Source organism: Tychonema sp. LEGE 06208, from assembly GCF_015207505.1.
GTDB lineage: Bacteria > Cyanobacteriota > Cyanobacteriia > Cyanobacteriales > Microcoleaceae > Microcoleus.
Genome location: NZ_JADEWT010000041.1, coordinates 1 through 47,355, shown reverse-complemented (window position 1 = coordinate 47,355; position 47,355 = coordinate 1). Strand labels below are relative to the sequence as shown.

General features: G+C 44.4%; 42 protein-coding genes and 2 pseudogenes. 17 read left to right on the top strand and 27 right to left on the bottom strand.

The features are described from left to right. Window positions 1–485: 485 nt before the first annotated feature. The 5 genes from IQ263_RS13060 to IQ263_RS13040 all read right to left on the bottom strand — a co-directional run bounded on the left by IQ263_RS13060 (window position 486) and on the right by IQ263_RS13040 (window position 5,413). Window positions 486–1,109, bottom strand: a complete 624-nt coding sequence (locus tag IQ263_RS13060; protein WP_194067802.1) for a hypothetical protein — start codon at window positions 1,107–1,109, stop codon at window positions 486–488. 167 nt (window positions 1,110–1,276) lie between these two features. Beyond that, on the bottom strand, window positions 1,277–1,984 hold the full coding sequence (locus IQ263_RS13055) for an ABC transporter ATP-binding protein (protein WP_194067801.1): 708 nt from the start codon (window positions 1,982–1,984) through the stop codon (window positions 1,277–1,279). Between the two features lie 175 nt (window positions 1,985–2,159). Beyond that, window positions 2,160–2,939, bottom strand: coding sequence for an ABC transporter ATP-binding protein (locus IQ263_RS13050; protein ID WP_194067800.1), 780 nt, complete (start codon window positions 2,937–2,939; stop codon window positions 2,160–2,162). A 58-nt stretch (window positions 2,940–2,997) separates the two neighbouring features. Next, on the bottom strand, window positions 2,998–3,828 hold the full coding sequence (locus IQ263_RS13045) for a class I SAM-dependent methyltransferase (RefSeq protein ID WP_194067799.1): 831 nt from the start codon (window positions 3,826–3,828) through the stop codon (window positions 2,998–3,000). A gap of 19 nt (window positions 3,829–3,847) precedes the next feature. Next, complete coding sequence (locus tag IQ263_RS13040; RefSeq protein WP_194067798.1) at window positions 3,848–5,413, bottom strand: branched-chain amino acid ABC transporter permease; 1,566 nt, start codon at window positions 5,411–5,413, stop codon at window positions 3,848–3,850. Window positions 5,414–5,725: 312 nt separating this feature from the next. On the opposite strand from IQ263_RS13040, the gene IQ263_RS13035 reads away from it, so the two are divergent. Continuing rightward, on the top strand, window positions 5,726–6,298 hold the full coding sequence (locus tag IQ263_RS13035; RefSeq protein WP_194067807.1) for a Uma2 family endonuclease: 573 nt from the start codon (window positions 5,726–5,728) through the stop codon (window positions 6,296–6,298). A gap of 86 nt (window positions 6,299–6,384) precedes the next feature. After that, window positions 6,385–6,945, top strand: coding sequence for a prolyl hydroxylase family protein (locus IQ263_RS13030; protein ID WP_194067797.1), 561 nt, complete (start codon window positions 6,385–6,387; stop codon window positions 6,943–6,945). 336 nt (window positions 6,946–7,281) lie between these two features. Here the strand turns inward: IQ263_RS13030 and IQ263_RS13025 are convergent, their stop codons facing one another. The 7 genes from IQ263_RS13025 to IQ263_RS12995 form a co-directional block, all read right to left on the bottom strand. Continuing rightward, a complete protein-coding gene (locus IQ263_RS13025) occupies window positions 7,282–7,590 on the bottom strand; it encodes a hypothetical protein (protein ID WP_228050015.1) in 309 nt (102 codons plus the stop codon). Between the two features lie 97 nt (window positions 7,591–7,687). Then, window positions 7,688–8,023 (bottom strand): XisI protein, encoded by a 336-nt coding sequence (locus IQ263_RS13020; protein ID WP_194067796.1) that lies wholly within the window; start codon window positions 8,021–8,023, stop codon window positions 7,688–7,690. Next, window positions 8,011–8,424 (bottom strand): element excision factor XisH family protein, encoded by a 414-nt coding sequence (locus tag IQ263_RS13015; protein ID WP_228050014.1) that lies wholly within the window; start codon window positions 8,422–8,424, stop codon window positions 8,011–8,013. The genes IQ263_RS13020 and IQ263_RS13015 overlap by 13 nt, the downstream gene beginning before the upstream one ends. Window positions 8,425–8,442: 18 nt before the next feature. Next, window positions 8,443–9,519 carry a branched-chain amino acid ABC transporter permease gene (locus tag IQ263_RS13010; protein ID WP_194067795.1) on the bottom strand — a complete coding sequence of 359 codons (1,077 nt, stop codon included), beginning with the start codon at window positions 9,517–9,519 and terminating at the stop codon, window positions 8,443–8,445. Window positions 9,520–9,794: 275 nt separating this feature from the next. Then, window positions 9,795–11,144 (bottom strand): branched-chain amino acid ABC transporter substrate-binding protein, encoded by a 1,350-nt coding sequence (locus IQ263_RS13005; RefSeq protein WP_228050013.1) that lies wholly within the window; start codon window positions 11,142–11,144, stop codon window positions 9,795–9,797. Between the two features lie 268 nt (window positions 11,145–11,412). Continuing rightward, window positions 11,413–11,811, bottom strand: a complete 399-nt coding sequence (locus IQ263_RS13000; RefSeq protein WP_228050012.1) for a type II toxin-antitoxin system RelE/ParE family toxin — start codon at window positions 11,809–11,811, stop codon at window positions 11,413–11,415. Next, complete coding sequence (locus IQ263_RS12995) at window positions 11,804–12,058, bottom strand: hypothetical protein (RefSeq protein WP_194067793.1); 255 nt, start codon at window positions 12,056–12,058, stop codon at window positions 11,804–11,806. Before IQ263_RS12995 ends, IQ263_RS13000 begins: the two co-directional genes overlap by 8 nt. A gap of 164 nt (window positions 12,059–12,222) precedes the next feature. Here IQ263_RS12995 and IQ263_RS12990 point away from each other — a divergent pair, with 164 nt between their 5' ends. The 8 genes and pseudogenes from IQ263_RS12990 to IQ263_RS28505 form a co-directional block, all read left to right on the top strand. After that, on the top strand, window positions 12,223–13,170 hold the full coding sequence (locus tag IQ263_RS12990) for an NAD-dependent epimerase/dehydratase family protein (RefSeq protein WP_194067792.1): 948 nt from the start codon (window positions 12,223–12,225) through the stop codon (window positions 13,168–13,170). Window positions 13,171–13,229: 59 nt separating this feature from the next. Next, on the top strand, window positions 13,230–13,640 hold the full coding sequence (locus tag IQ263_RS12985; protein WP_194067791.1) for a hypothetical protein: 411 nt from the start codon (window positions 13,230–13,232) through the stop codon (window positions 13,638–13,640). Further along, on the top strand, window positions 13,637–14,515 hold the full coding sequence (locus IQ263_RS12980; RefSeq protein WP_194067790.1) for an RNA polymerase sigma-70 factor: 879 nt from the start codon (window positions 13,637–13,639) through the stop codon (window positions 14,513–14,515). Before IQ263_RS12985 ends, IQ263_RS12980 begins: the two co-directional genes overlap by 4 nt. Window positions 14,516–14,552: 37 nt before the next feature. Continuing rightward, window positions 14,553–14,930 carry a hypothetical protein gene (locus tag IQ263_RS12975; RefSeq protein ID WP_194067789.1) on the top strand — a complete coding sequence of 126 codons (378 nt, stop codon included), beginning with the start codon at window positions 14,553–14,555 and terminating at the stop codon, window positions 14,928–14,930. A 54-nt stretch (window positions 14,931–14,984) separates the two neighbouring features. Beyond that, window positions 14,985–16,535 (top strand): GMC family oxidoreductase, encoded by a 1,551-nt coding sequence (locus IQ263_RS12970; RefSeq protein WP_194067788.1) that lies wholly within the window; start codon window positions 14,985–14,987, stop codon window positions 16,533–16,535. A 119-nt stretch (window positions 16,536–16,654) separates the two neighbouring features. After that, a complete protein-coding gene (locus tag IQ263_RS12965) occupies window positions 16,655–17,137 on the top strand; it encodes a transposase (protein WP_194067787.1) in 483 nt (160 codons plus the stop codon). Window positions 17,138–17,363: 226 nt separating this feature from the next. Next, window positions 17,364–17,708, top strand: coding sequence for a nucleotidyltransferase family protein (locus IQ263_RS12960; protein WP_194067786.1), 345 nt, complete (start codon window positions 17,364–17,366; stop codon window positions 17,706–17,708). A 62-nt stretch (window positions 17,709–17,770) separates the two neighbouring features. Next, a pseudogene (locus IQ263_RS28505) lies at window positions 17,771–17,968 on the top strand (HepT-like ribonuclease domain-containing protein); the annotation flags it as partial. 97 nt (window positions 17,969–18,065) lie between these two features. Here the strand turns inward: IQ263_RS28505 and IQ263_RS12950 are convergent. From IQ263_RS12950 to IQ263_RS29310, 5 genes are all read right to left on the bottom strand, one after another. Continuing rightward, on the bottom strand, window positions 18,066–19,064 hold the full coding sequence (locus IQ263_RS12950; RefSeq protein ID WP_194067785.1) for an AAA family ATPase: 999 nt from the start codon (window positions 19,062–19,064) through the stop codon (window positions 18,066–18,068). Beyond that, window positions 19,061–19,732 (bottom strand): nicotinamide riboside transporter PnuC, encoded by a 672-nt coding sequence (gene pnuC / locus IQ263_RS12945; protein ID WP_194067784.1) that lies wholly within the window; start codon window positions 19,730–19,732, stop codon window positions 19,061–19,063. Before pnuC ends, IQ263_RS12950 begins: the two co-directional genes overlap by 4 nt. Window positions 19,733–19,753: 21 nt before the next feature. After that, entirely contained in the window at window positions 19,754–21,205 is a 1,452-nt protein-coding gene (locus IQ263_RS12940; RefSeq protein ID WP_194067783.1) for an FAD-dependent oxidoreductase, read from the bottom strand. A gap of 87 nt (window positions 21,206–21,292) precedes the next feature. Next, window positions 21,293–22,363, bottom strand: a complete 1,071-nt coding sequence (locus IQ263_RS12935) for a glycosyltransferase family 2 protein (RefSeq protein WP_194067804.1) — start codon at window positions 22,361–22,363, stop codon at window positions 21,293–21,295. A gap of 345 nt (window positions 22,364–22,708) precedes the next feature. Further along, the gene (locus tag IQ263_RS29310) at window positions 22,709–22,840 is read right to left on the bottom strand and encodes a hypothetical protein (RefSeq protein ID WP_255515871.1); all 132 of its coding nucleotides are present in this window, start codon (window positions 22,838–22,840) and stop codon (window positions 22,709–22,711) included. Between the two features lie 249 nt (window positions 22,841–23,089). On the opposite strand from IQ263_RS29310, the gene IQ263_RS12930 reads away from it, so the two are divergent. After that, a complete protein-coding gene (locus IQ263_RS12930; RefSeq protein WP_194067782.1) occupies window positions 23,090–24,178 on the top strand; it encodes a glycosyltransferase family 2 protein in 1,089 nt (362 codons plus the stop codon). A gap of 167 nt (window positions 24,179–24,345) precedes the next feature. On the opposite strand, the gene IQ263_RS12925 is transcribed toward IQ263_RS12930, so the two are convergent. From IQ263_RS12925 to IQ263_RS12900, 6 genes are all read right to left on the bottom strand, one after another. Next, window positions 24,346–25,077 (bottom strand): hypothetical protein, encoded by a 732-nt coding sequence (locus IQ263_RS12925; protein WP_194067781.1) that lies wholly within the window; start codon window positions 25,075–25,077, stop codon window positions 24,346–24,348. 5 nt (window positions 25,078–25,082) lie between these two features. Next, on the bottom strand, window positions 25,083–28,181 hold the full coding sequence (gene dpdH, locus IQ263_RS12920) for a protein DpdH (RefSeq protein WP_194067780.1): 3,099 nt from the start codon (window positions 28,179–28,181) through the stop codon (window positions 25,083–25,085). Beyond that, complete coding sequence (gene dpdG / locus IQ263_RS12915; RefSeq protein WP_194067779.1) at window positions 28,178–29,065, bottom strand: protein DpdG; 888 nt, start codon at window positions 29,063–29,065, stop codon at window positions 28,178–28,180. Before dpdG ends, dpdH begins: the two co-directional genes overlap by 4 nt. Next, the gene (dpdF, locus tag IQ263_RS12910; protein WP_194067778.1) at window positions 29,062–31,608 is read right to left on the bottom strand and encodes a protein DpdF; all 2,547 of its coding nucleotides are present in this window, start codon (window positions 31,606–31,608) and stop codon (window positions 29,062–29,064) included. The genes dpdG and dpdF overlap by 4 nt, the downstream gene beginning before the upstream one ends. Then, complete coding sequence (dpdE, locus tag IQ263_RS12905; RefSeq protein ID WP_228050011.1) at window positions 31,608–35,030, bottom strand: protein DpdE; 3,423 nt, start codon at window positions 35,028–35,030, stop codon at window positions 31,608–31,610. Before dpdE ends, dpdF begins: the two co-directional genes overlap by 1 nt. Before the next feature lie 460 nt (window positions 35,031–35,490). Then, a complete protein-coding gene (locus IQ263_RS12900; protein ID WP_194067777.1) occupies window positions 35,491–36,030 on the bottom strand; it encodes a Dps family protein in 540 nt (179 codons plus the stop codon). 152 nt (window positions 36,031–36,182) lie between these two features. Between IQ263_RS12900 and IQ263_RS12895 the strand changes: the two genes are divergently transcribed. From IQ263_RS12895 to IQ263_RS12875, 5 genes are all read left to right on the top strand, one after another. Further along, complete coding sequence (locus tag IQ263_RS12895; protein WP_194067776.1) at window positions 36,183–37,223, top strand: mevalonate kinase family protein; 1,041 nt, start codon at window positions 36,183–36,185, stop codon at window positions 37,221–37,223. 56 nt (window positions 37,224–37,279) lie between these two features. Next, the gene (locus tag IQ263_RS12890) at window positions 37,280–38,191 is read left to right on the top strand and encodes a UTP--glucose-1-phosphate uridylyltransferase (protein ID WP_194067775.1); all 912 of its coding nucleotides are present in this window, start codon (window positions 37,280–37,282) and stop codon (window positions 38,189–38,191) included. A gap of 336 nt (window positions 38,192–38,527) precedes the next feature. After that, a complete protein-coding gene (locus tag IQ263_RS12885) occupies window positions 38,528–38,878 on the top strand; it encodes a slr0373 family blue light stress response protein (protein WP_194008388.1) in 351 nt (116 codons plus the stop codon). 128 nt (window positions 38,879–39,006) lie between these two features. Beyond that, window positions 39,007–40,536 (top strand): stress-responsive protein Ycf46, encoded by a 1,530-nt coding sequence (gene ycf46, locus IQ263_RS12880; protein ID WP_194067774.1) that lies wholly within the window; start codon window positions 39,007–39,009, stop codon window positions 40,534–40,536. Window positions 40,537–40,666: 130 nt separating this feature from the next. After that, complete coding sequence (locus IQ263_RS12875) at window positions 40,667–41,020, top strand: DUF1257 domain-containing protein (RefSeq protein ID WP_096832348.1); 354 nt, start codon at window positions 40,667–40,669, stop codon at window positions 41,018–41,020. A gap of 133 nt (window positions 41,021–41,153) precedes the next feature. Here IQ263_RS12875 and epsE (IQ263_RS12870) read toward each other — a convergent pair whose 3' ends face one another. From epsE (IQ263_RS12870) to IQ263_RS12855, 4 genes are all read right to left on the bottom strand, one after another. Beyond that, window positions 41,154–42,401 carry an exopolysaccharide biosynthesis GT4 family glycosyltransferase EpsE gene (gene epsE / locus IQ263_RS12870; RefSeq protein WP_194067773.1) on the bottom strand — a complete coding sequence of 416 codons (1,248 nt, stop codon included), beginning with the start codon at window positions 42,399–42,401 and terminating at the stop codon, window positions 41,154–41,156. A gap of 227 nt (window positions 42,402–42,628) precedes the next feature. Further along, window positions 42,629–43,873, bottom strand: a complete 1,245-nt coding sequence (gene epsE / locus IQ263_RS12865; RefSeq protein ID WP_194067772.1) for an exopolysaccharide biosynthesis GT4 family glycosyltransferase EpsE — start codon at window positions 43,871–43,873, stop codon at window positions 42,629–42,631. Between the two features lie 43 nt (window positions 43,874–43,916). Then, window positions 43,917–45,212, bottom strand: a complete 1,296-nt coding sequence (locus IQ263_RS12860; protein ID WP_194067771.1) for a glycosyltransferase family 4 protein — start codon at window positions 45,210–45,212, stop codon at window positions 43,917–43,919. 46 nt (window positions 45,213–45,258) lie between these two features. Continuing rightward, window positions 45,259–46,272: a glycosyltransferase family 2 protein gene (locus IQ263_RS12855; protein ID WP_194067770.1), complete on the bottom strand. Its 1,014-nt coding sequence runs from the start codon at window positions 46,270–46,272 to the stop codon at window positions 45,259–45,261. Window positions 46,273–46,773: 501 nt separating this feature from the next. Between IQ263_RS12855 and IQ263_RS12850 the strand changes: the two are divergent. Continuing rightward, window positions 46,774–47,227 (top strand): annotated as a pseudogene (locus tag IQ263_RS12850) (RNA-guided endonuclease InsQ/TnpB family protein); the annotation flags it as partial. Window positions 47,228–47,355 lie beyond the last annotated feature (128 nt).

Here is a 47,355-nt window from a genome sequence, read left to right as displayed (position 1 = left end):
TAGTCATTAGTCATTAGTCATTAGTCATTAGTCATTAGTCATTAGTCATTAGTCATTAGTCATTAGTCATTAGTCATTAGTCATTAGTCATTAGTCATTAGTCATTAGTCATTAGTCATTAGTCATTGGTTAGTTAACCGTAGGGTACAGGGCCTAAGAGCACTTGACACCGGATGTTGCGGGTGCAATGCCCGGTGCACCTTGCTAATTACCAATTACCAATTACCCATTACTTCTAACTAATGACCAATGACTAATGACTCTTTACCCCTTCCCCAAATAGCTATTTAACTTTTCCCTAAATACGCCTTGCAAACAGTTTTCAGGTGCGTCACCACCCTTAAATTTCCCAGAAAAATCGACAATCTAATAGCGACGCACCTGACAAATAGGATTCGTGAAAACCCTCCGCTGCATCTCGCCCAATACTAATGATTGTTGCAAGATTTTTGGGAAACGATATTAAGACTGTTGAATCAATAGAATTAGTTGGTAAGAATTGCCCCTCTTGGGGAGCCGTACTTTATAGCAATTGCTTCCACTACTTGCAATTGTTCTTGAATTTTTTCGCGGTATTTGTTAGTTCTATAATCTTCATTATGATAATCAAAGTCTGGGAGTATAGTTCCAACTGTTTCTAAAGACTCGGCGATCGCTAACATCATGTTGGTTAAACTAGGAAACCATAAATAGTCAGAACCTTCTTCTAGTTGTATCACAGGTGAGTTTGCAACCGGTGTTTCCGAACCAGCAATGGCTAGAAGACCATTCTCATAGGAAACAAATGGGAGATACTTTGAATCCTCAATAGATAGAGGATAATATCTTTCTGCCTCCTCAATAGACACGAACTCAATTAAGTCACTTGCATTTCCTAAAAATCTCTCCAGCGCACAGGAATATGTCGAACTACTGTATGAACAATCGTCATCATCTGGCCACCTCATACCTACAGGTGCGCCTGCCCACTGATAAAAGTCATAGGCTTCATCAGATAGCTGAAATGGAAAAAAATTGAGTTTTTTTTCAATTTCTTCTCTGGGTCTATCTGGCTCGCTTAGCTCACAGTAAATACTGATTCGCTCAAGAGCCTCGGTCATCACAGACATAGTTTATTACTCCCAAATCAACTTCAAAATGCTGCTATTGTATTGTCAAAATAACACAGAATTATCATTGGCTAAGCGGAAACGACCTAATAGCCGATTACCAAGGCCCAATCCCTCCGCTTCGCGCTCGCCCAATCCCTCCGCTTCGCTCCGCCCAATTGCCATATTTAACTTTCCCCTAAATACGCCTTACGAACAGTTTCATTTGACTGCAAATCGCTAGCAGTACCGGCGACTACAACCTCGCCAGTTTGAATGACATAGCCGCGGTGAGCTACACTTAAAGCCATCCGGGCGTTTTGTTCCACCAATAAAATAGTAGTTCCGCCCGCATTAATATCGCGGACGATCGCAAAAATTTGACTCACCAACATCGGAGCCAAGCCCATACTCGGCTCATCCAATAATAACAAACGGGGGCGCGACATCAAAGCACGGGCGATCGACAGCATTTGCTGTTCCCCCCCGCTGAGAGTTCCCCCTTTTTGACTAATTCTTTCTCGCAGACGCGGAAATAAATTTAAAACTTTTTCCATATCAGACTTGATACCGAGAGTATCGTTGCGGAGATAAGCCCCCATTTCCAGGTTTTCTTGTACCGTCATGCGCCCAAAAATCAGTCGCCCTTCCGGGCTTTGAGAAATTCCCAAACGGACGATCGCCTCTGTAGAAAGCGACTCCAAAGGCTTTCCCTCAAACAGTAAAGTACCTTGGCGCGGGCGCAGCAGCCCTTGAATCGTGCGGAGAGTGGTAGTTTTCCCCGCCCCGTTGCTACCGATTAATGTCACAACTTCTCCCTGCGAGACAGTTAGCGATACCCCTTTGAGAGCGTGAATATTTCCGTAATAGGTGTGAATGTCTTTAATTTCTAGCATAATTGCTCTTTCTACCTTATCCTTTGTTATATCGTCCCGACTAAGTATAAAATTTTATTGCATTTATTTAAAATTAACCTTTTCTATAGTAAACCAGAGCATCTCGCGAACTTAAAATTATCTGTGCCAATCAGTGTTTATCTGCCTTAAATTTGCGGTTGACCGACTAATTGTATTAACCGTGAACATCATCTTCTTTTCCTAAATATGCCTCAATCACGCGAGGATCGGCGCGAACTTCTGCCGGAGTTCCCTCAGCAATTTTAGTACCGTACTCCATCACACTAACGCGATCGCTAATTCCCATCACCACCTTCATATCGTGTTCAATCAGCAAAATACTCAAATCTAACTCATCGCGAATCAAGTAAATAAACCGAGTTAGATCGGCCGTTTCATTCGGGTTCATTCCCGCCGTCGGTTCGTCCAAAAGTAACACTTTCGGATCGGAAGCCAAGGCCCTGGCAATTTCCAATCTCCGCTGGTCGCCGTAGGAAAGGTTTTTTGCCAACTCCAGCGCTTTAGAAGCACCTAAACCGACAAAATCCAGCATAGTCAGCGCTTTTATTTTAGCTTCCCGTTCCTCCACTATCGCAGTCGGCGGGCGGAGGATTGCACCCAACAAACCTGTTTTCATTCTGCTGTGCCTGCCTACCAAAACATTATCCAGCACAGTCATATTGTTAAACAAGCGGATATTTTGAAAAGTTCTAGCAATGCCGAAACTTGTCAGGCGATCGGGAGGCAAACCGGTGATATTCTTATTTTGGAGGAGCAAGTTACCGGCAGTAGGTTTGTAGATACCCGTCAGCATATTAAAAAAAGTGGTTTTACCCGCACCGTTGGGGCCGATCAAACTGGCGATCGAGCCTTTTTCTAAGGTTAAACTAACCTGGTTGACTGCTGTCAAACCGCCGAATTTCATGGTAAGTTGCTGTGCTTCTAATAATGACATTTTGGTTTTATTCCTAATATTTTATATTGAAGTGTGAGATTTCACGCAGGCTTCTGAATCAACTTGGGAGATTGTCAGACATATTCTCTAATGTACAAACAAAATAGAACTTAAAAAGATTAGATTCGAGGGAACGGCGAGGGCGATATTGTACGTGCAAATCTGCCGTCGAAAAGTTCTCAATAAGTTTGAGATTGAGTTCGTCAGCCAAAGTTTCGATATTATCAAAACCAGTAATCCACGGTGCATACATACTTTCGTATTTATCTATGTAATCATTGATATCTTGGTAGCCCGTGGTTCTCAAAATCACCCGCTCTGACATATAATCAAAGGACAATCGAAAACTCTTCACATTGTCACGAATTTGTTCCAACGTCAATATTACATCTTTTTTGGCAAGCAAGGTTGTGTTGCCTTCCCACAAAAAATATGTCGGGCGCTCGAAATCTACTTCACTCTCTTTCAGTAAAGCTATTAAACCATCTTTGATGTAATCTCCGGGAATGTAGCGAACATTGGCGCTAATTTTATTGGCTTTGAGAGTTTCTTCTTTTAATTCAAGAGTGTCGCGCTCGTCTATTTCAAAATAATTGACTTTTTCTCCATTGATTCTAGCAGCGCGAGTATCCAAACCAGAACCTAAAATAACTACTTGCTTGCAACCTCCTAAAATTTGATTTGACAAAACGTCATCAAAATACTTAGTTCGCAACTTAATCATTTCTTTAGCAGCGGGAGAGTTTTGAGAAATTTTGGCCGCTATTTTTTTTGTTGCCTCATTCAGCCATATTTTTACGACATTATCAGTGTAAAGAGGAATAGTTTCTTGATTTTCTTCCGCTCTAAATTCGGCAACGATAACAGCAGTACCAGTTACATTGTTCATGGCTAATTTTTCAGCTTTACTATTGACTTCTGGCATCTGCTAAAGATTCATTACTCGCTTCACTATCTGAATGCAATTCAGCTTGGTGGAGCTTGTCGGGAATCAGCCCCTCGGGCCGCACGACCATCATCACAACGAGTGTTAAACCAAAGAGAAATAAACGCATTTGAATCGGGTCTAAACTGGTGGCGAGAAAGTCTGCTAACTGGGGAATTGCAATTCTGGGAAGTACAAAAGTATTCAGGAAACCTTTGAGGACTTCGGCTAGTTGGGGTAGATAAAGCCGATCGGCAGACATGATAATGATAGCGCCTAAAATCACCCCGGTCATGTTGCCCAAACCGCCTAAAATCACCATACACAGGATGATGACCGACACCGAGAAGTCGAAGACGCTGGGAAAAATTGCGCTGATATAGGCGGCGTAAAACGCGCCTGCAAACCCCGAAAATGTGGCTCCCATCGCAAAAGCCGAAAGTTTGGTTTTGACCAGGTTAATGCCCATCGCACTAGCCGCTAATTCATCTTCGCGCATGGCATTCCATGCCCGTCCCAAGCGGGAATCTCGCAGCCGCGAAATCATGAAGTAAGCGAAGACGACGAGCAGTAAAATTAGGTAGTACCAGGGAAAGTAGTTGCCGGTGCTGAATGTGCCGATGATGGGGAGAGATGGACGCCCGATCGGGTTGATGCCTGCTTCGCCGCCGGTGAGGTTAAAAGGTCGATCGCACCCAACCAGACACAGCACCAATTCCGGCTTGCCCAAAATTGAAGCCACAATCTTCGAGATTGGTTCGTCGATCCGAATGTCGGTTAAATTCCGAAATATCACGGGGATAATTTCGCCAAAACCGAGGGTAACAATTGCCAAATAATCGCCCTTGAGTCGCAGGGTGGGAATACCCAGGATAACGCCCGCTATTCCAGCTACACCGGCGGCGATCGGCAAAACCACCCAAAAATTCCAAGCAATATTTACTTGTCCAGAAGATAGCAAAGCCGTCGTGTAAGCGCCGATCGCAAAAAACGCCGCATATCCCAAATCCAACAACCCCGCAAAACCCACAGTAATATTCAAACCCAGCGCCAACATAATAAAGATTTGAATCTGTACTACCGTAGCAATCCAGCCAGTTTGAGCTTCGAGGTCGATAAACGGAAACAGAATTAGAATAAAAGCTAATGTCACCAGAGTAGCCAGCCGTTGGCGTTGCGGCGGTAAACCTTGCAAAGCACCCATTAACGAAGCTGTCAAAATTGCGATCGCCAAACTGCAAATTCCGTACAGCAAAGTAGTAGGTAAAGCCACAGCGGATTGACCGGAAAAAGGTCTAACTAAAACCCCTTCTAGTACGCTAGCAACCAACAGCCAAACGCCCAAACCCAAACCCGCAAAACAGCCAACTGTTGCGCCAATTTTTGGGTTTTGAACTTTCTGATCTTGACAACTCATGAAGCCGGCCGCCGTGCCCATCAGCCACCCGATGACGGTGCCGCTCCAACCGCCGAATAACACAACAGTCAAAAAGGCGATCGCTCCTAAAATACCAGTCGATTTAATTGCTTGGATTATCTTGTTTGACATAAGAAGAAGTCATTAGTCAGTGGTCATTAGTCATTAGTCATTAGTCAGCAGTCATTAGTCAGTGGTCATTAGTCATTAGTCATTAGTCAGCAGTTAGATCAAAGAATGCTAGGAATCGCAGTTATAGATGCGACTGACGCGGGCAATGCCAACTTCTGCCTCAATCAATGCGATCGAGTGCTTGTCGTGGAAACTGTCATCAGGCTAGCTACAGTTTAAAGTCTTTTGAGTTCGATTGTTGCACCAAAAGCGACGAAAATTAAAATATACTGGAACTGTTACCGAAACACACTTCAAACGGGCGATCGCGATATGGTACAAGCTCCTCAAAAAACTATCACCCTCGACGAGTTTTTGCAACTGCCAGAAACCAAACCCGCTAGCGAATACATCAACGGTGCGATCGTCCAAAAACCTATGCCGCAAGGAAAACACAGCACAATTCAGGGAGAACTCATCACGACGGTTAATGCAGTGGGCAAACCTCAGCGGATTGCTTGGGCATTTCCAGAACTTCGCTGCACCTTTGGCGGACGTTCTATTGTTCCAGATGTCGCTATTTTTGTGTGGAATCGCATTCCCCTAGATGCTGACGGCGAAATTGCCGATACATTTAACGCTCACCCAGATTGGACAATAGAAATTTTGTCGCCCGGCCAAAGCCAAACCAAAGTCACCCACAATATTTTGCACTGTTTGAATGCCGGTTGTCAGATGGGTTGGTTGCTCGATCCCGATGAAAAAACCATTTTAGCCTATCCCGCAAGACAGCAACCGATTTCATTGCAAGAACCGACAGATATACTTCCGGTTCCCGAATTTATGGGGGAAATGCAGTTGACTTTAGGCGAAGTTTTTGGCTGGTTGAAACCAGGGAATATTTAAAACGTAAAATGCGATCGTGCTTTATTTCTTATTCGTCGCTCATTACGATCGAATCACGTTGACGAAAAAGTTTATATCCAGCAGCCATGAATATTCATATTGACGTACCGTTTCGATTCGAGTCCGAATGCTTCATGTGGGTCGTAGAAAACGTTTATAGTTCCAAGGAGTGCGATCGCCTGATTTCTCTAATTGAAGCATCTGCACCGACGATCGCGACAAATAATCCGATGTTCCGCAACCAGGATCGCGTCATCAGGGATGACCCGGAAATTTCCGCAGATTTGTTTCGGAGGCTTCGTCCCCACATTCCCGATCGCATGGGTAACTTTGTTTTAGTGGGCTTGAACGAACGTCTGAGGATGTATCGCTATCGATCGGGTCAGCGATTTGCGCCTCACATGGATCATTGGTATTGTCCAAGTGATTCTCAGGTGACTCTTCACAGCGTTCTCGTGTACCTCAACGCTGATTTCGAGGGGGGAGAAACTCGCTTCACCGAACAACTCGAACATACCGTAGTCCCCAAAACTGGTATGACTGTGATTTTCCAACACAAACTCACGCACGAAGGATGTACAGTCAGAACTGGTACGAAGTATGCGATGCGTACCGATATTATCTATGAAAGATTAGAAGGGAGGTAGCGATCGAATTTAATTATCTACTCATCTTTTTCTAAGGCACTCCTTACATTATTTATAATAAGTATTCTACTCGTTTCTAGGATCTGCCTCCAACTTTCATGAAATATTGCGAGGCAGAGCCTCTGGACATCGGTTCCCAGGCAGAGCCTAGGAACCAGTTAAATATTACCATTAGAAATATCTGCTAGATAGTCAGATTAAAATTAACACATATAATGTAGATATTTTTGCCTAATTATCAACAATAAATATCTCAAAGCCTTATTTTATTGTACAGACTAGCTAATTTAGGATGATTTATTTATTTCCTCTATCCTAGCTACACAAAGGCTATACTTATTTGTTGATGAAACGTACCCAGGGATCGGTAAGTGTCTGGCGAGTTGCTATCCAACCTAAAGGCAGATCGGCTAATTCTGTCAGAGATGGATCTAGCGCTACTATCCTCGCTAATGCTACCATAGTTGCTCTATCAATTGATAAATTTTTACCTGTGTGAAACTGCCATGCTCCATCATCAACATCATGAGAGACAAAAAGAATAGGTTTATCATGATGAAGGATATCAGTTGATGTGAGAATAGCAACATTTTGGGGATCTGCAAATGGCCAGTGTGAATCAGGTACATTCGCAATACTTCTCATACAGTTCCTTTTGTTGTTTATTGAATTTAATAGTTAGGAGCGAGTTCACTGCTGCCAAACCCGCTCTCCTCCCCTCGATACTTTGCAGACGAGTTTTTTAAGCGATCGCCAATCCGGTATGTTTGCGTACTTCCGGCGAATGAAACGCCAAAACAATGCAACTTTCAGGAACCCCACCCTCCAGTAATTCATCGGTAATGCCATCTTCAATACCATCATAATGAATCCAGAGTTTGCCGTTGCGAATTTCAACGTGAACGAGGCAGTAGTGAAGTCGCTTTTGGCCCTCCCAGCCTTCACTCATCAATAAAAAATCATTTCGGTCTTCGCTGACAATGACTTTATTATTAATCTCGGCATATCTGTACGGTAGGCTGGCATAGTACGACAGAGTTTTATAAATCAACTCGCGGTATTCATCTAGTTTATCCATCTGGTAATAACCTCCTGAATCGTATCGACAACGATAATTTTCATCACTCCATCTGCAAGTACAACCTGCACGATATCTTCATTAAAGAAGCTTGTATAAATCTCTTCAGTAATTGCTAGATATAGGGTGCGATCTGGTTCTTTTTTCGACAGGATTTTTAAGTACAAAGTGTATTGCCCGATCGCATTTTCCCAATCTTTGACTGGAGATTTGCCGACAAAACTTTTGATTTCAACTGCAATTTTTTGTCCTTCGCGTTCGGCAGCTAGCAGCTTTTTAGCTCCCAAATCCACAAACACACCGCGCGAACCAAATTGCAGAGTCAGAGGATCGTCTGTAATTATCCACCCATCCTTTTCTAAAGCAGTCCTTACATTATAATGATAAATGTCTTTTGCCATTATTTCAACCCTGCACCTTCAAACCTTCTCCTGAACATTCTCGCCCAACAAACCCCCTGGCCGAAAAGCCAAAATCACCACCAAAACCCCAAACACCCAAGCATTAGTCCAGCGGCTCGACAAATACTGATCGCTCAAAGACGAAAGCACCCCAATCAAAACCCCTCCTAACATCGCCCCCACAATATTGCCAATCCCCCCCAAAACCGCCGCCGTAAAAGCCCTCAAACCCGCCGTAAAACCCATCGTAAACACGATCGTATTATTGTACAAACCAACCAAAATTCCAGCAGAACCAGCCAAAGCCCCACCAATCAAAAAAGTTAGAGCAATAATCTGATCCACATTAATCCCCATAATCTTAGCAGCATCGCGGCTTTGAGCCGTTGCCCGCATCGCCTTTCCCAGACGAGTGTACTGCACAAACACATGAAGCAAAACCATCAATACAACCGCCACCACCAACACAATTAAATCCTTAGTGGTAAACACAATACTGGTTTCAATTCCCAAAAATTTGAGAATATCAACTCTGGGCAACAAATCGGGAAAACTTTTCGGAGCAGCCGAATTAGAACCCATCACCGGAATAAAAGCTTTTAAACCTCCCCAAAACAACCCCATATTTTGGAAAATGAAAGAAACCCCGATCGCCGAAATTAAAGGAGCCAAACGCGGAGCATTCCTCAAAGGCCGATAAGCGTACTTTTCCACAACAATATTCAGCCCCGCACAAAACGCCGAACATACAACTAAAGCAACTAACATCACCGGTATAGCAACAGCTAAAGGTGCGCCGTCTTCAATGCCAAAAGCCCCGAACACGGTGAGGGCAGCAAAAGCACCCAACATATACAAATCGCCGTGAGCAAAATTGATTAATTCAATAATGCCGTAAACCATCGTATAACCCAAAGCAATAATCGCAATCAGCGCGCCGTTGACAAGACCAACTAATAATTGTTGAATCAAAACTTCAGGGCTGCTGGCTATTTCCCCAATAATTTTGGGCAAGTCAAATCCGGCGATCGGCCCTAACAACAAAACTATATAAGCTACACCTAGATATAAGAGAATACTTTTCCAGTTTTTCATAATTATTCGTAATTGGGCATTGAAAATTGGGCATTAGGAACATTCATTCTACTTGTTTCTAGGTAGATATTATAAACGCGGATTCAGAGGCTCTACCTCATTTTTTATAATAGAAAATCGAGGCGATTTTCCTGCTATAAAAGTGAGGCATAGCCTCTAGATATCAGTTCCCAGGCTCTGCCTGGGAACCAGTTAAAACCACTAATGACTGAGGACTAATGACTGAGGACTAATGACTGAGGACTAATGACTGAGGACTAATGACTGAGGACTAATTATTCCGTTTTGAGGGCGCTCACAAACTCCCACTTACCATCTTTAACAACATTTCCTGACATTGTAGTCAAACTCGTGTCGCCGTTGGTGTCAAAACTCCAAGTGCCGAGTACCCCGTTAAAATCCTTAGTTGCCAAGACAGCATCGCGGATCGCAGCGCGGTCATTTTTGCAGACTTTGTTAATTGCGCCGATCGCCACTTTAGCAGCTTCATAGGCGTAAGCTGCATAAGCTTCCGGTTCAGCATTATATTTTGCCTTGTAACTTTCGTACCACTTCGCGCCCTCACCAGTCAATTCTTTAGGAGGCAAGCCGCCAAAAGTAGCATAAACACCCTCGGCATCTTTGCCTCCGGCATCAATTAAAGCTTGCTCTTTAATGCCGTCGGGCCCCATGAACTTAACTGCATCAGCGGCCATCCCGACATTTCTCATGTCTTTAATTATTTGTCCGGCGTTGCTCTGAGTAGTGCCACCAAAGTAAATCATGTCTGGATTTAAAGCTTTGATTTTATTCATTAACGCCTTGTAGTCGCTAGCTTTAATATCAATTCCCTCCCGGCCTAGGACTTGAATTCCCAACTTTTTAGCCGTTGCTTCAAAAACGTCAGCGATACCTTTCCCGTAAAGTTCTTGGTCGTCGAGAATGAAGACTTTTTGCACTCCTAAAGATTTTGCCCAGTTTCCCGCAACAGCCCCTTGAAGGTCATCAGCAGGGACAACGCGGGTGAAATTGCGAGTGCCTGCAGGATAATAAACGTTGGGTTCTTTGGGTTCGCCTTTTCCTGGTTTAGTCAGTCCCGGATAGGTGTTTGCCGGACTGATCATGACGATGTTAGCTTGGTTGAGCACGGGAATGGAAAGTTTGGCTGCACCGGAGTTGTAGTGACCGATAGCGGCAACTACCGAACCGTCAGCGACTATTTTGTTAGAGTTGGACGTTACCTGTGCCGGGTCCCATTTGCCGGCGGCGGCGGTGGCGTCATCGAGCACTTCGTATTCGATTTTGATTTTGCCGTCGCAAGCTTTGGAGTCAGTTTCGGCTAGTGCTTGTTTGATGCCGTTGACCATTGTTTGAGATTGACCCAAGGCGCTGCCTGTCATGGGGAGCATGGAGACAATTTTGACAGTATTTGGGTCTTTGGGGGCGTTGACTGCGACGGGAGAGGCTGCTGGAGTCGCTCCGGGAGTTGTGGCGTTTGGTGCTTGAGGATTTTGGCAGCTAGCGCACAGAGAGGCTATGCCGGCGGCGAGGAGTATTGTCCGCAATCGGGCCGCGCCCGGATTCTGGGTTGAGTTGGTTGTTGAGTGTGTGGCACTGTTGCCCCCTGATTTCTGGGAAAAGTTCATAGGTTGGTTTGTTTGTTGCTTGCGTCTTTGCATATTTTCACTCTGTCAGTCTGTAAGTCAAGAGTTAGCACAAGTTTAAAAAATTTGTGTCAACTCTCAAAGATACACTGCTGCCACAAGAAGCTCGGGAATTGGGTCATATCTGATTCAATTACCTGCTAAGATTTTTGAGTATTTATTGACAATGCTTGAACTGCAACGATAGAAATAGCATCATCACTAATACTTGACATAATATTACTTGCGCCATCTGTATCCTGTCACTACGTCAATGTCGGCGATATCCAAAATTTAGATTTGAAAAATGGCTTATTCGCCTGGGTATGCTTGGCCCAAGTGCGATCGCAGTTTGGATTTCCTCAGCGGAGACGTTTGCTTGTTCTGATTTTGAGTAAATCAAGTGTAAAACAACTTGATTCGGTGATTCAACTTGATAAATCAAACGATAACCACCGCTCTTACCAACTTGAGCATCACTGTTTTTAGCCCGGACTTTGTAAACGGTGTATTGGGTGCCTGCAATCTGGTTTCCGATGAAGTTTCCTTGGATAATCTGATCGAGCACGGGCTGAACATCCGTTTGAATTTGACGATACTTTTTAGCAAGTCCCTTGAGGCGACATTTGAAGAGTGCGGTGAATTTGAGTTGGACTGGCAGATCAGACATTGATGCCGTCCCAGAGTTCCTCGATGGGGAAAGTTTGTCCAGCTTTGGCTTGGTGGAAGGAGGCTTTCAGGTCAACGAGGATTTGGTCGTTGGAATCGGTGTCTGAATCAAAATCTGAGTCAAAATCTGGGGCGAGATCGGTTTGTGTCCGACTGGTCAAAAATTCCAGGAATGTCAGGGTTTGCTCTAAAATCGATTCAGGAGTTCGATCGATCGCTTCTAGAAGGCGTTGTTTAATCGGCGACATAAGATGACCTCTAAATCTAGCTCCTCCGATCTTATCAATAATTCTATTGCGTGTTTCCTATTGATAACCTGCTCGATCGCCCGCGATGCACGACTTGTCACAACTAACGATGCTCTTTCGTCTTATCTATAAATACCTCACAGGCTTCAACAGGAGGTTCCTAGATGAGAATTTTTGTTGCAGGTGCAACGGGGGCGATCGGTCGTCCGCTGCTCGCCCAATTGCACAGCGCAGGACATGATGTAGTAGCGTTAACCCGCACTCCCGAAAAAGCACGGATTTTAGCTGAACAAGGTGTGGAACCGGCGATTGCAGATGTCTTCGATGCAGATGCTGTCAAAGCTGCTGTCATTCGCGCTCAACCGTTCGCTGTAATCGAACAACTCACCTCTCTGCCTAAAACCTACACCCCTGAGACAATGCAGGCGGCAGCACAACTGAACGATCGCATCCGTCTCGAAGGGGGCGCTAATGTCCTAGCGGCAGCGCAAGCGGCTGGTGTGCGTCGTTACATCAGGCAGTCGATCGCATTTTGGGCGATTCCCGGTACAGGATTGGCAGACGAAGAAACACCGTTAGCCTTAGATGCCTCGCCCGCAGTTGCAGACGGAACCCGCACCCTGAATGAGATTGAACATCCCTTACTAGGGAACCCCAATCTAGAAGGAATTATCCTGCGTTACGGCTTCTTCTACGGGCCCGGCACTTGGTACGCAACCGATGGAGACGTTGCCGAACAGGTGCGGCAGCAACAATTCCCGATCGTCGGAAATGGCGATGGGCTATGGTCTTGGGTTCACATTGAGGATGCGGCCTTCGCGACGGTGGCGGCAGTCGATCGGGGAAATCCCGGTATTTACTTAATTGCGGACGATCGACCCTTAGAGGTGCGCCTGTGGCTTTCTGCTTATGCCCAGTGGCTCAATGCTCCACCGCCACCGCAGGTATCAGTTGAGGATGCTCTGCGAATCAGCGGTGCAGATGCTGTCTACTATGGCACCCAGATACGAGGTGTCTCCAATGCCAAGGCAAAACGCGAACTAAATTTTCAGCCTCGATCGTTGGAATGGCTTGTTAAAACTGCCGTAGAAGAGGGCCAACTGAGAATTTAATCTCGATCGAGCTAACACTAGGAGTTGTCTAAAAAGCTTTCTAATCAGGGAGAAAGAAGATGAAACTTGCTCAATATGGAACAACGATCGCGGTCATCCATGCGATCGCCAACGGACTGCATGGTTTAGCGCATCTGGAAATCCCAATTCCCCTCTCTCTGCTTCAGAGTTTGTTTGTGGGTATTGTGATTGTTCTGATTCCCATCATTGCAGCCGTTTTGCTTTGGACGCAGTTCTACCGCATTGGTATCTGGCTCTTGCTCAGTTCAATAGCAGGATCGTTCCTGTTTGGGTTCTACAATCATTTCATCGCGATTAGTCCAGATCATGTGTCTCAAGTTGCATTTGAAGGCTGGGGTTTGCTGTTCCAAGTCACAGCCATCGTGATATTAATTGTGGATGGATTAGGAACTGGAATTGGCTTGTGGGCCTTGAGAACTATTCAGCAAAAAGAGCAGGGGGCTTTATGAGTTCTCTGGATGACTTTAACCATCATCGTCCGTTGCTGTTCTCGATCGCCTACCGAATGCTCGGCACTGTCACAGATGCCGAAGATATGGTACAAGAAACCTTCCTGCGCTGGCAACAGACGGCAAGCGAAACCGTGCGATCGGCAAAGACTTATCTAGCAACTATCATCACGCGCCTCTGTATCGATCATTTGCGATCGGCGCGTGTCCAACGAGAACAATACGTCGGTACCTGGCTACCAGAACCGATGTTAACGCCACAATCTGAAAATACAACCGATATCATGGAATTAGCAGACTCGCTCTCGATCGCATTTTTAACTGTAATGGAGCGTTTATCTCCGATCGAACGGGCAGTATTTCTACTCCGCGATGTCTTTGACTACGACTATGACGAAATTGCTCAGATGGTTGGCAAGAGTTCCACTAACTGTCGCCAAATCCTGCGGCGGGCGAAGCAGCATCTTGCCGACCAACGTCCTCGTTTCCCAGTTTCCAGGCTGCAGCAAGAGCAGATTACAGCCCAATTTTTAGATGCCTCCACTAAGGGCGATTTGCAAGAATTGTTGCTGTTACTGGCGAAGGATGTGACGTTTTGTTCAGATGGTGGAGGCAAAGTGATTGCCGCCATCAAGCCGATACAGGGCGCAATGAAAGTAGCTCGAATGCTATTGGCTATTCGTCGCAAATGGATGCTTAATGCTGTATCTAGCTTAGCCGAGATCAACGGACAACCAGGCATGATTCAATATCTGGATGGCCACATTCACAGTGTGATGACGTTTGAGATTGTTAATGGCTATATCCAGTCTATTTACAGTGTGCGGAATCCAGAAAAGCTAGAGCGGATTTGCCAGGATATATCTTTGGAGTAATAGCCTAAAACTAGCGGTTTCAACCCCCAAATTATCTATGAAAACACTACTGAAAAAATCCGCATTACTGCTTGCTCTACCAATCTGTGTCTTAGCTAATTTTTCCTTACCTGCATCTGCTGATTCTACGGCTGACCTCATCCTCAGTATGAAATGCCAGGGTGGTTATAACATCAATCTTTGGAAAAAGAAGGCTTCAGGTGAACTGCTCTATCGCTCGATTAGTTCCAAGGGTAATTTAAGTTTGGGCGGAGGTACTAGCAAAGCGACAGAAGGCGTTCGAGTCTATAAGTTTCGGAAGGGTAATTATGAATATTGGGTGTGGGATGGCACGTTGGACAGTAAGCAGTCGGGAACTTTAGAAGTGTATAAAAACAACCGTATCTTGATGCAGAAATCTTGTAGGAAAAGTTGAATTCTCTAGCCTGACTAAATTAATCGATTACATACAACAAAGCAGGAGAATGTTATGACGAACTATGACTACATTGTGATTGGTGCAGGTTCGGCTGGCTGCGTTGTCGCCAACCGTTTGACAGAAGACAGTGAAACAACTGTGTTGTTGCTCGAAGCTGGCAACCCGGATACTAAACCGGAGATTCAAATCCCGGCGGAATGCTTCAACTTACTAGGCTCCGAGGTAGACTGGGCATACTTCACAGAACCCGAACCTTACCTCAATAATCGCAAAATCTTTCACCCCCGAGGGAAAGTCTTGGGCGGGAGTAGTTCGATTAATTTCATGCTTTATGTCCGAGGTAATCCTCATGATTACGATCGCTGGCAAGAATTGGGTAATCCCGGTTGGAGTTACCAAGATATATTGCCATATTTCAAGAAATCTGAGAACCAGCAACGAGGTGCTTCCGAATACCACGGTGTTGATGGGGAGTTGAGTGTTACGGATCTAATTTCCCCGGCACCGATATCTCAAAGATTTGTAGAAGTATCTGTAGCAATGGGATATCACAACAATCCTGATTTCAACGGGATGCAGCAAGAAGGTGCGGGACTCTATCAGATGACGATTAAAGATGGTAAGCGGCACAGTACCGCTGCTGCATTCCTGGTGCCAATTCTCGATCGTCCCAATTTGACAACGACGACAGCAGCGTTGGTGACTCGATTGTTGTTTGAGGGAACCCGCACCGTTGGGGTGGAATATATGCACGAGGGAACACTGCACCAAGTTAGGGTTAACCGGGAAGTAATTTTAAGTGCTGGCGCGTTCGATTCGCCTAAGCTGCTGATGCTTTCGGGCATTGGTAATCAAGAATACCTGGAATCATTAGGTATTTCTGTAGTAGTCGATTTGCCTGGTGTCGGTCAAAACCTCCAAGATCATCCTCTCATTCCTGTGGTACACCTGGCAACTCAGGATTTACACCCTGCAATCACCAGTAGTATCGTTGAAGCCGGATTGTTTTTACATACCGAGGGTAATCTGGATGCTGCGCCTGATTTACAGTTGATCTTCAGCCCTGTGGTGTTGACATTCCCTCCTAGTTCTGATTCCGGATTCACTGGTTTAGTATGTTTGATTCATCCTGAGAGTATTGGTAGTGTATCTTTACGATCGCCCGATCCGAAAGATGCACCAATGATTCGGATGAACTATCTCCAAAGTGAATCTGATGTGCAAAAAGTCATTGCAGGAATTAAATTACTCCGCACATTGTTTCAGACAAGTGCCTTTGATGAGTTTCGGGGTGATGAAGTCGCTCCCGGTGCGGATGTTAACAGCGATGAAGCCCTCGAAGCCTACATCCGGGAAACGTGCAGTACGGTGTTTCATCCTGTCGGCACCTGCAAAATGGGAACTGACTCAATGGCGGTTGTAGACCCCGAATTACGGGTACGTGGAGTTGAGGGATTGCGTGTGGTAGATGCGTCAATCATGCCAACAATTACTACAGGAAATACGAATGGGCCAATAATTGCGATCGGCGAAAAAGCAGCCGATTTAATTAAAGCCACAGCTTGCGTTTCACAGCAAGTACGTTTAGCAATGGAAAATTAACAGGGAGTGCGATCGATCAAATAGCCTTGACTATTTTTTTTCAATTATGAGCTAGCTCATAGCAGTTGTTGATAAAAACTGTCAGAATAAAAGTAGTTCAAGGTTAGGAGGGGAGCGATATGACTCTCACAAAAGCAAACATAACCGCATTAAAAGTAGAAACTCTCGCCAAACTCTATCTGGAAAGTAAGCCAGCCGAAATTTCCGATCGAACCATCGCCCAACTCTGTGATTGGCTAATGGGTGAGTTCCAGCAATTGCCTTTAAATCTACAATTTTCAGATTATATGCGTTACGAAAACGCAGAAGAAATGTTTGCAGATATTAAACAAGGGCAACTTTGGGTATCTGCTGAAAGTTACGATTCTTCGGTTTATCCCAATCCCATTTACGGGTTTATTTTTCAGGGAATGCACGATTACGACCATTACTTGACGGATACTGAATTCAGTTTGGAAGGGGAAATCGTGGCTTACAAATTCACTGCAAAACGTGCACCGAGTTTAGATATCCAAAAGATTCTCTATTCCGAAATTGTGCTGCGATCGGCTGCCTATCTTTATTTAGGACATATGGCTGCTCCTAAAATAGTTTTCCCCTAATTAATTATATGGTAAAAGAGAATGCAGGAATGTCCTTGTTGTTCTGAGCCATTGTTGCGGCACATTCACAAACAAAAGATTTGCTGGTTTTGTCCCAAATGTCGGGTAATGATGCCAGCTATTTCCGAAGTCAAAGTTACTTCAAATATTAGCATCAGAATGTCAATCAGACCTGCGATGTTACAATTAAAAGAGGTTAGCTACAAGATTGGAGGTTAGCTCGCGGATGGTTGAGTTGCAATCAGATTTAGAATATGTTGTTACCGATCGCCTAAAAGTCTCTCTAGATGCGATCGCACGATTTTGCCAGCGCTGGAACATTGTAGAATTTGCCCTGTTTGGCTCGGTACTGCGGGATGATTTTCGCCCTGATAGCGATGTGGATGTATTAGTCACCTATGAGCCATCCCACCGCCTCACGCTATCTCATTTATTGAGTATGCAGGAGGAGATAGAGCATTTATTTCATCGTTGTGTGGATTTGGTGGAAAAAAAGCAGTTAAAAAATCCCTATCGGCGATCGAACATTTGGAAAACCTATCGAGTGATTTATGCAAGCGGGCGATCGTGATAGTGGTTCACTTGTTCGACATGGCGCAAGCAATCCGTCGGATTCAATAGTTTACGGCTGATGTTTCATGCGACACTTACCTGGAAAGTGTTTTGATGCAAAGTGCCGTAGAGCGGCAGTTGGGGATTTTGGGGGAAGCCTCTCGGAGAGTTTCGATCGACTTTCAGCAGTTCCACCCCGAAATTGATTGGCGAAATGCGATTAACTTACGCAATATTTTGGTTCACCGTTATGACCAAGTGAATTCGGAAGTTATTTAGAATATTGTTACAAGTGTTTTGCCTAGTTTGCTGGTACAAGTAGAAGGATTATTGCCGCCGTTACCTGATGATAGTTGAGCGATCGACTGAAAAATATTCATAATTCCTCACTCTCTGGCTCCTTTAACGGTTCAAATACCAAAACAGAATCGATCGCCTCAATTGCCTCCGACATTCGCAACTCATGCGTTCCTGTGACAGTAATATACCGCTTTCCTTTATTCTGAAGAACCTCCACAAACTGCTGGTGCATAGTCATTCGTAAATATTCGCTTTCTCGCGTTCCATCCTGAACAAAGCCGAAATCCGGCTGAGTCAAAATATACAAATCATAGCGGCGGCTGTCTGCAATTTGCTCGATCGTCGGATGTTCTGAACCAACGTAACGTTTGTGCCAAATAAAAGTAGCTAAAGAATCTGTATCGCAGATAACGACTTTGTTAGCGCGAGTAGCCATATGGTCTTCTATAACAGCTTGTTTCTTGGCAATTTCTACAAATTCATAGCTGTCCCAAATTTCAGGATCGGGGGAATATTGCCTGCCTTCCCAGTAACACCTGCCGTATTCGGGAACCCAAGCAGTTTGATAGTGCTGTGCGAGCGATCGTGCTAGGGTAGTCGTGCCGCTCGATTCTACACCCAGCACGCAGACTCGTTTGGCAAAATAAGCTTTGGCTGGGGGAGTCAGCATTTGCCAGTGTTCGACTAGGTTCGATCGCAATTGGGTTCCAGAAATCGGGAATTTGAGCCGTTCGCGATCGACTGTACAGTGTTGAGCTCCCATCAGTTTTGCCCAAGGTTCGCCGTAATCTTCTGAAGTAAAAGCGATATCGGGTTTTCGCCCCGAAAGCACCTCTAGAGTCCTCTGAGCCCAAGGTTCGGGGGCTTCTGGCAAATCGTCAAGAACTTCGATAACTTCTGCGTCGGGATGCAAAAACCGAATCCAGTCGGCTCTAACGCTTCCTGCAACTGCTTGATTTGTTTTGTAACAGGCGAGAACGATTAAACGGTCAACCTTCTTTTTAGCTTCTCGAATTAAGTAGTCGTGTCCTTTGTGGAAGGGGTAAAATTTGCCTACAGTAACACCGAGTATCATAAAGATTGCTGCTGTTTTAACTTTTGTTTCAAGTAAATTTGCTGGAAATTTTGCAGTCCGTAAATTGCCACAAACCAAAAAATCGCGTACAAAATACTCGTCAGATATAGCCCGCGCGAGGCATACAATGGAACGTAAATCGTGTCTGCAACAATCCACAAATACCAGCTTTCGAGATAGCGTTCCATCAGGTACAACTGGGCGATCGCACTTAATATGGTCGTCATGGCATCCCAAAAAGGTGCTGCGCCGCCCAAAGATATTAATACTGTTCGCAAGCCAAATACGCCAACTGTAACTAAGACGCCTGTGAAGATAAGCCAGCGTTGAGAAATTCGGCATACAGGTTTTTCTGTGCTGTTTTCGCCGCCCCGCAGCCAAATATAAATTGCTTGCAAGCTCGTGATTAAATAGAAGAATTGAATCGCAACTTCGCCGTAAAGTTTAACTTGATAAAACACCACAGCGTAGGCGATAACTCCAATTAAGCCGACCCACCAGCCGAGGGGATTGTTTTTAGCCAGCAGCCAAACGCTCCAACCAGAAGCGATCGCGGCGATCGCTTCGATTAAGTTGAGTTGGATAGGGACAAACCGCTGCACTGAAAGCAGGAGCAAGAAGATGCTTGCTGCGAAGCCGATTAAGTTTGGCAGGTTGGCTTTTTTCATGGCAATCCCTATTTCGGCTGGCTATATGGACTGCGAAATTAAATCCGAATCCTTTTTGTCCTTGGAGCGATCGACACTAAAATCTTCATAGTACGATCGCTCAGTATTCACATCCCACAAATCGTGCTTTTCCCCCAGAATATTTCTCACAGCCAGGATTCCCGTCAGCATGGAATGGTCTTGGTTGTTGTATCGGTGCATACCGTTTCGCCCGATCGTCTGCAAATTCTCAAATCCCTTCAAAAAACCTTCAAGTACCTGCAAGTGTCCTCGATATTCCCCATCATAAACTGGATAAGCTTTAAGTTGCCGTATGACAACTCCATCTTCAACCTCAGCAGTTGTTGCTAAACCCAAACCAACCAACTCGCGAGTTGCTAATTCCACAAGTTCAGCGTCCGACATTTCCCAAATATCGTCGCCTACGCTACAGAAATATTCCATTCCCAAACAACTTTTGCTGACATCGGGAACTAACGCGGCGCTCCAATTCTTAAAGTTTTGAATTCGTCCCACTTTGACTTCGGGAGAGTGAATGTAAATCCAGTTGTCAGGAAACAAATCCTTGCGATCGACAATCAGCGCTACAATCAAAAAATCTCGATATTTGAGCGATCGCGCCGCGTGCAACACCTCTTCTGGCGGCTGCGGTTTTAGCCTCGCTATCAGCGCCGATATCGGCATACTCGTAATAAAATTATCCGCCGAATATTGAACTAATTCTCCGTTTTGCTCCGCAGTAATACTTTTAATCTTATTACCTTCGCGCTCAAAGCTAATCGCCTTAGTATCGAGATAAACTTTCCCATCTTTATTTTCCACAGCTTCCGCGAACTTTTCCCACATCATCCCCGGCCCCAAAGCCGGATAATCAAATTCTTTGATTAATGTTTTAGTATCGTTGCTGCCAAACAAAGCATTAATAATTGCTGTCGTCAGCGACAATCCTTTGATCCGCTGCGCCGCCCAATCTGCTTGAATTTCCGAACAAGGAATGCCCCAAACTTTTTCAGTGTAAGTCTTAAAAAATGTTTTATACAAGCGTTCGCCAAAACGATTGATCACCCATTGTTCAAAAGTTGTTTCTTCCGCCAGCGGCCAAATTCTAACTTTCACATAGCTCAAAATAATTAGCGTACTCTCAATTATGCCCAAATTAAACAGAGTATTGAAGGCACTGATCGGATAGTTAAAAAATTTACCTCGATAAAAAATTCTGGACAATCGCGGCACTTTAATAAACTCATTTCCCAGTACCTCTTGCCACAACTGCTGCACGGCTTCAACTTTAGTATAAAAGCGGTGGCCGCCAATGTCGAAACGATAGCCTTTGTAGGTTTCGGTGCGAGCTATTCCCCCAACTTTATCACCTTTTTCTAGTACAACAGGGATGATACCTTGTTTGACGAGCTCGTAGGCAGCAGTCAAGCCCGCAGGGCCTGCACCGACGATCGCAACCGGATAATGTTTCACTCAGCCTACCTCCAGCTTTTTTATCGAACTATACCATTATTTATAACTTCTAAAATAGATAGATGCACCCGTGAATACCCCGATCAACTATCGATCGATCTGATGTTGAAGCGTAATTGGCATTGATTGATTCAGCGGTACCGGCAAGCTAACCTTCGCAGTCAAGGGCTTTTTTTGGGACAAATGGCGAGCCGTGCCGATCGCAAATGCCAGTCCGCTGTAAAAATAGAAAAGCCAGTGCCAAGGAATTGTTTTCAGAGCAAATATGAGACCGTGTTTTTGCTGAAAAAATCGATAAAGCGGTGCATTAATTGCTACCAGTGGCACAGCTACAAACGGCACAGCTAGCAAGCAGTTCAGCGACCAACAGGTTCCCAAAACCAGAAGCAGCATTGCATAAGTTAAAATCACGCTGAGCCGGTTCGACACTTGCAAGTTGAGGTCGTTATTTAATTGGCGATCGCGCCAAATCAGTTCCGTCCAAGGCAGCGCTCGGTAAAAAAAGTCAGCTTTCACCATCCCCATCGCCTCCCAGCGCTTTAAGTGCTTCACCTGCAATGTTTTGCACAGCCGAATTTGATGACCGGCTTGTTTCAAACGGTAGCCGAATTCAATATCCTCGATCGAAGCTTGGCGGTAATTCTCATTAAAGCCACCCATCTGCAAAAAAATTTCCCGGCGAATCACTCCGCAAGCTCCCCAAAAAGTCGAAGCTTCTTCGTTACCGGTTTGGTGCACGTAGTGGTGCAGCAAGTTCCTGTACTGCGACAGAAAATCTGGATCTCCAGGAGCATCGTCGTAGGAGCCGATGAAAGCAGTCAAGTGGGGATTATTTTTGAACACCGATATCGCATAACCCACCGCTTCAGGACAAACAGCCACATCAGCATCCACAAAAAACAGAATATCTCCCTTCGCAGCTTGCGCTCCCAAATTTCTCGCTCGGGCTGGGCCCCCGCATTCAGGAATTCTAATTAATTTTGCCCCGAATTCCTTTGCAAGTCGCCAAGAACCGTCGCTTTCGCCATCTGCTACTACAATAATCTCGATCGGTCTGGGCACAGCTTGAGCCAGTTTTGACAAACAGGTGCGGAAGTAAGAACCCCCGTTGTGGACTGGGATAATCACGGATACAGTCGGGTCAGCGGTAGAAATCATCACCTAAATAACTTAAATTACACGGGCCAAAATTTGCTTTAATTTTAATGCTGTTATCTTACAAACAGTAAAACCAGCTCTACTTTTTTGTTTATAACTCGATCTCTATTTATATTCAACTATATTTTTTACTGGTATTCTCGATCGCATTTTTTCCCGTTGATGCCTGTATTCTAAGTCATTTTTTCCTGAGACTCAGGTGATGCAGACAGCAGCTTTACGAAATCTTTAAATATGTCATTGTTTTTGTAAACTTTAGAAAAAGCCCCCCAGTGATTGTCTCTGACAGCCTTCCACCACACAAGAATTTGATTTTATCAACAGTATAAAGTATAAAATACAACATCAATCATACTGAGAGCAGTCTGCTGTCAGTCGATCGGGGCATTGAAGATTTACTTGCAGCATTCGATCGGGATTCCCGAACAAAAGTCTATAATTTGCGGTCATCCACGACAAAAGTACGCTGCGCGGCATCAGTTTTTGGGCGGGGTAAGGACTTGACTAATACAGTTTATTTAACAGAGCTCATCCGCAAGGGACTCACGCACCAAGTCTGTGTCCCACCGCTGTAGCAATGCACATTTTATAAATTTTGGCAATATATTTAAAACATACATCGTAATTTTTTTAACGGTGTACGATCGACCTGGAGTAATTTGCTAACATACCCTTAGCTTGCTCCCTGCGAGCCAAAATTTTTACACAAACCAGTTTTTATATTACATGAACACATCCTACCACAATTTCAATCCGCCATTAGTTTCAGTCATCATACCAGCTTACAACGCCGAAAAATTTATTGTTAAAACACTAGAATCTGTTTTATCTCAAACCTATCAAAACATAGAAATTTTAATAGTAGACGACGGCTCTACAGATACAACACCCGAAATCGTCAAATCTTTTGCCCAAAAAGACAGCCGAATCATCTTATTGCAGCAGTCAAATACCGGAGTCGCCGCCGCACGCAACCTAGCAATAGAAAAATCCCAAGGCGAATACATTGCACCCATCGATGCCGACGATATTTGGTATCCGCAAAACCTAGAAAAACAAATAGAATGCTTAACAAAATCAGAACCCACTGTCGGAGTTGTCTATTCCTGGTCAGTTGACATCAACGAACAAGACTTACTCACAGGCGGATTTTATAACTCCACTATCGCCGGAGAAGTTTACCAAGCATTAGTTTATAAATATTTTATCGGCAATGCCAGCTCATCCCTAATCCGCCGCGCTTGCTTTAAAAAAATCGGCGGTTACAACTGCAAATTAAAAGCAGAAAACGCTCAAGGCTGCGAAGACTGGGAACTACACCTCCGCATAGCCGAACATTATCAATTCAAAGTAGTGCCAGAATATTTAGTTGGCTACCGCCAGATTTCCAGCAGTATGTCTTGCAACTATGCAGCAATGGCAAAAAGTCATTCTTTAATTATGGCAAATGTCCGGCAGCAACATCCCGAAATTCCTAGCAACATTTATCGCTGGTCTAGCAGTAATTTCTACATTTATTTAGCAGTAAAAAGCAACCGCAGCGGCAATCATCGCAGTACATTATTTTGGCTTGCTCAAGCTTTTAAAGAAGATTTATTTATGTCACTATTGCGTCACAATCTGTACTTGCTGTCAATAACTAGCCTCTTAAAAATTAGAGTCTCACCGCCCGCTGAATCGGACTTAAAATTAAAACCAACATCAGAATCGAGTGAAGATACGACACTGGCGACGATTGAGACGCGGACGAAAGTTCACAGAATGCTGCCGTCACAGGTGTATGAAAGAATGCGGTTTAATAGTTTAATAAAATGATAGACATCAACTTTATTTGTCTAGTGCGGATTGCGGATTTTACCAGGCATCAACTTTATTTGCCTAGTGCATTTATTACCTTTTTTTACTGCTAAAATAATCGCGTCATATCAATTCCGGTTGCACTCATACATGATGTTAACAGTCAACAGTCAACAGTGAATTTACTATTCCGATCCTAACGGATTTGAGATCAAGCGAATTCGTAAAGAATCAATCAAATCATGTTTAGTCAACCAATCTTTCACTTCAGGAGTTAAAAGACTCAAAGTAGCACCCTCATTAGCAGCAATTCTGAGAAAATTCAGCACTGCTTCAGGGACTTCATCAGCATCCAGTCTATCCCAGCATTGCTTCAATTGCTCAATTAGCCGATCGACTTTCTCAAAATCCTCAAGGCTTTCGGGAATTGAGTTAGACCCCTGAATTTGCAACTCTAAATATCTAATTCGTTGAATAGTTGGCTTAAATGCCGAAACTTTATCCAGCACCTTCAGGAATTCCTGATTCGTGCTCGGCATCTTTTCAGTTCGGTACAACCTCCAAGCGTGACTCAATTGCTCTCTCAGAGCATTTTGTAATTGATTTACCTTAGAGTTGAAACTATTTTTGTTGTTAAAATTTTGATTGTCGATAATCCACTCAGGATCTTCCTGAAATCTTGCTTCAACATTAGCAATTAATTCTAGCAAACTGTCTGCTTTTTGAGTTAAATCAAAATTGACAATTTCTCTTTGGCGAAAAGCTCTCAAAGATTGCACAAGAGGTATAGTTTTAGCGACAGCTTGCTCGATTTGGTTTTGTCTAGATTGAAACGCTTGAAAATTCTCTGCATACTTCCGAAGATTAATTATCTTTTGAGACAACTCACTCAGTTGATGGGAGTTTTGTAATACCATATTGTTTATCCTTTAATCTCACTAATTAGATTCCGCAATTTTACCAATCCATCTTGAATATCTCTATGACTAGATTCTACTGTTCCACCGCCTGACGCTTCTAACTCCTCAATCCGGTTTTTGACCTCGCTTAGAGAAGCATCAAGAAAATTATTGGTACTATTGAGAAAGTCCGAAGATTCTGTCATTGCTTTTTGATGATTTTCGCTGAGATACTTAAGCAGCTTCCCCGGTTTACTATCGGGATTATCTTTCTCAGTTTGCACGCGCTTCATTGTTTCTAAATAGCTAGAAATTCCAACTCGTTTAAACTGTTCCAAGACTGATTTTAGCTCATCGACACTCTTTATGCCTCGAAATACACCAGCTTCTTGCGAGCTATCGATCGCCCGTTTTACTAAATCGGTAACATCCTTTTTATTGAAGTTTTCTCCTAATTCAGATACAAGAGAATTGTAAACAGCAAGTTGGCGATCGCACTCTTCTTGAATTGCTTTTTCTAGAAGTTCATCCACCGCTTGACGCGCTTTATCAATTTCGGGAAACTTCTCCCGAACATCGGCCGGAATTTCACATTGAGGCTGCCAAGATTTGCTAACCTGTTTCAATGGATCGAGGATTTGTACAACATCAATAATCTGAAATTGTTTAGAACTTCCTTTCGTGCAAGCCGTTCTACTGGTAACAGTTTCTAGTAAAGCTAGGGAGTGTTTTTCTAAAGTACCAAATAGCTTTTTCCAAGTAGCTGAACGATGTTCTAAATCTTTTGGCTCTAGTTTGAGAAACAAAGCATTGATCGAATCTTCACCCGTAGAATGTCCGGCCATTGTGGTGGCGATCGCCAGTAGTTCAACTGCCGCAGGTACAGGGCTCCAGGGTTCCCCAGACTCGCGGGGATACAGGCGAATTTGCTCAACTACATATTGACTCCATTTTTCCAGTTGTTTAGCGTAGGTGCGAAAGTAGCGATCGCCCTCCGGGAACTTCCAATGCTTGTAGTGCTTGTATTGCAACATACCTTGAAAGGCGATCGCCGTTTCCCGAAACTCATCTGCATCATCAGGATGCAGAGGAAGAGATAGTTTAACTCCAGAAATCGTCTCCCTCGTCACCTTTGGACTCACAAAAGTAATATTTCTGCTTTTAAAGTAAGTCGTCCCACTACTAGCAAAAACCCCCTTAAGCAGCATTTCCGTATCCCATTCGATCCGCTCGCCGATAGCTGAGTAAATCAACGGCCGCAGTTCCCCAGCGATATCTTGTGGGAGACCTTCTCCATTGTTCCACCTATCAATAAATTCTTTTTGCCTAGTCAGCTTGTCGGGAATTTGTGCGGCTGTAGTCTGATTATTTTTAGTTGTATAGATCGAATCAACTTGATAATTACTAACTGAAATCCTAGATTCTTGAACACGCGAAACAGATGATATTTTTTTTATTTGCTGAACCTCCCCGCCCAGCGCCGGAATATTAAATGCAGAGTGAACTTCAGGGCGCAAATCACAAAGCTCGTTACTATCCCCCCACAAATCAAGGAGAGTCTGGCGGCGATCGCCATTTTGTGGGTCTTTAGCTTGAATATCTCCCTGAAGCAAAGCACTCAGCCGCATCTTCCCAAAGTGTTCCCGCACAGAAATAGCAGGAAAATCTCCTCGCTCGATATCAGCAACAGCAGTTTCTAGCGTCCACTTAAGAACATCTTTAATCAAAATTCGAGGGTTAAAATTGCCTGGGTTGACTCTCGCCAGCATTTGCTCTAAGGCTTCCGAAGTAAAAGGATACAAACCAAAACCGTCTGCTTCTGAAAAACCCGCATGACAAGCTAGTTTGTGTTCGCATTCATTGCAAGCACTAGGTAGAGATTCTCGATCCGAATCTTCGCGATTGCGAGAGTCAGCCCACCAATTTTGAATTGTTTTATCCTCCAAACGCACCGCGTTGAGATATCGACCCACAAATTGTTTGATATCTGCATAATTCACTAAAGATTGTTCCCCAACTGTGCCAAGGTCAAGATTAACGCTAAAAGTAATCCGCTGTTTTACTGTATCTAACCTCAAACCATCAAAATAGCCCGTAGTACAAGCTAGCGCCGTTCGGATCGCGCACAAATGTTTGCCTCCTGGTTGCTGAGGCCGCGCTAAAACTGCTTCTAAAACTTCGCGATCGATGCCTTGCAATTTAGCAAAATCTTCAATCAGCAAAACTAACTCTATTCCTTGTTCTGCTAAAGCTTCCCGAACTTCCCCCATCAATCTTTGCAAATCTTCCCGCCCCAAGCTCAAAACCTGAGCTATGGCTTCATCTAAATGCCGGTTTAACCAATCTACAGTTGCCTTTTGAGTATCCTCATCGCCGATCAGTAAGCTATAAAATTCCCGCGCAGACTGCCCAGATTTTTGCAAGTTTAAGACATTGAGAGGCAAGTCATTTAGCGAAAACTGCCTCCGTTCTTCCACAATTTCTACTGTATCTCGCTGTCCGAGAATGTGGACAACTAATTGATGGATAATACCCCCATCCTTTAGCCAGTGTTTTCGGAAAAATGGATCGTAGAGTAGAGAATCAACAGCATCAACTAGGTATTTTTCCACATCAGAAAGTTTAGTGCGATCGCCCCGACCGTTCGGGCCAACCGCAGCCGCAAGCTGATTCAGAAGTTGTTCCCGCGCTTGCGCTTCATTTAAGGTGCTAGTCCCTCGATTTAAACGCTGCCGGTATTCATCAAAACTTGCTCCTTTCATCCCTTTTAATATTAAATTGATAATATCTTTGAGATTCGTGCCAATTTTTGGAATCAGCAAAACTCGGCGCTTCTCTGTCGATGCTATATTCGCAGCTAGCCAACGAATTAGGTGAGATTTTCCCGTCCCAGAGCTTCCTAAAACTGGCACAAAAGCGAAATCTTGTTCAGCTAGAAAATCTTTCAAAAATTGTTCCTCACTGTAGGGAACTTGCGACGGTGCATCGATCAGTTCCTGGCGGTACATGGCAATTGGATGGTGAGTTGCCACAAATATACTATCTGGAGTTTGGGTAGCCTCCACACCCATCACGCGGCGAACGCGATCGACATCCCAGCAAACAAATTTTGTAAAAGTCATGGTTCAACCCCTGTCAAAATAATATGAGAAAATCCTGCTTCTTTGTCTGTACTTGGAAAGATGAATAAATCACCATCCGACTCTCGGATTAGCTTGATGTAACCATCATCCTGAAGGCGGAATAAAGCAAAAACCGTGCTAGTTGATAAGTGATTTGGTAAGCGACTACCAATTTTTTCTTCAACCTGTTCTCGAAATTTTCCAGTTTCAAAAACCGGGCATTTTTTAGCTAGGCGATCGATAAACTCTCGGATTGAAAGTTTAGCTTTTGCTTCTCCTTGAAATAAATCATTTAAATTTCTTCTGAGATAAGCAGTTGGCTCAGCCACAACAAGTTTTTTGTTTGAATCTGAAGCATGACTCCAAGCAAACCCTAAATAACACATCCAATCCTCGACTTGACCAGACAGGGTATTGCTGGATATTTTCAAATCTAAAGACTCAGCAACTCCCTGCTCTGCGACCAGCTTTTCTACTTTTTCCCATGTATCGGGAGCATCATAAATATCCTGTGCTAAATACCATGCTATTAACCGCCCAAAATCTTCTTCATCTTCGTTATCAGCAGCAAAAAATAGCTGTACCAGCGTATCAGGTAACAAGTTATCGCCTGTCTGAGGATGTATAGATGCTTTGGGAAGCTGAAGATTTACCGCAATATCCTCATTTTCTTCGATTAATAAACCGCACTTGATACTTTCTCGCAGCGCAGCATTAAACATCGGATGTTCGGCAGTTTTGTTTCTCCCTTCTGACAATTGATCGGGAGAAAGCAGGCGAGTGAGTTTTTCCTTGTTTTCGCGCTGTTTGGGTGCTTGAAGTAAATATCTAAATATTCCTCGCATTCTACTAGGAGTAGCTAAAGCAGTTTTTAAGACGCTCATAAATTAACCTCCCTGCAAAACTGGTTAAACATCAAGTATCTGCTTGAAAAAATATTAATTAGCTTGCGGTCATCGCGGCTCGGATCGGGTGTATCTACGGGAAGCATAATGACTAGCGGAGCTTGAGAAGTTCTGTTGAGTGACAGATAGTTGTGAGGGATAGCCTTTCCGGGCGGATGAAAGATCAGGCTGGGAATGCGCGGCATCAGCATAGGTTCGTATTTTTGAAACAAAAATATACAAGCATCGGCTATCCGATTTGTTTCTTCAATCAATATACTCTGAAATTCATCAGGAAGCACTAGATTATTAATTCCCTGCTCGATTAACCAGTTAAAAACTTTAGAGCTTTTGAGTCTCCAGCTTTGAGCTTCATGAGAATCATAAAAAACGAGCATTAACTTATCTTCTCCCAGCAAGGATTTTAGTTTTTCACTTACAACAAAATTTGGTTCCTGCCATACAGGTAATGGCGCGGGCATAATTCCAGAAAATAGTGCTTGCCCGTTTTTTCTGCAAACAGGACATCCACCACAAGCGCGAGAAACTATCACCGATTTTCTGGCTTCTGGTACTGCACGGGCGGGTATGGTGTAAGCTTCAGCCAAAATTTCGGAAATACAGCGTTTCGGCCGCAAAACCTCGCGCATTAATTGCAGGTTTTTATAGCTCCAGTTTTGGCGCTGTTGGCGAATTGGTTCTACTTTATGTTCCCAAGTTTGACGGTTGAGGTGCGATTCATCCCGGATGCGGATGAACCGGGATTTTCTGTGCTGTTTGCAAGCTTCGTTATAAGCTGTTTCTGATTTAAAATTTCTTCTTTGCGGCGGTTCGTCGGCATCAATCTCGATTAAACCAGATCGACTCATCAGCGTTAAAGTGCGGATGTTCCAAGCCTGATTCTGTTCGCTGTTCATGTCAATATCTTCTGGTTTTGAGGATGGAGCAAGATTCACGGGAACGCGAAAGCGACCATCGGGGAACATTTCTTTTTTCAAAAACATACTTTTCCACCGTTGAAATCCCCGATCGACCGTAATGGCAGATTTGTCATTAAGCGATTTGGCAATCTCTAAGTCTTGAGTGGTATGTAGGGTGAGCGAGATTGCTGCTTTGCCGTCTCGACCTCCTCGACCGACTTCTTGATAAAAGCGATCTATAGTTTCGGGGATGCAGACATGAAGCACGGCTCGAATATCTGACTGATCCACACCCAATCCGAAGGCAGAAGTAGCCACAATTATATCAACTCGTCTCTCGCGCAAGTTTTCAATCAGTTGAGAGCGTTCTTCTGGACTGGATTCTCCCGTCATAATTGCACACCGTTTGAATCCAGCGGATAATAAATCCTGTTGCCATCGCCTGACATCTTCGCGTTTTGTGGCGTAAATAATCAGAGGGCGGGGAAGATGATAAACTGCTTCCATTAATCGCTGTTTTCTGATTTCTTCACTTTGACACCAAGCAAACCAGTAGGAAGGTTCAGGCCGCAACTGTACGGCAGATATTACTTGAAAATTGCCTGGTTTGCCAAATAAAGTTTCCAGGGTATCTAAACAGGATTCTGTTAAGGTTGCAGTTAGCAATAAAGTTGTAAAAGAAGTCCAGCGCAACAAATCTCTTCGCAAGCCGGGGAGTTCTTGAAAAGCAGGGCGAAATTCATCGCCCCACTGCTCGACGATATGCGCTTCATCTATTACTAAATACCGTAGCATTTGTAATTTGGCGGCTTCGTAAAGAGCAGGTGCGAGAGACTTCATCAAGCTTTCAGGTGAGGTGAAAACGATTCGCTGGGTGCCGTTGCGAATGCGATCGCGAATTTCCTGCCTTCTCTGTTGTCCTTGCCCGGATTCATCGCCATAATAGGCAGTCGGATGGTTCACAAAACGTTTCAAAGCTCGTTCTTGGTCAAGGGCTAGTGCTGTAGTTGGCACTACAACAACTGTTACACCAGCATTTTGCGATCGCAACAAAGCCGGTAGTTGAGCGCAAAGACTTTTCCCCGATCCAGTAGGCAGATTAATCGCAAGTGTCGAATTTTCAGGAGCCGTCAAAACAGCCCGAATTGCTTCACGTTGCCCTACACTCCGATACTTCTGTAACTCCACCAATTCCAGAAACGGATCTCCCTCTACTGGCTCGTAATTGCGGCGCTCTTCCTGATTAAATACGGGTTTTTCTGGGGGATATTGTGCGGAAAAATCTAGCCACTCTGGCTGCCAAGGATGAGCACTAATTAGATAGTAATCTGCACCTTCACCCAAAATATCAATACCGCTTTGTTGCCACATTTCGCGATCGGGGAAAGGGAAAGTTCGAGGTACTTTCAGAGTTTGGGGCATCCCGCCCTGTCGCTCATCTTCCCGCCGCAGAACCTGACGGATCAGAGCCGCAATATCTCCCATTCCCGGCGCGTAAGAAGTTCCAGCAGCATCCAAAGTTTCCAGTAAGTGGCTGTGACCCGCTTCGGAAAACTGACTTAAATCCGCAGGAATCTTACCTGTTTGGATAATTTCTCTGAGTTGTTGAAAAGAATCAGTCATCACTCATCACCCCTTTCCTGAGATTCAACCGGAGGTCGCCCAGAAACAATGATGAATCCTACAGAATCAAGCTTAATTCCGGGATGCCGAATTCCTTCTAAAATAGCTTGACTTAACGCAGTTTCTATGTTCACTTCTTTTGCTAATAAAAAATGCGAAGTTTGTTGGCTTTCAGCCAGTCGGTTGAGGCGCAGTCGCAGTTGCTCTAGTCTATTTCCTAGTTTCTGGTCGGCGATTCGGGCGCGTTCTTCGCAGAGTGAGATGAAAAAAGTGCGATCGCGCAACAGTATTTCAGAAGTCTCGCGCGCCTGACTGCATAAATCTGCCCACTTGCTCTCATCAACAAACTCATTAAGCACCGATAATCGACTTTTGGCTAAATTGTAATCTCGGCAGGGACGAGAACTTTTACCATTGTACGAACCTTGCAGAATCTTCAAAAGAGCTTCATCTTCAACAATGCTCATTGGTTCGTACCGAGCATCAAGAAAAATGGTCTCTACAATAGGGGGAAATAGCGCATCTGTGCGTCGCTTCAGAGATTTAAATTTACTACTATCCTGCTCCAAATCTGTTAAAACTTGCTGGGCTATTTCCAAATTAGCCTCGACTACATAATTAAAGCGAAAACCGAACCATTCCATCCCTTCTCCAGCATCCCAAGATTCATCGCACCGCCACATCGCAAAGGCTTGACCTCGGTCATCCCAATGAATATAAGATGCTAGCCCTTCCACAAATCCTTCCCCAATACGGTAGAGATTGACACCAGGATGTTGAGTTGATATTCTCCGGTTATAAGTACCAGATATTTCTCCACAATTAGCAAAGTGAGTTCTTAGATCGCTCAGGGGAATTAAAGTGCGCGGAGTATGTTGATAATGCTGCACTTTTGCTAAATTCAAATCGTCAACTTTCTTGAATTTTAGTGCTTGACAAATCCAGTCTTCAGTTGCTAGTTTAATTTTTTGATGACCAGCGTCATAATCATCTAAAGCTTGAAAATACTCAGAAGCATTTTCATCCTGAGCATCAATTTCATCTAAAGCATTTTGTTCGCTAATTTTTACCTGTTCCTCAGCAATTCCTTGCCGGATCGAGTCAATCTTTTCTAAAAGTCCGCTAGCGCCAGCTTGAAACATCACTGCTTCAAGTTCCGGCAGTTTTTCATCTACATAAAACTGAAGACTGGCAATTGATTGATCGAAAATGCCGAAACCACTTTTTAATAATTCATACCAAGCACTGTGAGGGCTATCATCGAGGTCTGCACCTGCAAATACTGTAAACTGAACCTTCATCGGGCGACCAATGCGATCGATCCTGCCCATCCTTTGTTCTAAACGATTTGGCGACCAGGGAAGATCGAAATTAATCATCCAATTCACAAATTGGAAGTTGCGGCCTTCTTCACCAGAGGAATCACAAACAAGGATAAAACATTTTGGGTCATTTTTGAACCGAGCGAGGTGTTTTTCAACCTGAGAGCGTTCCATCCCTAATTGATGGCTAGCTACAGTTTCTTGACCAAAAGTATCTGATAAGTACCGAAAAATTTCAGTACCTGTTTTGACAAAACTGGTGAAAATGACAATTTTAGGTAAGGTATCTCCCGGTATAGGTCTGCGAATTCGCTGTTGCAATTGTTCGAGCAATTTATGAAGGTTGCTGCGATAAGATTGGAGTTTGAAACACTCAGATAAATGATAGATTAGAACTATCTTGAGTAATTCGATGCGATCGCCATCTTCTGAAGGTTCTTGAATAATTCGCAGCAAAGATTCCAGGATTTCTGCTTCTCCTGAAAATTTGGGAGTTTCACTCAAAATTCTGGCGCTATCCATCCCAAATTCCTGAATGATGCCAGCATGGGAGATACAATTTAAACGGACTTCAACTACCTGTTGCAAGATTCCCAGCCAAGTACCAGTAGCACGGAATAACAGCAGAAAAATGTGTTGATATTGTTGTTCTTTGGGGGCGATAGTGCGCCATTCGTCGATGAGTTCGTGAATTTGGGGCGATCGCTCATCTAATTCATATTCGACTTTTGGTATGATATTGCGATCGAAAATTACATCTTCTACGGAAGCGCGACGGTTACGCAGCATTCGACGGTGCAAGCGATAGGTGTCGCTGATGTGGGTGCGAATCGATCGCACAATTCGATCGCGATCGGCGACAGGTGTTTCTTTAGTCTGCAAGCAAATTTGCAACTCATCTGCGAGGTTGAGCAGATACGGATCTTCAGCAAACAGATTTCGCAGTTGGTTGAGGTTAGTTTTAATAACAAAAGGATTTGCTCCTTCCTTAAATGAGAGTAAAACTCGACCAATTTGTTGGCGGTTTTGCACCCTCGCACGAAAACCTTCCAAATCGTTAAGTTGATAGGTTATTGGATCTAGCAAGTGCAGCAGCGCCAGGAAATCTTGCTCGTGATTGAGAACTGGGGTTGCAGATAATAGGAGTAGGCGATCGCTTTGATGAGCAAGGTGTTTGCAAGTCTCGAAAATCCCGCGCTTCACCGAATCTGAAGAAGTAGCCATTGCTGCGACGTGATGCGCTTCATCTAAAATTAAAAAGCCTAAATCGGCATTCGGGCTGATTCGATCGACATTTTCTACTGCAAGCACCTGCACTCGGTTGTCCGAGTCAGAGATATAAAATTTATTTTTTAATTCTTGAAGCCATTGTTCCCGCAGGTATTGCGGTACTAATACCACAGCCCGTCCTTGGGGGTAGTCGAGAAGATATTGGCGAAGAATAGCACCAGATTCGATCGTTTTTCCCAGTCCAACTTCATCTGCTAACAGGTAACGTTGAATAGGATCTTCTAGTACGCGCCGGACAACTTCAACTTGATGGGGATAAAGCTCAATATTGGCAGAAATCAGTCCTGTCATGCCGCGACTGACAGCGCGTTGTTGAGTCAGACACTTGACAAAAGCTAAACGTCGATCGTGAAAGTAAGGTGTTTCTTGACCTTTCAGCGCCAGAATTGCGATCGGATCGGCAATGGGGATATTGCAACGCACGCAAACATCTCGTTCAACGGCGAATTCTGTTTGGCGATCTGGTAAGTCAATCTCGTATCTACAGCTATCTTCATCCCAGGCAAAAATCCGACCCACTCTCCAAGTTTGTTTGCTTTGAGACCAGAAATAGCACCTCGTCTGAGGTTGTAGCCTAACTCGAACGAGCAAACTTAAGGCTAAGGTTCGTTCTATCCGGTTCCCCACCGAACAAAAATACTCAACTAAGGCATCTGAATTAAATATTTTAACAACTTTTCCTATACCGAGGTCATTGTTGCGCGATCGCACCAGACAACCAAGCTCGATCATAATTCCGGTCTCCTGAGAGCGATCGGTTGCTTTGCCAAACACTTCGCCAACGCTATAGCAATTGAGTCGATCGATCAAACAATGAATTTTCTTGCGGCTAACCGTAGCAGCAATCGTGCTATTACTTACGTCAACAATTTATACTGTGCCGCTTTTACTGCATTGCTGCATGATTATTTAATATTTCTTGACAAACCCAGCAATTATAAACTGATAGCAGCAGAGGGAAGGCAGCAATCTCAATAAATGCGGCTCTCCGCGCTTTACCGTATCAAACCGAGATCGAGGCAATATTTGATACCGTAAAAGCCTTTGACACCTTGCACTCTTGTTGCACGGTTTTCGGCTCAATGTCTGAGGTTATGTTTAGAAGCGCACTCGGAATCCAGCAGTCGATCGCAAAAAACCCGGTTTCTGCAACACGGACGCATCCGAGGCCCAGAAACCGGGTTTTTGACCGAAATCAAACTATCTAAACCAGTATTTTCCTAAAAAACCCGGTTTCTAACCATCAGCGTGTAATTTCCGTACAAACAATCTAAGCATGAGAAGCTGTAGGAGTTTTAGCTTGTGGCTGCTTACCGTCCGGCGCAATAGATTCCCCTTCAATAAACGATCGCAACATCCAAGCCATTTGCTCGTGCTGTTCCATCAAACCAGTCAAAAAGTCAGCCGTTCCATCATCTTTAAACTCTTCGCCACACTGTTCAACGTGTTCGCGGAGATTGCGAATAATCAGTTCGTGGTCGTCAACTAAACGCGATACCATTTCAGTCGCTAAAGGCAAATCGCCGATATGTTCTTTAATCGAACCATACTTGAGAAAACCCTCAGCAGTACCAATTGGATAGCCACCTAAAGTTCTCACCCGTTCCGCCATAGCATCGATATTTACTGTTAACGCCTGGTAGTGTTCTTCCCACAACTGGTGGAGCGAGCGAAACTGCGGGCCAACTACATCCCAGTGATACTTTTTAGTTTTGATTAACAGCAGATAAGCGTCTGACAGGTCGTGATTCAACAGTTCGATAACGCCTGCACGTTGCTCGTCAGATAGACCTATATTTAACTTACGCATTGAAATTATTTCCTCAATTCTTCTAACTAGACATTTATTAAAACAAATTTTGCCAGCCACTTACATCAACCCAAAGGACGATCGCACTTTTAGTCAAATATCTGCATTTCAGGTTAAAGTAATCGCAATATAGATACCTTTAGATAGATGTCATGCAGCTTTTTGTTCCTGGCCGCCTTTGTCTGTTTGGCGAACACAGCGATTGGGCAGCCGCTTATCGCCCCCTCAATCCCGCTATAGCAAAAGGCTGCACTCTGATAGCCAGTACAAATCAAGGAATTTATGCTGAAGTTAAGGCGCATCCCACACACTTGATTTTACGGGCTGCTTTAAATGACGGCACCAAAATAGAAGCTGCACTCCCGATGGAAAAAAATTGTCTACTTGCTGAAGCACAAACAGGAACTTTTTTCAGTTATGCAGCCGGTGTGGCGGCTCAATTTCTCACCTACTACCGCGTGGGAGGAGTAGAGATTGACAATTATTTAACAGATTTACCAATTCAGAAAGGCCTGTCTTCCAGCGCCGCAATTTGCGTATTAGTAGCCCGCGCTTTCAACCGCTTATACGATTTAAAAATGAACGTGCGCGGTGAAATGGAAATGGCTTATTTAGGCGAGACTGCAACACCTTCGCGCTGCGGCCGCATGGATCAGGGTTGTGCCTATGGAAATCGCCCGATTATGATGATTTTTGACGGTTCTCAAATGGATGTTGTTGAGCTAAAAGTTACCAAAGATTTGTTTTTTGTGCTCGTAGATTTGGGCGCTAGCAAAAACACTCAAGAAATCCTGGCAAGTCTCAATCTGGCTTACCCCTTTCCGGCCAATGAAGTAGCAGCAAACGTGCAGCTATATCTTGGTGCCATTAGTTCGAGAATTACGCAGGATGCAGCCGCAGCTTTACAGCAGGGAGATGCGGTTAAACTCGGCGAGTTGATGAAAGTTGCCCAGAGGGAATTTGACAAGCATTTAATCCCCGCTTGTCCGGGGCAGTTAACTGCTTCTGTTTTGCATGAACTTTTGAACTATCCACCAATTCAGCCTTATATTTTGGGCGGGAAGGGAGTAGGTTCTCAAGGAGACGGCACGGCGCAGTTTATAGTTAAAGATGCAGAAAGTCAACAGGAGGTTATGGAGATTATTGCACGGGATTTTCCTCAGATGAATTGTGTGAAACTGAAAATCAGTTGAAAAAAAATACCAATTTAAGGAATCTTGAAATTCTTCAATCTAAAATCTAAAATCCTATGACAGTCAGTTCTCACTACAGAGTCCGCAAAGCGGTGATTCCGGCCGCCGGTTTTGGCACTCGGATGTTTCCGGCTACTAAGGCTGTGAAGAAAGAGTTATTTCCAATTATCGATCGCGACGGCCGCGCCAAACCGATAATTTTGGCAATTGTGGAAGAAGCTTTGAGCGCCGGAATCGAAGAAGTTGGTATAGTTGTGCAAAAGGGCGATCGCGCTTTTTTTGAAGATTTCTTTAAAACTCCTCCGTCTCCCCAACTTTTCCAAAAACTGTCTGTGCAAAACCAAGATTATAGCAAATATTTACAAAATGTAGGACAGAAAGTTACAATTCTTACTCAAGATGTTCAGGAAGGATTCGGCCACGCGGTATTTTGTGCTAGAGAATGGACGAACAGGGAGCCATTTTTGCTGCTGTTGGGCGACCACATTTACTTGTCGGACACTGCAAACTCTTGCGCGCGCCAGCTATTGGATATTTACTCGCAAGTGCAGCACAGCGTAATTGGTTTGAGGGTGACACAGGCTGAGGTAATTCATCACTACGGCTGTGCGGCTGGTGTTTGGCGGGAACAAGATGCTATTTTGTCTGTGACGCAAGTTTACGAAAAGCCGGATATCGAGTATGCGCGGCAGCATTTAAGCGTAGAAGGCATGGGGGATGATTTATTTTTATCGATGTTTGGGATGTATGTGCTCAATCCTCAAATATTTGATTATTTGGCGGAACATATTAGTGCCAATTTTCGAGAAAGAGGGGAATTTCAGTTAACATCCTGTTTGGATAAATTGCGGGAGTTCGAGGGAATGGCTGGTTATGTGGTGCAAGGGCGGTGTTTTGACACGGGATTGCCGGAGGTTTACCGGCAGACGCTGATTGATTTTGCCATATCTGGTGGGGCGATCGGCTAACGGGCCTTAAAATTAGACTTGCATTACCTCCCCAAACTCGCTCCTATACAAATGATCTGTGTTTATTCGCGTCAATTTGCCTTAAATCTGCGGTTGACAGCCATCCATTCATTCCCCAATCCCAAATCGCAATACCCCCAATCCCAAATCGAAATACCTGCCGCTGCATCGCAGCCTCATCAGCTAAAAGCCTATTAATTCCGTTGTAGGCTGCCCCAAAATCACCTCAATTGTAACGAAATATTACAAGATGACGCTAAAACAGCATAGAGGGTTGACAGCAAAGAATTAAGCGGCTAATCTAATATACATACCCGGGTAAGTCAATTCACAGATATGCAAGAAAAGCAAAAAGTTACACTGTATCTTCCACCGGAACTGCATCGTCAGCTCAAAATCAAAGCCGCAGTCGAAACAGAACCGATGTCATCAATTGCAGAAAGGGCAATTGTCTTTTACCTAGGAAACCCCGAAGTGGTTGACGAAGTAGAAGCCTCCTACGGACAAACCCACCGGGTGTACACTTGTCCAGAATGCACGGGTTCTGTAGTAATGCGAGATGGAGAACTGGCATCAGTAACAAGTCAGCCGAGCGTATTGGCTGAGCAAGATCTTCCAGTAAAGCAGGTGTCAGGCGTCGGTGCCAGCACAGCCAGACCGGGAGAGGAAGAATTGGTTCCCTGCTAAGAATGCCTTGCTTCCCCAAAAGCTAGAACTTAAATTTACTGAAATTTTTCACTAAAATTTTTCTAATTCGGCTAAAGGCAGCATTGAGATTCAGCAAAGATAGCACCGTCTCTAGTGGGTCGAGGACTATGCAAGAAGAGATCAGTATCCTAATCCAAGCTCAATATCCTCTGATCTACCTCGTGACATCCGAGGAAGAGCGGTGTGAGCAAGCAATTTCAACAATAGCTCAAGCCAAGCCACAGCGACGAGTATTCGTCTGGACTGTAACCCAAGGCATGATAGAGCGCACGGATCACGGTCAACCTCGGAACACTCAGCAAAGCACCCTCTCGCCACAGGCAGCCCTTGAGTGGGTGATCAGGCAGCGGGAACCAAGCAACAACCCCAGTGGAATCTATATATTCAAAGACCTTCATCCTTTTAAAGATGATGCAACTGTAACAAGGTTATTGCGGGATGCGATCGCCAACTTCAAAGGAACGCAAAAGACAATTATACTGATGTCTCCTTTGCAGCAAATTCCGATCGAGCTAGAAAAGGAAGTAGTGGTATTAGATTTCGCGCTTCCCGACATGAAGGAACTCAACCAAGTGTTGTCCGGTCAGTTGGAGCAAACGAAATCGCGACGCATTACCACAGAAGCGCGAGAAAAACTTTTAAAAGCAGCCTTGGGATTGACTAAGGACGAAGCTGAAAAAGTGTATCGCAAAGCCCACGTTTCGACAGGGCGGTTAACTGAAGAAGAAGTAGACATAGTTCTGTCGGAGAAAAAGCAATTAATTCGGCGCAACGGCATTCTAGAGTTCGTTGAAGAAGATGAAACCTTGGATGCAGTAGGCGGTTTAGAAGAGCTGAAACGGTGGCTCAAGCAGCGTTCCAACGCCTTTACAGAAAGGGCGAGAGAATACGGTCTGCCCCAACCAAAAGGGATGTTAATTCTCGGCGTACCCGGATGCGGAAAATCGCTGATTGCCAAGACTACATCGCGCCTTTGGGGACTGCCCCTGCTGCGGCTAGATATGGGCCGAGTCTACGACGGCTCGATGGTGGGTCGATCGGAAGCCAACCTCCGCAACGCTCTAAAAACAGCAGAATCCATCTCTCCAGCCATCCTGTTTATCGACGAACTAGACAAAGCCTTTTCCGGAGGCAGTGGTTCTGCTGACTCAGACGGAGGCACATCCAGCCGAATTTTCGGTTCATTCCTCACTTGGATGCAAGAAAAGACTTCCCCAGTCTTCGTAATGGCAACAGCCAACCGCATCGAGCGGTTGCCGGGGGAATTCTTGAGGAAAGGCCGGTTCGACGAACTCTTCTTTGTTGACCTGCCTACCAAAGAAGAACGCCAAGATATATTCAACATTCACCTGTCAAAGCGCCGTCGGGACATCTCTCGCTTCGATTTAGAGCAGCTTTCCAACGTTTCCGAGGGCTTTTCAGGCGCAGAAATTGAGCAAGGGCTAGTAGCAGCCATGTACGAGGCCTTCGCTCAAGATAGAGAGTTTACGCAGTTAGATATCATCGCGGCCATTAAATCCACATTGCCACTGTCTAAAACCATGACCGAACAGGTCAGCGCCCTCCGAGATTGGGCGAGACAGCGCGCACGGCCCGCTGCGTCTTCCGTCGCTGAATATCAGCGAATGGAATTCTAAAAGCTTTCTCCTGGTCCAAACAGGAGCAAAGGCTAGCAACAGCTAGCAGTTCGATTGAAAAGCCGCCCAGCGGCACCGTTAAATCCAGACCGTTGTTGTTTCTCTCTCAGTTTTATTAGGAGGAAATCCAATGTCTCACTTTAGCACTCTGCGTACCAAAATCACCGATGCCGAAATCCTGAAAGCTTCCCTGCGCGACTTGGGCATTTCAGTCAAGTCAGAAGCTGATGTTCGCGGTTATAACGGTCAGCGCGTTCGCTCCGACATCGTAGCGACTCTGGAAGGCGAATACGACCTGGGTTGGTCTCGCAATAGCGATGGTTCCTTTGACCTGATTGCCGACCTCTGGGGCGTGGCCAAAAAGCACAATCAAACTGAGTTAATTAACTCCATCAACCAGAAGTACGCAGTCAACAAGACCTTGGCAGCCGTCAAGCAGCGCGGTTTGCAAAACGCCAACGTCAAGCTGGTAGTGCAAAACTAATTGATCTGCGCGTTTCTAAGCTCGCGGGTTAACCAATACGGTTAACCCGTTTTTTGTTGGGATGTATAACCTCTGGTGAAAAGCTAGTCTTGAACAGGCAGGATGCCTGTTCCACAATAAATACGGTCGATGTCTAATCGGGTTGATTAGTTTTTGCGAGTTCTTCCAAGCACTGAGCTAAAGTTTCTGCACTACGGCGGTGGCTAAATTTGGTGATGATTTTTTGCCGGGATTCCTGACTGAGGCTCAAAGCAAGTTCTGGATTTTGGAGTACGCGCGCGATCGCATCTGCCATTTCTTCTGGTTTTTCTGATTGAACTAATATAGCATCCACGCCGTCATCTACTAGCTCAGAAGTTCCGCCTACATTAGTAACTACCGCCGGCACTTCCATCGCCATTGCTTCCATCACAGCAACCGAAACACCTTCATTCAAACTTGCCAAAGCAAAAATGTGAGCCTCTTGATAACCTTGGCGAAGTCGCTGTTCCGAAGCAGCCCCAAGTAGCTCCACACATTCCGACATCGATTTATCTTCAATGATTTTTTCGAGCTCTTTGCGATATCCGCTGCCCCCTTGTTCGTCCTCGCCTGCAATTTGCAGCCGCACATCAAACCCCCGATTTCGCAGCAATTCTACAGTCTCAATCAAGTATTTGTGACCTTTCACTAGGTTGAGGCGGCCGCAAGTAAAAATTTTGCATGGACTTCCTTCTTGCCAAGGCTTGTAGGGGCTGCTACGTTTCATTTCTGCAATATTAACTCCCATAGGAGCGATAGCTAATTGTTTTGGCAGAAAGTTCGCTAATTTATTTTTGACATCATTCAGCAGCAGTTGAGACATGACGATCGCAAAAGCAGAATTTTTCCACTTTTGTTCCTGATTTGACCCATACACTTCTAGAGTAGGACCGAGAAGTGTCATACTGTAAGTACAGCCTGTAAGAATTGAGTTAAATAAGGCTATATTGGCGGCATTAGCACAGGACTGAACGTGGATGTGCGACCAACTTTTTGTTCTTGTTAACCCTGCTAGCTTCCCAGCAACCAAAACCATTGCTAAGAGTTTAACTTTTTCCGATAAGGATGCATCTCTCGCTTTGGCAATAACTGCGAGGCACTGCCACCATGCAGCGGGGCCTGCTTTGATCACCTCTAGGAATGAGTTAATAAAATCTTTCGCAGCAAAGGGAAATAGATAAACAGTATTTTTTTGAGCTTCTTGGGCCCATACGTGAGAAATGAGCTCTCTGGGGGGCGGTTGAGTTGACACCAAATCTGTTTCAATTCCAAGTTCTGCAAGAAATTGTCGATCCCGCCAAAAAAAAGTGTGTGTTTGTCCGGGAAATTGTGGGATAAAGTATCCAATTTTTGCCTTCATCTCGCACCTACTTTCTAATTTTTAACCCAAAGATATTTATCTACTATACTATGCCGATCTACAAACAGCTTTGTCACCGAGCATTTTTTGGTAAATTTCAACGATTTTTCTGGCCTTGTTCTCCGAGGCAAATTATCTCGATCTTTCGAGAGCCTTACCATGGTAGGGACTAAGGCCAAGCCGTGTCCTCTATATCATAAGGAGTGCAACCGGAATTAATATCATTCCTAAAACAGATTAGTTTTTGCGAGTTCTTCCAAGCACTGAGCTAAAGTTTCTGCACTGCGGCCGTGGCTAAATTTGGCCATAATTTTTTTCCGAGATTCCTGACTGAGGCTCAAAGCAAATTCGGGATTTTGCAGTATATTTGCGATCGCATCTGCCATTTCTTCGGGTTTTTCTGATTGAACTAATACAGCATCCACGCCGTCATCTACTAGCTCAGAAGTTCCACCTACATTAGTAACAACCGACGGCACTTCCATCGCCATTGCTTCCATCACAGCAACCGGAACTCCTTCATTCAAACTTGCCAAAGCGAAAACGTTAGCTGCTTCTAGACCTTGGCGAATTCGCTGTTCCGAAACAGCCCCAATTAGCTCCACGCCTTCGGACATCGATTTATCTTCAATGATTTTTTGTAGCTCTTGGTGATATCCGCTGCCCCCTTGTTCATCCTCGCCTGCAATTTGCAGCCTCACGTCAAATCCCCGATTTCGCAGCAATTCTACAGTCTCAATCAAGTATTTATGACCTTTCACCGGGTTGAGGCGACCGCAAGCAAAAATCTTGCACGGACTTCCTTCTTGCCAAGGCTTGTAAGGGCTGCTGCGTTTAATTTCTGCAATATTAACTCCCATGGGAGCAACAGCTAATTGTTTCGGAAGAAAGTTTGCTAATTTATTTTTGACATCATTGAGAAGCAGTTGAGATATGACGATCGCAAAAGCCGCATTTTTCCACTTTTGTTCCTGATTTGAACCGTACACTTCTAGAGTAGGCCCGTGAAGAGTTATACTGTAAGTACAGCCTGTAAGAATTGAGTTAAATAAGGCTATATTGGCGGAATTGGCACAGGAATGAACGTGGATGTGAGACCAACCTTTTGTTTTTGTTAACCTTGCTAATTTCCCAGCAACCAAAACCAGTGCTAAGAGTTTAACTTTTTCAAATAACGATGTATCTCTCGCTTGGGCAATAACTGCGAGGCACTGCCACCATGCAGCGGGACCTGCTTTGAGAACCTCTAGGAATGAATTAATAAAATCTTTCGCAGCAAAGGGAAATAGATAAACAGTATTTTTTTGAGCTTCTTCTGCCCATACGTGAGAAGCGATCGCTCTGGGGGGCGGTTGAGTTGATACTAAATCTGTTTCAATTCCAAGTTCTGCAAGAAATTGTCGCTCACGCCACAAAAAGATGTGTGTTTGTCCTGGAAATTGTGGAATAAAGTATCCGATTTTTGCCTTCATTTCTTACCTGCTTTATAATCTTTAATTCAAGGATATTTATCTACTATGTCGATGCACTAACACTTTGATCGCCGAGCATTTTTTCGTAAATCTCGACGATTTTTATCGCTTTGTTTTCCCAGGCAAATTCTCTGGCTTTTTCGATCGCCTTAGCTGACATACTTTCCCGCAGCCGAGCGTCTTCTACTAACAGCTTAATTTTACTTGTCAACTCCTGTGTGAGATACTCTCTAGAAATCGGCTCGATCTTAAAACCAGTTTCTTCATTCACGTACTCACCAATACCGCCGTTATTAGCAACTATGCAGGGGAGTCCGCAAGCCATAGCTTCCATTACCACTGCGCCCCCGAACTCTCGGATCGAAGGAAAGCAAAAAATATCTGCTTTCCTATAATAATCCAGAGTTTCTTGTTGATTTACCCATCCGGCAAAGCTAACTATTCCCCCTAGATCAAGCTTCTTTACTCGGTTTTCCAAGTTATTTCTTTCTGAGCCGTCTCCTACTATAGTTAAGGTGATTTTACTTTTAATTGCCTGGTCTAATTTCCCAATAGACTCAATGACAATATCGGCACATTTGTAAGGCACTAATCGACCCACAAAAAGCAGATTGATATGGCTAACATCTTTAATTGGGATATTTGTCTGGTTTAAAAATTCCTCCGAAATGCCATTTTCATAGAACAAATCAATTCTTTGATCGGGGATTGCAAACAAATCTTTTAGCATATTTAAAGTATAGGTTGAACCGGCTAAAATCTTATCTGCTTTTTTGTAAGTGTCTACATAACCTGGAATTAATGCTCGACCAACTGCTCTCAAAAAGTTGAATTGAGCAAATTCTTGTTTGGCAGTTTCTTGAAAACCTGGGGGAAAGGGAATGCCCCCATTCACAGGACCTAGAATAAAAGGAGTCTGCTGGCAAACACTGACTACCTTAAACGGATACCGCGGCATCATGGGCGTAATTGCATGAACTATGTCATAATCTCCGTTGAGGATTTTACCTTTGAATTTTTGATATACTTGCTGATTGAATTCTTCATATATTGGGTAACTCAAGGTATTATAAAGAGGCCAATTTACTCGCCCGTTTGCGGTGATTTTTTCAACTATTTTATAATATTGTTTTGTTAACTTCCCTTCTTCTAGGTAGACAATATTTTCGTATTCTGGGTGTTTTTCGAGAGCTGATTTATTTCTAATATGGGTGACGAGGGTTACATCAGCTAAATTATTGATATTTTTAAAAAAATTGTAGCCCACCAAAGGTACTGATGCCCAGTCGGGATTGCACTGTTCTACAATTAGTAAAACTTTTAATTTTTGATCGCTCATTTGTTGGCTAATCAGGGGTAAAATTTCTGGGACGTTAGCTGTAATTCTAGCTGGCTGAATTAATAGAGTTGGTTGTTTTGTATTCGATCAACTTGCTCTGCTGCCCCAGCAATCGGTGCTGGTGAAACTGGATTTGACCTTGTAGCTGGGGAAATTTGGCTAATACACATGAGAAAGCGTAGATGGCTGCCTCTTGAGTTGTGAGATCCCGATGCTTTAGATAATAGTTATAGGTGCGATAGGTTGCTAAGGGGTAGCCACTCAATATTAACAGACTCCAGCCTTTTGTCGGCCATGCCATTGTCAAGGCTAACACTGGCAAGACTAATCCCCAGAACCAGGTACTTTGGGTCTCTTTGACCCAATGGCGCTCTGGTTCGCTGCCGTGCATCCAGGCTCCCTCGGCGTAGGCGTGACCCGCTCTTTGAGCGCGCTTCCACCACTGAGCAAAACTGGTCATTTGCGCGTCGTGCAGGGTCATTTCTGCGTCTAAGCGAAGGATTTTCCAATCTTTTTGGCGCAGCCGCAAGCACAGTTCGGGTTCTTCGCCGGCGATTAGTGCGGGATTGAAGCCTTCGACTTGCTGAAATGCTGTGGCACGCATCATGGAGTCGCCACCGCAGGCTTTGGTTTCGCCGATGGGGGTATCCCACTCGATGTCGCACAATTGGTTGTAGATGCTTGCTTTGGGGTATCGTTCGCGCCGGCGGCCGCACACCGCTGCTACATCGGGGCTGGCTGTGAGTTCTCTGTGCGCGCGATCGATCCATCCATCAACTACTTCGCAGTCACCGTCCACAAATTGGACAAATTCGATGTCTGGTGCTAGTTCCAGCAAGCGGGCAAAGCCTTCGTTTCTGGCGCGGGCTGCAGTAAACGGTATAGATAAGTCTAGTTCTACTGTATGGGCTCCGAGCGATCGGGCTAACTCTAGGCTGCCGTCTGTTGAGCCGGAATCGACGTAGACGACGCGGACAACTTTGTCTGTGGCCGACACTAGGCACTGGCGGAGGCGCTGCCCTTCATTTCGTCCGATCGCTACTAATCCAATTTGTTTCAAGTCTTACCTCTTGAATTCGACTACTGAGAAGTTCCTTTAATATTTTACTGGACTTTAGACTAAATAAAGATGAGAACGGTGGCTTTCAGAAGAACTAGAGCCACCGTTAAGGAAAAAATGAGGATGAAAAATAAAACCTATCCACTCCCTTAATGAACAGTGAACGATTAAGTAACTACACAAAATTAATTACATAAAGACTTCTTGCTAGGTCAGGCTTTCATGCGAAATATTATGTAATTAATTTTGCACGACTACTTAAAAGACTTTCGTCAAGCAGCATAGGATTTATTGGTGCTGGCTCTCCTGTGCAACATTCAAGCTGATGGATGCAGTGATGACCACCCGGAATGTGTGATGTTTAGGACGCTCTGATCTAATTCATCAGAAATTTGGGTTTGAAACCCCGTCCTTCTAGGACGGCTTTACATGAATTTTTGTTAAGATATACCATTTCACACAAGACGTGCTAGTATGTGAAATAGCGTAGTTAAGGTCAGCATGACACTAAAAGCCTTCAGCTATCGATTCTACCCAACGCCGGAACAAGAAAGTTTGTTGCGACGTACTTTGGGTTGTGTTCGTTTGGTCTACAACCGCGCTTTAGCCACAAGAACGGAAGCTTGGTACGCAAAACAGAAACGGGTAGGCTATGCTGAGACTTCTTCAATGTTAACTGAATGGAAGAAAACCGAAGAACTAGATTTTCTGAACAAAGTTAGCTGTGTGCCATTACAGCAATGCTTGAGACATTTACAAAGGGCTTATACCAACTTTTTTGATGGGCGGGCAAAATATCCTAACTTCAAAAAGAAACGCAATGGTGGTAGTGCAGAATTTACTCTCGTCAGCATTTAAGTTCAGAGATGGACAAGTCTACCTAGCAAAAAGCACACAAGCGTTACCAATTCGCTGGAGTCGGACACTACCTGATGGTGCAACACCTTCAACCTTAAGAGACCTCCACAAAAAGAATGATCCAATAGCTATGTGGGTTTAGCGAAAATTTCTACAAACCATTTGTGAAGATTGGGGAGACGATGAATCTGGGTTTCAATTTCTGCCATAGCTAACTCCGAAAGT

Bases quoted from the DNA above. Each gene is read 5' to 3' on its own strand.
- IQ263_RS13060 (WP_194067802.1), bottom strand. From the start codon at position 1,109: ATGTCTGTGATGACCGAGGCTCTTGAGCGAATCAGTATTTACTGTGAG.
- IQ263_RS13055 (WP_194067801.1), bottom strand. From the start codon at position 1,984: ATGCTAGAAATTAAAGACATTCACACCTATTACGGAAATATTCACGCT.
- IQ263_RS13050 (WP_194067800.1), bottom strand. From the start codon at position 2,939: ATGTCATTATTAGAAGCACAGCAACTTACCATGAAATTCGGCGGTTTG.
- IQ263_RS13045 (WP_194067799.1), bottom strand. From the start codon at position 3,828: ATGAACAATGTAACTGGTACTGCTGTTATCGTTGCCGAATTTAGAGCG.
- IQ263_RS13040 (WP_194067798.1), bottom strand. From the start codon at position 5,413: ATGTCAAACAAGATAATCCAAGCAATTAAATCGACTGGTATTTTAGGA.
- IQ263_RS13035 (WP_194067807.1), top strand. From the start codon at position 5,726: ATGGTACAAGCTCCTCAAAAAACTATCACCCTCGACGAGTTTTTGCAA.
- IQ263_RS13030 (WP_194067797.1), top strand. From the start codon at position 6,385: ATGAATATTCATATTGACGTACCGTTTCGATTCGAGTCCGAATGCTTC.
- IQ263_RS13025 (WP_228050015.1), bottom strand. From the start codon at position 7,590: ATGAGAAGTATTGCGAATGTACCTGATTCACACTGGCCATTTGCAGAT.
- IQ263_RS13020 (WP_194067796.1), bottom strand. From the start codon at position 8,023: ATGGATAAACTAGATGAATACCGCGAGTTGATTTATAAAACTCTGTCG.
- IQ263_RS13015 (WP_228050014.1), bottom strand. From the start codon at position 8,424: ATGGCAAAAGACATTTATCATTATAATGTAAGGACTGCTTTAGAAAAG.
- IQ263_RS13010 (WP_194067795.1), bottom strand. From the start codon at position 9,519: ATGAAAAACTGGAAAAGTATTCTCTTATATCTAGGTGTAGCTTATATA.
- IQ263_RS13005 (WP_228050013.1), bottom strand. From the start codon at position 11,144: ATGAACTTTTCCCAGAAATCAGGGGGCAACAGTGCCACACACTCAACA.
- IQ263_RS13000 (WP_228050012.1), bottom strand. From the start codon at position 11,811: ATGTCTGATCTGCCAGTCCAACTCAAATTCACCGCACTCTTCAAATGT.
- IQ263_RS12995 (WP_194067793.1), bottom strand. From the start codon at position 12,058: ATGTCGCCGATTAAACAACGCCTTCTAGAAGCGATCGATCGAACTCCT.
- IQ263_RS12990 (WP_194067792.1), top strand. From the start codon at position 12,223: ATGAGAATTTTTGTTGCAGGTGCAACGGGGGCGATCGGTCGTCCGCTG.
- IQ263_RS12985 (WP_194067791.1), top strand. From the start codon at position 13,230: ATGAAACTTGCTCAATATGGAACAACGATCGCGGTCATCCATGCGATC.
- IQ263_RS12980 (WP_194067790.1), top strand. From the start codon at position 13,637: ATGAGTTCTCTGGATGACTTTAACCATCATCGTCCGTTGCTGTTCTCG.
- IQ263_RS12975 (WP_194067789.1), top strand. From the start codon at position 14,553: ATGAAAACACTACTGAAAAAATCCGCATTACTGCTTGCTCTACCAATC.
- IQ263_RS12970 (WP_194067788.1), top strand. From the start codon at position 14,985: ATGACGAACTATGACTACATTGTGATTGGTGCAGGTTCGGCTGGCTGC.
- IQ263_RS12965 (WP_194067787.1), top strand. From the start codon at position 16,655: ATGACTCTCACAAAAGCAAACATAACCGCATTAAAAGTAGAAACTCTC.
- IQ263_RS12960 (WP_194067786.1), top strand. From the start codon at position 17,364: ATGGTTGAGTTGCAATCAGATTTAGAATATGTTGTTACCGATCGCCTA.
- IQ263_RS12950 (WP_194067785.1), bottom strand. From the start codon at position 19,064: ATGATACTCGGTGTTACTGTAGGCAAATTTTACCCCTTCCACAAAGGA.
- pnuC (WP_194067784.1), bottom strand. From the start codon at position 19,732: ATGAAAAAAGCCAACCTGCCAAACTTAATCGGCTTCGCAGCAAGCATC.
- IQ263_RS12935 (WP_194067804.1), bottom strand. From the start codon at position 22,363: ATGATTTCTACCGCTGACCCGACTGTATCCGTGATTATCCCAGTCCAC.
- IQ263_RS29310 (WP_255515871.1), bottom strand. From the start codon at position 22,840: ATGCCGCGCAGCGTACTTTTGTCGTGGATGACCGCAAATTATAGACTT.
- IQ263_RS12930 (WP_194067782.1), top strand. From the start codon at position 23,090: ATGAACACATCCTACCACAATTTCAATCCGCCATTAGTTTCAGTCATC.
- IQ263_RS12925 (WP_194067781.1), bottom strand. From the start codon at position 25,077: ATGGTATTACAAAACTCCCATCAACTGAGTGAGTTGTCTCAAAAGATA.
- dpdH (WP_194067780.1), bottom strand. From the start codon at position 28,181: ATGACTTTTACAAAATTTGTTTGCTGGGATGTCGATCGCGTTCGCCGC.
- dpdG (WP_194067779.1), bottom strand. From the start codon at position 29,065: ATGAGCGTCTTAAAAACTGCTTTAGCTACTCCTAGTAGAATGCGAGGA.
- dpdF (WP_194067778.1), bottom strand. From the start codon at position 31,608: ATGACTGATTCTTTTCAACAACTCAGAGAAATTATCCAAACAGGTAAG.
- IQ263_RS12900 (WP_194067777.1), bottom strand. From the start codon at position 36,030: ATGCGTAAGTTAAATATAGGTCTATCTGACGAGCAACGTGCAGGCGTT.
- IQ263_RS12895 (WP_194067776.1), top strand. From the start codon at position 36,183: ATGCAGCTTTTTGTTCCTGGCCGCCTTTGTCTGTTTGGCGAACACAGC.
- IQ263_RS12890 (WP_194067775.1), top strand. From the start codon at position 37,280: ATGACAGTCAGTTCTCACTACAGAGTCCGCAAAGCGGTGATTCCGGCC.
- IQ263_RS12885 (WP_194008388.1), top strand. From the start codon at position 38,528: ATGCAAGAAAAGCAAAAAGTTACACTGTATCTTCCACCGGAACTGCAT.
- ycf46 (WP_194067774.1), top strand. From the start codon at position 39,007: ATGCAAGAAGAGATCAGTATCCTAATCCAAGCTCAATATCCTCTGATC.
- IQ263_RS12875 (WP_096832348.1), top strand. From the start codon at position 40,667: ATGTCTCACTTTAGCACTCTGCGTACCAAAATCACCGATGCCGAAATC.
- epsE (WP_194067773.1), bottom strand. From the start codon at position 42,401: ATGAAGGCAAAAATTGGATACTTTATCCCACAATTTCCCGGACAAACA.
- epsE (WP_194067772.1), bottom strand. From the start codon at position 43,873: ATGAAGGCAAAAATCGGATACTTTATTCCACAATTTCCAGGACAAACA.
- IQ263_RS12860 (WP_194067771.1), bottom strand. From the start codon at position 45,212: ATGAGCGATCAAAAATTAAAAGTTTTACTAATTGTAGAACAGTGCAAT.